The sequence below is a fragment of the Dehalococcoidia bacterium genome, assembly GCA_040902535.1.
Taxonomy (GTDB): Bacteria; Chloroflexota; Dehalococcoidia; order DSTF01; family JACRBR01; genus JBBDXD01.
The window spans coordinates 56,067-113,737 of the sequence record JBBDXD010000009.1; the positions used below are offsets into that span (position 1 = coordinate 56,067).

The following is a 57,671-nucleotide window of genomic DNA, read 5'->3' on the forward strand; positions in this document are numbered from 1 at the left end:
CACGGGCGCCGTCGAGGTGGCTGTTGATTGCGGCGATGTCGAGACATCGGTGTCGGTGATCTCCGGCGCCGTTGCCCAGGAACTCGCGCCGCCCGAGACCGGTCTCGGGCCGATCAACGATGACGACGAGTCGCTCCTTCGCTGGTCGCTGATGCTTGCCGCGGGCGCCGCGACGCTCTTCATCGTCGCCGGGGCGCGAGCGATTCGCCGCACGCACGGCCGATAATCCACCTGAGGCCATTGCCGAGCGGCACGACACGCGTCGTGCCGCTTGGTCGATCCAGCGACGGAACGTGATGCGAGAACCCGCTCTCTCGGACGTGCCCTCCCGCCGCCTGCGCGGCTATGCACTGGGCGCCGCCCTGCTGCTCGCGCTCCTCGTCGCGACGTACGAGGGCTTCCGCGCGTGGCAGAGCTTCACGGAGGTCAATGACGGTCGCGACCACCTCGAAGCCGGTCAGGATCTGCTCGAAGGCAAACGGCTGGATGCGACGCCTGCCGACCTCGAGCAGGCGCGAAGCAGCTTCGAACTGGCGCGGGAGCGATTTGCGTCGGCCGGCGAGCGGCTGCGGAGCGACCCTGCGGTCGCGATAGCGCGGCGGCTGCCATTGATCGGCGGCCAGGCCAATGCTGCGGTCGACATGGCGGAGATCGGCGAAAGCGCTGCCGCGATAGGCATCGAAGGCGTGGAGGTCGCGGCAGAGGTCGAGCGCATCAAGAGCGATGACGGCACGCTCCTCGAAAAGACGATGGTGGTCTTCGACGCGGCCGATCCGCACATGGCAAACATCGAAGCTTCGCTTTCAGACGTGGACCGCAAGCGCGACGACATCGGCGACCGGGCGCTGCTGCCGCCGATGCGCGACGCGCTCGACGAACTGGACGAGCGCAGGCGGAAACTTGCGGAGTTCCTGGACGAATACCGCCGCGCGCGGGCGTTCGCGCCGGACTTCCTGGGCTTCGATGGCCCGCGCACGTACCTGATCATGGCGCACAACGAAGCGGAGTTGCTGCCCGGCGGCGGCCTCGTATCAGTAGCGGGCGTGTTGCGACTGAACGAAGGGCGCATCGAAGAGTTGGAGTTCCGCGACGCAGTCCAGTTCGGCGAAGAGTGGATGGACCGCACCAACGTCTACATCGAACCACCGCGGCCGCTGAAGCAATATCTGCTGAAAGACACGAGTTGGAATCTTCTCGTCTCCAACTGGTCGCCCGACTTCTCGACGTCTGCCGCGACCGCCCAGCAATTCTTCGAATGGGGCGGCGGTCCGCCGGTCGATGGCGTCATCGGCATCAACGTACACACGCTCGAAGAATTGCTCGCCGTCACGGGCCCGGTGTACCTGGAAGACTTCGACCTCACGGTCGACACCCACAATGCGTTCGACCTGACCGAAGCGAACACCCGGATCGCCTTCGAGCCCCAGGGCGACCGCAAACAGGAGTTCATCGCCGTCCTTGCCGATGAAGTGCTCGACCGCGTGCTCCGTCCCGCCGCAGGCACATGGTCGCCGTTGCTCGATACGGTCCGCGATCTGGGCGATGAGCGCGACCTGCAGCTGTACTCGTACAACCCGCGGCTCCAGTCGCTGATCCGTGAATTCGGCTGGGACGGCGAATTGGAGCACGTCGATGGAAGCGACTCCCTGATGCTCGTCGACGCCAGCGTACACAGCACAAAGCTCAACGCCGTCCTCGACCAGGATGTCGACGTCGAAGTGCGCCTCGCGCCGGACGGAAGCGCGACGACGACCGTCACCGTCGACTACTTCAATGACCTGGCGTCCTGGGAACGCGGACGTGATCCAGCGCTCGTCGAGAAGCTCATGCTTGGCGGCCTCTACGGCGGATACCTGCGGCTCTACGTCGCCCCGAGCAGCACGATCACATCGGTGAAGTATCACGAAGAAGAGGTGGGGCTCGAGGAGGTGTCGCGCGAAAACGGGTTACGCGTGTTCGGGCGATTCTTCGCGCTTCCGCGCGACCAGAAGGAACGCCTGGTGTTCACCTACGAGACACCCGGCATCGCGAGGATCGACGAAGCGGGCATGCGCTACACGCTGCGGATCGCCAAACAGTCCGGCACGGGCATCGATGATTTTCACGTACGAGTCGTGCCGCCCGAGGGCATGACGGCCGCCGATGCGTCGATTGATGGCAAACCGGCGCGCGCCGAGACAACCTCCGGCTTTGCGATCGATCTCACCCGGGACCGTGTCCTCACGCTCACCTTCACGCACTGAACAGTCCTGCGCGCTAATCGGTGCACAACCCTGTTACGCATCGCCCGTGATACGCTGACCGCGTGGTAAGAGGAGCGAGCATGTTGTCGCGCCCGCTACTGGTTCCGGCGATCGTAGGTCTGACCATTCTCGCCGCGGCATGCGGGAATGACGGGGGTAGCGACGCCACCCCGTCGTCGGTCCCGGAGGCGACGCAGCCGGCATCCACGCCGACGAGCGCACCGACCCAAGCGCCACCCGCCGCTCCGGCGATCCAGGAATACGACGTACCGGCGGGATCGCGCCCGCACGATGTCGCACCCCCGCCCGATGGCACGGTCTGGTACACCGCCCAGGGCAGCGGCGCTCTCGGAATTCTCGATCCGGCCGCCGGAACGACGCGCCACATCCCGTTGGGCGCCGGGTCTGCGCCACACGGCGTGATCGTCGGACCGGACGGAGCGGCATGGATCACGGACAGTGGTCTTAACGCCATCGTGCGCGTGGACACCGCCACGGACGATGTCCGGGTGTTCGCACTGCCTCCGGATCGCCCCGGCGCCAATCTCAACACGGCTGCGTTCGATGGCGGCGGCGTGCTCTGGTTTACGGGCCAGAGTGGCGTGTATGGTCGCCTCGATCCGGAGACGGGCGACATGGAGGTCTTCGACGCGCCGCGCGGCCGCGGGCCGTACGGCATCGACGCGACGCCAGACGGCAATGTGTTCTATACATCGCTCGCAGGCAGTTACCTCGGCGCGATCGATCGCGAGACGGGGGCAGTCACGGTGCTGGAACCGCCCACCGCCGGGCAGGGCGCTCGACGGGCGTGGTCCGACTCGCAGGGACGCATCTGGATCAGCGAATGGGATGCAGGACAGGTCGGGGTGTATGACCCGGCGACCGGCGCCTGGCGGGAGTGGCGCCTTCCCGGCGCCAACCCGATGACGTACGCCGTGTACGTCGACGAGAACGACCATGTTTGGCTCAGTGACTTCGGCGGCAACGCGATGGTGCGCTTCGATCCGGAGACGGAAACGTTCGAGTCGTTCCCGCTGCCGAGTAACCCCGCGAACGTGCGCCAGATCCTCGGGCGTGAAGGCGAGGTCTGGGGCGCGGAGTCCGCGGCCGACAAGCTGATCGTGTTCAGGACCGACTAAGGCCCGGCAACCGCACGGGTTCGCGGGGCCGACTGTGCTCCATGACGACGATGCAAACGATGACCGCAAATGGAGACACCGGCGCTATTGCCGCCGGTGTCTGCATAACCAAACTGAGGGCGGGCATTAGACCGCCTCGATTACCGTTGAGATACCCATGCCTACGCCGATGCACTGCGTCGCAAGCCCGTACTTCTTGCCGGACCGCCGCAATTCGTGCGCGACGGTCGACACGAGGCGCGCGCCCGTAGCGCCGAGCGGGTGGCCGATGGCGATCGAGCCGCCGTTCACATTCACCTTCTCCAGCGGAATGCCAAGTTCCTTGCACGACGGCAGCACCTGGGCGGCGAATGCTTCGTTGAATTCGACACGGTCGATCTGATCGGCCGTGATACCGGCGTGGCGCATCGCCTTCTTCGTCGCGGGCACCGGTCCGAGGCCCATCACCTGAGGCTTTACCCCCGCAACGCCCATGCCGATGATGCGCGCCAGCGGCTGCAGGCCAAGCTCCTTCGCCTTTTTCTCCGACATGAGCAGGGCGGCTGAGACACCGTCGTTCGTCGGACAGGAGTTGCCGGCCGTGATCCGGAGCTCCGAGTTGCCGTAGCTGACGATGCCCTTCACCGGCTGGAGCGCGCCCAGGCCCTCCATGTTCGTGCCGCGCCGCAGACCTTCATCCTGCTCAAAGACGATCTTCTTGCCGCGCTCTTCTGACAGCCAGTTACCCTGGTCGTCGAAGACCGGCGTTTCAACCTCAAGCGGCACCACCTCGTCCTTGTAGATGCCCTTGTCGTACGCCTCGGCCGTCTTGCGGTGGCTGTCGACCGCGAACTGGTCCATCTCCTCGCGCGAGAGGCTGTATACCTCCGCGACGTTCTGCGCCGTTTGCGTCATCGATGCGATCGGGCTGGAATCGAGGATGAAGTCCGGGAACGGCACCGAGAAGTTGTCGTAGTGGTCAGGCGCCAGGTTGCGCTGCATCTCGTTCATGTCGACGAGGCGCTTGTTGAACTCGGTGACGTGCGTCTTGGGCGCACCGTTGCGCCCTCCGCCCAGCGACCGCCCCATGCGCTCGATGCCAACCGCCATCCCGCATTCGATCGCGCCAACGGCGATCGCCTGCGCGACACGGTGCAGCGTCTCCATGCTGGATCCGCATTGGCGGTTCGTATCGAACGAACAAACCTCAGCCGGCAACCCGGCAAGATGCGCGACGTTGTTGGCGCCGATCAAAATGAGTTCGCCGGCGCCGGTGACGTTGCCGAGGCCCATGTCCTCGATCATCCACGGACTGACTTTCGGGTTGCGCTCCATGAGCGTGCGGACGACCTTCGCCGCCGCTTCGTCGAGGCGGGTCGCAACCAGCGCTCCCCTGCCGCCGCGTCCGAATGCGGACCGAGCGCCATCGACCAGGACTACGTTGTTGAGTTCCATGCAAATTCCTCCTGTGGTGGTCTCGGCGCATCGACGACGTCCGAGTGGTAGGCACGGGAAGGATAGATCAGAGATGGATTATGTACGACCCCCTTGCCTGAACGTGCGCGCCGCCGTGGTTAGCAGGAAATGGCTCTTCCCTCGCGGCGGGACGGCTGCAGGATCGCGGCGGCGCAGGGTTGCGGCGTAACTGTTCCCTCACTGCACAGGCGCCGTTCGCTGAAGGCAGAGCGGGTCGAGTAGGGTGGTGATGATGCCGGGGAGTACGTCGCGTCGCTCTGCTCTGTACACCGCACCGCGCTGCCGTGTTTGCGGACGCGGCGCCAGCGACGCGGTGGACCTCGACGGCGCGGTGTGCAGTACGTGCCTCGGTCGCATGAACGCCGATCCGCAGGCAAAGCGTCAATTGATCCTGGGGTTCGGATCCCTCGCCTGGTAATCGCGCATTACCGCCAGATCACCTCGAGGGGCCGCTCGTACAGGGGGTCGGGGTTGGCGGCCAGTCCGCGAAGCAGGACGTCGATCGCTTCCCTGGCGCGAGGTGTGTCAGGATCAAGCACGATCACGATGCGTGGCGGATCTTCATCGAGATGGCGGTTGACGCCCATGGACACGCCCGGCGCGAAGACCGCATCGATCGCCTCGGAAGCACAGTAGGAATTGTCGCAACGCAATGACTTGGAACGCACTTCGAGCGTGCGCCGGTTCACCTCGCGCACTTCGAGCACGTGCTCGCGTGCAACGGTCGTGACGACGCGCAGGCGCGGGCCGGACTCCGGTGCACTTGCGCCCGACCGGGCCGCCGTTACGAACTCTTCGAGCGTATCGCCGGGGATATGGCCGGCATACGTCGCGCGGACGACGCCATCGGCGTCGAGGAAGATGCTCGTAGGCATGCCGAACACGCCGTAGGCATCGGCGACCACAAGCGTCGGGTCGAGCGCTATGCGAAACGTATCGACGCCGAGCTTCTCCACGAACTCTTGCGCCGTATCGGCGCTCTCGCCGGTGTTGATCGCCACCACTTGCAGATTGTCAACGCCGATGCGCTGCTGTAGATCGTGGAACTCCGGCATCTCGGCGAGACAGCTCGTACACCACGACGCCCAAAAGTTGATGATGACGGGCGTTCCACGCAGATCGCTGAGCCTGACCTCCGTCCCGTCGGGCGAGACAGCGACGAAGTCCCGCGCGAGTTGCCCCTGGCGCACGCCGACGCTGTCCTCGATGCCAGGAGGCGTGTCCGCAAGAAGCGCGCGGCGCGTACCGGCGGAGGCGTCGCCGCGTAAGACAAGCGCGTATAGCGCTACGCCTGCGATCACGAGCAGCGGCGCCGCGAGCGCGAGGCGGCGCCAATCAACGAAGCGGTTCATAGATCATCGTCCGAGCTTAGCAGGGACGTTGGATGCGACGCGCGCGTCGCTTGCGGCACATGCGTGTGTGCGGTTGCTTCGGGCCGCCGACGGGAGTAGGGTACTCACACAACTGCATAACAGGGACGGGAGCCCGGGGAAGCGCCGGGATGAGAGGGCCGCAACAGGCCGACCGTTTGAACCTGCCCGTGTCGCGCCGGGGAGGGACACCGCATCTCGATTGCCGCTGTGTCCCAGCGGCGTCTGTGATCGAGGTGTACGCATGACCGCTCCATCCAAAATCGCCGAAGAGACCTTCGAGGAGATTGCGCCCGTGCCAGCGTCCAGGCGGACGTTGGGACCGCTCGACGTCGGCATCCTGTGGGGCGATCTGGGCGTCGGGCTGCTCGTCCTCGTCGCGGGAAGCCTGCTGGTGCCGGCGCTCGGCCTGCCGGCGGCGATCGCCGCGACGGTGGTGGGTAGCATCATCGGCGCGGCGCTGCTCGCGATCACCGGCAAGATCGGCGCCGACACCGGCGTCCCGACGATGGTGGCGCTGCGGCCCGCGCTGGGCATCCGCGGCTCGTACCTGGCGTCTGTCCTGAACATCGGACAACTCGTTGGCTGGGCCGGCCTCGAGTTGATCATCATGGCGCAGGCTTCGCGGGCGCTGAGCGACGAGTTCTTCGGTTTCGAGGGCTATTACTTCTGGATGGCCTTGTTTGCGATCGTTGGCACGGCGTTCGCGGTGGGCGGTCCGATCGTGATGATCCGCCAGTTCCTGCAGAAGTTCGGCATATGGATCGTGCTCGCCGCGACGATCTGGCTGACGTACCGGTTGTTTGCCACGTATGACCTGAACGACTACTTCGGGCGCGATGGTGCGGGCGGCTTCCCCAATTTCTGGCAGGGCGTCGATATCGCCGTGTCGCTGCCCGTCTCGTGGCTGCCGCTCATTGCTGACTACACGCGGTACGCGCGCAGCGGAAACGCGGCGGCGGTGGCGACGTTCTTCAGCTACGCGGTGGCGAACGTCTGGTTCTTCTTCCTGGGCTTCGGGTACGTGCTGGTGCTGAGTGCAAACCCCGGCAGTCTCATCGGCGCGCTCGTCGATTCGCTCGTGCCGTTGGCGCTCGGCTGGCTCTTCTTGTTCGTGATCCTGGTCGATGAGACAGACAACACATTTGCTGACATCTACTCGGCTGCCGTTTCGCTGCAGAATCTCGTCGCCGTGCCGCAACGCATGCTCGCCGTCCTCGTCGGCGTAGCTGCGTTCGTGCTGGCGGTGAGCGTCGACCTCCTCGGCTACGAGAACTTCCTGCTGCTCATCGGCGGCGTGTTCGTCTCGCTGTTCGGCGTACTCATCGCCGATTACTTCGTCACCAACCGCGGACAGTACGTGGGCCGCGAACTCTACGCCGAGGGAGGCCGCTACTGGTACTGGAATGGCGTCAATCTCGCGGGGGTGCTCGCGTGGCTGGCGGGTTTCGTGGTGTACGCGGCGTGCGCGCAGCCACCGGCCCTCGTCGATCACTTCGCATGGATCAGCGATGTGCCGAGCGACCTGACGAGGATCGGCGGCACGCTCCCGTCGTTCGCCGTGAGCGTCGTCCTCTACCTGCTCCTGACCCGACTGCCGGTTCGGCGACCTGCCGCGGCCGATGCCGGAGCCGTATGACAGTTTGACATCGCCATGTCCGGCCATACGGCAAACCTGCTAATATCCTTTAGCCGAATCGCGTGCAGGAAGCGCCGGGGGATGCCGCATGGATGTCGCCGTACTGCTTCTCGGAATCATGCTGGGTGCCGGAGCGGGAGCGCTGGGAGCGTGGGCACTGGTCCGTGCGAGGATGGAGCAGCAACTGGCCGAGGCGGCATCGCGATCATCGGCCGACGTGGCTGTGGCGCTCACGCGGCTCGAAGAGCGCGATCGGCACGTCGTCATCCTGCAAGAACAACTCGGCGTCGTCCGCGGTGAGGTCGACGCGAAGCGTTCCGACCTGACCGCTCTGCGCGAGGAGCAGGCCGGCCTTGTCGCGCGCGCGGAGGGCGATCGCCGCGCTGCGGCTGAGAAGCTCGAAATGGCGCAGAGCCTCGTCAGCCAGTCCGAGGCAAAGCTGCGCGAGGCATTCGAGTCGATGTCATCGGACGCCCTGCGACGCAACAATCAGTCCTTCCTCGAACTGGCGAAGGAGACGCTCGGCAGCTTTCAGCAGAGTGCCACGGGCGACCTGGAGAAACGGCAGCAGGCGATCGATGCATTGGTGCGGCCGATCCGCGAGTCGCTCGAGAAGTTCGATACGAAGATCCACGACGTCGAGAAAGCGCGCATTGACGCGTACGCCGGTCTCAAGACGCATCTGACGACGCTTGAAGAGTCGCAGCAGATGTTACGCGGCGAGACTGCGAGCCTCGTCAAGGCACTGCGGACGCCGCACGTGCGCGGCCAGTGGGGAGAGATGCAGCTGCGGCGCGTCGTCGAGATCGCGGGCATGCTCGAATACTGTGACTTCCGGAGCCAGCAGACGCTCCAGACTGAAGACGGCGCCTTGCGACCCGACATGATCGTCAACCTTCCCGGCGACAAAACGGTCGTCATCGATGCGAAAACGCCACTGGACGCATACGTTTCGGCGAACCAGACCGACGATGACACCGCGCGCGCCGAACTCATGCGTACGCATGTGCGGCAGGTACGCGACCATATCTCGAAACTGAGCGATAAGCGCTACTGGTCGCATGTCGACGGCACGCCGGAGTACGTCGTCATGTTCTTGCCGGGCGAGATGCTGTATACGGCGGCGCTGCAGCACGATCCCGAACTCCTTGAGTTTGCCGCGCGCAAGAACGTGCTCATCGCCAGTCCGGCGACGCTCATCGCGTACCTGCGAGCGATCGCCCACGGCTGGAGCCAGGAGCGCATCGCGCGAAACGCCGAGCGCATCAGCGAACTGGGCCGGGAACTCTACGACCGGCTGCAGACGATGGCCGGCCACTTCGACGACCTGCGTCGCAAGCTCGATGGCGCCGTCGAGTCGTACAACCGGGCGATCGGCTCGCTCGAAGGCCGCGTGATGGTGTCAGCGCGCCGCTTCGGAGAGCTTGGTGTCTCCACGCCGGCGCCGCTCGAGGAACTCGGCGCCATCGATCGGTCGGCGCGCGCGCTGCAGCCCGGAACAATCCCCGTCGAAGAGGAAGCCGAGCAGGATGCGCTGCCGGAGTTCCTCGCGGCAGAGCGCTAACGCCATTCGTGCATCGACTGCATCGAGCGCGGGCTTTCAGCCCGCGTGCCCGCGCGACTAACGGCGTAATCCCGCGGCGGCCGACGCAGGTTCCCGCGAACGAGGCTGCAAAATCTCGTCGACGAGGCCGTACTCCTTCGCTGACTCGGGTGACATGAAGAAGTCGCGGTCGTAATCCTTGCGGACCTGCTCGTCAGACTGGCCGGTGTGCTTCACGAGGATGCCGCGGACGATGTCATTCTCGCGCAATATCTCGTGTGCCTGGATCTCGATGTCGCGCGCCTGGCCGGTGATGCCACCGCCACCGAGCAACGCCTGGTGCATGTGCAGCGTCGCGTTCGGCATCGCGTAGCGTTTGCCCGGTGCGCCGGAGCACAGCACCACGGTTCCCATGCTCGCGGCGATACCCATCGCGTACGTGGCGACGTCAGGGCGGACAAGTTGCATCGTGTCGTAGATCGCCAGCCCGGCGGTGACGGAGCCGCCGTGGCAGTTGATGTACATGTTGATGTCTTTGTCCGGATCCTCGCGCTCAAGGTAGAGGAGCTGCGCGATGACCAGGTTCGCCACCTGGTCATCGATGCCGGTGCCGAGGACGATGATGCGCTCGCGGAGGAGCAACGAATAGATATCGAAGGCACGTTCGCCTCGCGCGCTCGTCTCGATGACAGACGGGATCAGCATGCGATCGCCTCCTGCTCCAATCCGATCGTACGGAGGCTCCTGCGATGGCCTCGCCCGCGTCCGCGGCGGACGCCCCGCGTGCGCCAACTTCGCAGCAGCGCTGTCGGACGTTCGCGTTCGCGGCTCCACTCCGCAGCCTCGCCACGGCGGCGCTTGCCGGTGCGGGACAGGATCTCAGATACGTGGAACTTCACGCCGTCCGGGCTGATGCCCAGGTGCTGCGCGATCTGGTCGTTGGTCAAGCCCTGCCGCACGTACTCGAGCACTTCCTGCTGGCGCGGCGTCAGGACATCGGGAAACGGCGGCCGCCCTCGTCTGCTCATAGATCGAGGTTAGCAGCCGGAGGGGCGATTTACACTACCCGCCCGATGCATCGCGTGCATGCGCGACTCGTGATACGGCGGCCGACGCTGCACGCCATCAGGCCGTGCCGCGGAGTCCCAGCGCCTCGGCGTGTGGTTTCAACGCTTCGATGACCTCGGCGATGTGCTCGTTGAGGTCGGCGCCGAGTTGTGCGGCGCCATTCGTTATGTCGTCTCGGTTCACTTGCCGCGCGAACGCCTTGTCCTTCATTTTCTTCCGCACCGACGCCGCCTCGACCTCGAAGATGCTCTTGTTGGGCCGCACGAGCGCGACCGCCGTCACGAACCCCGTCAGCTCGTCTACCGAGAACAACGTCTTCGCCATCGGCGTTTCACGTGGCACGCCCGTGTAGTCAGCGTGGCCCATGATCGCTGTCGTCACGTCATGCGGATAGCCGCGTTCGACGAGAATCTTGTTGCCTTCGTACGGATGGCCTTCGGCCGTCGGCCAGCGCTCGTAGTCGAAGTCGTGCAGCAGACCGGTGATCCCCCAGACATTTTCGTCTTCGCCGTTCTTGCGGGCGAAATGTCTCATCACCCCCTCGACGGCGAGCCCGTGCTTTCTCAGACCATCGGTCTGTGTGTACTCGCAGAGCAATTCCCACGCCGCGTTTCGATCCATGCCGGCACCTCGTCCGTACGTCCCGCCTCGTATCGATATCATAGGCCCGATGGGCTATTACCACGATTCCTCCGGGCCCCCGCCCGAGGACAAGCCGCCCGGATGCCTTGAGACGCTCGTCATCATGCGGGCGGTCTTCGCGGTCATCGTGCCCGTCCTGATCGCGATGATCGTGCTGGTGGTCGACATCGCGGTGATCTTCGTGCTGTTCACGCGGCACCCTGCGCTGGCGCTGATCCCTGTTGCGTTCACGGTGATCGGGATCTGGCTATTCGCTCGCTGGGACCAGCAGCGCTTTCGCCCGCCCGGAGTTTAGTCAAGCAGGCCCAGCGTACGCATCGCCGGCACTAGCTCCGACAGCACACTGATCCGCGCGTGCGGCTCGATGCCGTCTTCACTACGGTCGCCGATCTGAATGCTCCAGATGCCGGCATTGCGTGGGCCGAGGACGTCGAGGACCGGCTGATCGCCGATGAACGCCGCCTCGCGCGGTTCGACATCGAACGCATCGAGCGCGTGCTCGAAGATCGCCGGTGAGGGCTTCGCGACTTCGACTTCATCCGAAAACACCGTGTGGTCGAAGTGCTCGAGCAGACCGTGGTCATCCATGATGCGGCGCAGCACGAAGCCCGGCGTGGCGCCGGCGTTCGAGATCAGGCCGAGGGGCAGGCCGAGTGCCCTGACCTGCAGCAGCGTCTCGACCGCCCCCGGCATGACAGCGGGAGGCGCCAAGAGCGCCGGCGTCAGGATAGCTTCGTGCATGCGGCGCCAACCCTCATCGTCGAGGGCGCCTGCGAGTCGTGGATCGAGATGGCGCAAGTAGAGGACGGTGCGTCCCTCTGCGCTGAGATCAAGGCCTTCGGCGTGGATGTGTGCGTGCTCCTCGGCGGCCGCGCGAAAGGCGAGATCGATACGTGACGCGTCGTACTCGAACCCGAGCGCGGCGAGCGCTTCGGCCGCCATGCGGACGCGGGCAGCGTTCCTTCGTTCCATCGTGGAGACGGCGGCCGAGTCGTCGATGAAGAGCGTGCCCCAGAGGTCGAACAGCATGACGCGAATCTGCATGGTTTCCCCATAACGAAAGCCGCCGGTCGCTGACCGGCGGCTGATCTTCCTGCGCGCGACGATCGACGGTTAGCTGACGCCTGCCGTCATCGCATGGCCGCACTGGGAGCAGTACTTGGCGCCGCGAGCGTTGGCGGTGCCGCACTCGGTACAGAACGCCTTGTCACTGCCACTGGCGATCGGGCCAGGTGCGTCGTCAACAGCGGTTGTGCTGCTCACCGTGTCCGATGGCGGCGTGTCGTCACCAGCGGACTCATCGCGCGTGCTCTTGCGAAACTCGCGGATGCCCTTGCCGACGGCGCCGCCCACTTCGGGCAGACGGCCGACGCCGAAGATGAGCACGACGATCAAAAGGATGAGGGCGAGTTCCCACGGCCCGAACGGACCCAGACCTGCGAGTATTGGCATAGTTACCCCTCCCAATGGGACGTAATGCAGCGTATCACCGGCCTCGATTCCGCTGCAAGCCAGCGTGAATCCACGGCTATGCCCGGGTGGTCGCCGCGGGGACCGACTCGCGCAGGAAGTGCCCGATAGCGCGATTGCACTCGTCGGGGCGCTCCTCGAGCAGCAGGTGCGCTGCCCGCTCGATGACAGTGAGACGGGCCCGGGGAATGCGCGCGCGGATCTGCTGGGCCATGGAGAGCGGCGCCACGGGATCGTGAGCGCCGTACAGCAGGAGTATGGGCATGGTGACGCGCGACAGGTCGACGGCCAGGTCGGACCGTGCGTCCTGCATCATCTTCGTCAGGCCGTACATCGAACCCTTGATGCGCGCCGGCCGCAGGTACTCTTCGCGCACCTCCTGCGTAAGGTTCGCTGCGTCGTGGAAACCGTACTTCAGTAGACGGGATGCGGCGACACGCGCCAGCAGCGGCAGCACGGGCAGCAACGCGAAGGCGGGCAGCGGCGCTCTGCGCGGGCGACGGTCCGCGGGCATCGCCGCGACGAGGACCAACGCGTCGACCATGGCGGGGTGGCCGGCGGCGAAGCGCTGCGCAACGGCGCCGCCCATCGAGTGTCCGACGATCACGGCATGGTCGATGCCGAGGCGCTCCAGCAGGCTGTGCAGCATCGCGACCTGGTCCGTGTGTGAGAGCCCGGCGTTGGCATCGCGCTCGCTGTAGCCGAAGCCCTTGAGGTCGACGGCGATCACGCGATGATTGCGCGCGAAGTACGGAAGCTGGTGCCGGTACTGGAACGTCTGGCCGCCGAAACCGTGAATGAACACAATCGCCCGCCCGACGCCCTGTTCGACGATATGCACGCCATACCCGTCGATGTCGATGATGTGGCCCGGCTTCTCCAACTCCTGCCACTCGAGGTCTTCGCGCAGGCCGCCCCGCCGGAGCAGCGCGGCGCCAGCGGCTATGCCGGCGAGAGCGAAGACAGTAGTGCGTTTTTTCATCTCCGCCTCCACTGGCGTACCAGAGCAGGTCATTCTGGCTTCGGCCGCCGCGCCGGGCAAGCTCATCCTGCAACGGTGCTCGGCGCCAGGCCTCACGGCGGACAGCGTTCCCGAATTTGCATGATGCTACAATCGATGCATAGACCTCGGACGAGAGGAGAAGACCGTGGCTGTATGGATCATCATCGGCGTGGTCGTCGCCGTCATCGTCGTGCTCGCGATCATTCTGGTCGGGATGTACAACGGCCTGGTGCAGGCGCGTCTGCGCGTGAAGGAAGCGTGGTCGGGCATCGATGTGCAGCTCAAACGGCGCGCATCGCTGATCCCCAACCTTGTCGAGACGGTGAAGGGCTACGCGGCGCATGAACGCGAGACGCTGCAAAACGTGACGGAGGCGCGCGCGCAGTTGCAGCAGGCGGGGTCACCCGGGGCCGCGGCCGAGGCGAACAACATGCTCACGCAGACGCTGCGCTCGTTGTTCGCCGTCGCCGAAGCATACCCCGACTTGAAGGCTAACGAGAACTTCATGCACCTCCAGGAAGAGCTGTCCGATACCGAGGACAAGATCGCCTACTCGCGCCAGTTCTACAACACCAACGTGCTCTCGTATAACACCAAGACGCAGACCTTTCCTTCGGTGGTCTTTGCCAACATGTTCAACTTCGAACAGGAAGAGTTCTTCGAGGCGGAAGAAGAGGCGCGCGAGGATGTGCGCGTCAGCTTCACGACGCCCGCCGCGAGCGCATAGCAGCCCATGGCGAATGTCCAGTCCGTGCCCGGCGATGTCGAACAGCCGGTACTGATCTACGACCGCATCTCCGCGAACAAACGCGAGACGTGGTTGATGATGTTCCTCTTCGTCGTGGTATTGGGCGCCTTCGTGACCGCGCTGGGCTACGCGATGGGCATCGACCTGATCTTTGCGCCGTTCGCGTTCGTCGGGCTTGCCGCATATGCCCTGTTCAGCTACTACGCCAGTTCGAGCGTCGCGTTGGGCGTGAGCGGCGCGCGCGAAGTGACCAGGGAGCAGGAGCCGGACCTGGTCCGGATCGTCGAGAACCTGAGCATAGGCTCGGGTCTGCCGATGCCGAAGGTCTACGTCATCGAAGACAGCGCCCCCAACGCCTTCGCGACGGGACGCGACCCGAAGCACGCGGCCGTCACGGCGACGCGCGGCCTTCTGGACAAGCTAGACAAGGCCGAAGTCGAAGGCGTCATGGCGCACGAGATGTCGCACATCGGCAACTACGATATCCGCGTGATGACGATCACCGTAGTCCTGGTCGGGCTGATCGCGCTCCTGGCCGACGTGTTCCTGCGCTGGACGTGGTTCGGGGCGGGACGGCGCAGCAGCAACCGCGACAAGGGCGGCCGCGGCGCGGCGATCGTCGCGATCGTCGCGATCTTGTTCGCGGTCCTGGCGCCGATCATCGCCAAGTTCATCCAGCTCGCGATTTCGCGGAGGCGCGAGTATCTGGCGGACGCATCGGGGGCGCTCCTGTGCCGGAACCCCGACGCTCTGGCCCGCGCGCTCGAGAAGATCTCGTCGGACAAGGAACCCCTGGAGGCAGCCAACAAGGCGACGGCGCACATGTACTTCGAGAATCCGCTGAAGGAGCACGCATCTGCGCTGAACAACCTGTTCAGCACCCATCCCCCCGTCGAGGAGCGAATCCGCCTGCTGCGCGCGATGTAAGCACGGATTTGGGCAGGCGCGCCTGTTTGTGCTTTAATATCCGCCGACTCCCCGTCTATGAGGTGCCGCATTGGAATTTGCAGACTTTATCAATATCGCCCAGATACTCGTCGCGACGATCCTGATGCTCGTCATCCTGCTCCAGGCGAAGGGTTCGGGCATCGGCACGGCGTTGGGCGGTGGCACCAACAGCAGCTTCCGGACACGACGGGGCGTCGAGAAGACGCTATTCCAGCTGACGATCGTGCTCGCCTTCGTCTTCCTGATCGTCTCGATCTGGGCGGTGCGCGCGTCGATCGAGTAAGCCCGGGCGCCGGGCCCGGGGCTCCCTGACGTGTTCCTCTCACATACCCGCTGGCCGATCTTTGGCGCGCTCGTCGTGGGCGTGGCGATGGTCGCGCTGCTCTGGTATTTCGTGCTCGCTAATCCGAAGGGCGAGGCGGTGCCTGCCAGCGGCGGCCATTACGTGGAAGGCGTGACGCGCGCGCCGGAGCGCATCAACCCCCTGTTCTCGCACGCAAATCCGACGGACGCGGACCTGACGGCGTTGATCTTCAGCGGCCTGGTACGGCTCGGTCCGGATGGGACGCCCCTGCCGGATCTCGCCGAGCGCTGGGAGATCACCGGCAACGGTCAGAGCTACGTCTTTTACCTGCGCCGCGGCGTCGCGTGGCAGGACAGCGACAACACGCCCCTGACCGCGGAAGACGTCGTGTTCACGTTCCAGGCGATCTCTGACCCGGCGTTCAAAGGCGATCCGGCGCTCGCCCAGCTTATGCAGGGCGTCGTCGTGACCGCGCGCGATCCGTACACCGTGGAGTTTCGGCTGGAGCAGGCGTATGCGCCCTTCCTGGCGTACATGACCGTCGGGATCGTGCCGAAGTACGTGCTGGACGGACTCGATGCCAACCAGCTTTACAACGATGAGTTCAACGCAGACCCCGTCGGAAGCGGGCCGTATCGCTTCGCGTCGCGGACGCGCAACAGCGTCGTGCTCGAGTCAAACCCGACGTACTACCTGGGCCCGCCACGGGTCTCCACGCTCGAGTTTCGCATTTTCCCGGAAGACGATGCGTTGACGGCAGCGCTGCGGCAGCGTGAGATCGACGGCGCCATGTTACGCCCCGGCACACGCCGCGCGGATCTGGACTTCATCCAGGACACGGGCGCGTACGCGTTGCACGGACTCACATCGACCTCAGTCAACATGGTGTTCCTCGATACGCGATCGCCGCTCTTCAGCGATCCGGCCGTGAGAACGGCGCTGCTTCAGGGCATGAGCCGCGAGACGCTGGTTGAGGAGGTAGCGCTCGGTCAGGGCGAAGTATCGGCGGCGGGCATTCCAACAATGTCGTGGGCGCACACCGAGGTGGAGGTGCCCGAGTTCAACGCCGGGACGTCTGCCAGCGCGCTCGAGCGCGCCGGCTGGGCGCGCGGCCGCGATGGCGTGCGCCATAAGGACGGCGTGCGGCTTGCGTTCGAGTTGGTGACCAACAATGACCCGCACAAGATCGCCATCGCCGAGAACGTCGCACGCCAATGGCAATCAATCGACGTCGAAGCGAGGGTCGTCCCTCTCGATGCAACCTCGTACATCGATGAGACGCTGCTCCCGCGGGCGTTCACTGCGGCACTGGTGGAGATCGATCCGGGGCCTGATCCGGATCCCTATCCGTTCTGGCATTCGAGCCAGATCACACCGCTGGGGCGCAACCTCTCGAACTACGCGAATGCGCGGATGGACGACGTACTGGAGCGCGCGCGCCAGACGACCGACGTGCAGCGCCGGCGCGAACTGTACGAAGTGTTCTCCACCATGTTGATCACGGATCTGCCGGCAGTACCGTTGCACGCACCGGCATACATGTACGTTCAGAGCCAACGTACGCAGGGCTTCGCGGCATCGCTGCTGTTTACCAGCGCCTCGCGGTTCGCCAACGTAAACCAGTGGTACGTGAACACGCGGATCGAGTGAATTGGCGGCGTCTGTGGCATTTCGGGCGCGCTCCGCATGTAACGTTCGCAGCGACTCGGTGCTAATTTGATGTGCGACGCTTGGCGCGGCGAACATTAGCGTTCGTTTTGCGTTCGCTGCAAGCCCAGCTCCGCGAGTTGTGCGGGGTCGACGGGAAGCGGCGCGCCGGTCATCGGATCGCTGGCGCTTTTCGTCTTCGGAAAGGCGATGACCTCGCGCAGGTCCGGGTCCTGCGTGAACATCGACACCGCGCGGTCGAGGCCCATGGCGATGCCCCCGTGAGGCGGCGCCCCGTACTCGAACGCTTCGAGCATGTGCGAGAACCGCTCCTTCGTCTCTTGCTCCGTCAGGTTGAGCGCGCGGAAGACCGCCTGCTGCATATCGCGACTGTGGATGCGGATGCTGCCGCCGCCAAGCTCCTGGCCGTTGCACACCAGGTCATGCGACTTGGAGTGCGCGGCGCCAGGGTCATCGGCAAATCCTCTGTCCGCATCCATCGGCGCCGTGAACGGGTGCGTGACGCTGTAGTAGCGCTCGTCCTCGTCGCTCCATTCGAACATCGGAAACTCGACGATCCACAGGAACTGCAGCGTGCCCGGATCTGCGAGTTGCAGTTTGTCCGCGAGCGTACGGCGCAGAGCATCGAGCGACGGCTTGACGCGTCCGATGGAACCCGCCTCCTTCGCGGGACGGCCCCCGACGCCGGCGACGATCAGCAGCAGGTCGCCTTTCGCGGAGCCGGCTATCTTCCCGAGCGAGCGCACCATGTCGACGCCGATGTGCTTGAGTACGGGTGAACGGATCTCCTCCTCGGAGGCGCCAGCGGGATCGGCAAGGAACCCGATCGAAACGAGCCCCTTCGCGCCATATGTCTTCACCGTCTCTGTCAGAGCATCGATCTCCTTGCGGCTGAACGAAGCGCCGCCGGGGACGTTGATGCCTTCGATCGCGCCGTGGCTCTCGACGGCCGACTTGAACACGATGAATTCGGTGCCGCGCACGGCGTTCGTGAGGTCCACGAGTTCCAGCCCGTAGCGGATGTCCGGCTTGTCGCTGCCGAAGCGCCGCATGGCCTCTTCGTACGTCATGCGCGGGAACGGCGCGGGGATGCTCAGGTCGGGCCGGACCGCGCGGCCGATCTCGATGTACATCTCTTCGATCAACCCCAGGATGTCGTCCTGCTCGACGAAGCTCATTTCCAGGTCGAGCTGCGTGAACTCCGGCTGACGGTCGGCGCGCAGGTCTTCGTCGCGGAAACAGCGTGCCATCTGGAAGTAGCGCTCGAAGCCCGCGACCATCAGCAGTTGCTTGAACTGCTGCGGGGACTGTGGCAGCGCGTAGAAGTTGCCCGGATGGATGCGGCTGGGCACGAGGTAATCGCGCGAGCCTTCCGGCGTTGGGTTCGCCAGGATCGGCGTCTCGATCTCGATAAAGCCGCGCTCCGTGAGGAAACTGCGCATCTTCTGCGTGATCTCTGCGCGCAGCACGATCTTGCTGTGCATGCTCTCGCGGCGCAGGTCGAGATATCGATACTGCAGCCGCTGGGCGTCGCCGATCTCGGCGTCCTCGTTGATGTAGAACGGCGGCGTCTTGGCCGCGTTCAGGATCTCCGCCGAGGTAGCGATGACTTCGATCTCGCCGGTAGGCAGTTTCGGGTTCTCGCTGCCGGCGCGCCGCCGCTCGACCCGCCCCTCGATGCGTAGCACGTACTCGCTGCGCGCTTCGCTGGCGACGGCGTGGGCCTGCGCGGCGTCGGGGTTGACGACAACTTGCACGAGGCCGCGGCTATCGCGCAGATCGAGGAAGATGAGGCCGCCGTGGTCGCGCCGCCGGTGTACCCAGCCCGCGAGCGTCACGGTCTGGCCGACATCGCTCGCGCGAAGGTCGCCGCAGTAGTGGGTCTTGAGCACGTCGCCTCCAGCAGTGGGGATGGATGATGGCGCAGTGTACCGTGCGTGTCGTCGGACAGTCGTCCTGAGCCCGGAGAAAACCATGAATCAGCCACTGGCGGACATGCTGCGGTACAACAAATGGGCCAACCAGACGCTCTTCGAAGCGTGTCGCGCACTGAGCGACGAGCAACTCGACGCCGCGATCGACTGGACTTCGGGCACGATACGGGCTTTGCTCCTGCACCTCGCGGGCGGCCAGCAGACCTTCGTGCTGCGGACGCAGGGCCGCCAGCACGCAGGCGAGTTGAATCGCTGGAGCGTATGGCCCGGGTTTGACGCCGTACTCGACGTCCTGAGTCGATCCAGCGACGAGTTGATCGCGATCGCAGAAAAAGCGGATGGCGAAGCGACGGCCGACCTTGCGTGGCAGGGGAAGGTGTTCCGCTTCCCGAAAAACTTCTTCCTTGTGCACGCCATGGAACACGGCGTCGAACATCGCACCGAGATCAAGCTCGCGCTTGCCAGCATGGGCGTCGAGACGCCCGACCTCGATGGGTGGCACTGGGCCGCTGCTGCGGGGCTGAGCAGCGAAGTCTGAATCCGCCGGCGCCGGTTATGGCTCCGTTTGGGCTGTGCCCGTCGCGGCGGCACCTCCCGTCGTGCCCATCAGCATCAGGACTCCCGCGACGAGCGCCCATACGGGCAGCGCAAGCATCGGAACGAAGATCACCGCGAACAGCAAAACGATCGCGGCGAGCACGCCGAGCCATCCGAACCAAACTGGAAGAATGCGCTCGCGCAGCACCGCTGCCGATACGACGGCGATGAGCAATGCCGCCGACAACCCACCCCAGATGAGCAAACTGCCGTAGCCGATGCCATCGAGGAAGCGAGCGACGCCCGGATCGACGGGATCGTCGTCGAACAGTGCGCTCGCGCCGACTGCGGCGATGCCGATGCCCCCTGCGAACAGCGCAACAGCCGTCATGACGGCCGCGCCGAGCGTCAACGACGTGTAGGTCGCTGCGTCTCTGCGAGCGGCGCGCAGCAAGGGCAGCAGTCCGAGACCGGTGAACAGCATGAGGGTCAACGCCGCGCCGCTGAACAGGTAGGCCGAGATGAGTTGTTGCCACTGATTGCCGCTGTCCTCGTACCACGCGACGATCTCGGCGTCCGAGTCGGTACCGCCCGGCGGCTCACCTGTCGTAATCGCGGCAGCGACGAGAAGCACAGCGAAGACGATGCCCGCGATCCCGCCTAGTTTGATCATGCTCATCTGGCCCCCTCGCTTTCTCAGGGGCGATGATAGGCCCCGCCGTAACGTTTGTGAAGATCATTGGGGGGGCGCAGCACATCCGGCCGCGGATTGGCGGGGGGAACGTCGGACCCGGGAACGCGGCGGTAAGTGGACGGATGGGCCGCTTCTGGCGAGGTTCGCGGGGCTGCCGGGCACGTTGGTGGCGACGATGCGACGAGCCTCTTGCAACCGATCGCGATCAATGGCACACTCATGTCTCCATAGACGATACTGATACACGCCGTCTCATCGGGTTGTATCGCGGCCCGTCGGCCGAGAATAGGGCGAGTTTACGTGGACCTCGGGCAGGTCGAAGCGTTCGTACAGGTCGCGCAGCATCGCAGTTTCAGCAAGGCTGCCGATGCGCTCTTCCTCACACAGCCGTCGGTCACAGCGCGCATTCAGTCCCTGGAACGCGATCTCGGCGAAGCGCTGTTCGAGCGCAACGGCCGCGGCGTGCGGCTCACGGAGATGGGAACGGCGTTTCTTCCGTATGCGCGCCGCGCGCTGAAGGCCCTGCAAGAGGGCCGCGACGCGATCAACGGCATGCGCAACCTCGACATCGGCACGTTGAAGCTTGGTTCGGCGCTGACGGTGAGTACGTACGTGCTCCCGAAGATCCTGAAGAGCTACTGCACGATGTACCCCGGCGTCGAGGTGAGCGTGCACACCGGGCGTTCGGAGCAGGTGCTGCAGATGGTGCTCTCCGATGACGTCCACTGCGCGCTGGAGCGCACCGTGCAGCATCCAGACATCACGACCGTGCCGCTGTACGAAGACGACCTGGTGCTCGTCGCGGCGCCTGAGCACCGCTTCGCGCACGTCGGCGCCGCGACAATCGAGGAGATCGGCCGCGAGCCGCTAATCCTGTTCGACCGCGGTTCGAGCTACAACGCGCTGATCCAGGGGGTCTTCCGGCAACACGCGATCGTGCCGGAGACGTTCATGGAACTGGACACGATCGAAGCGACGAAGAAGATGGTCGAAGAAGACCTGGGCATCGCGCTATTGCCGAAGGTGTCGATCGAACGCGAACTGGACCTGGGGCGTTTGCGGATCGTCGACGTCTCGAACGCGGCGCTGCCCAGGCGCCAGATTTCGCTGATCTACCGCAAGAATCGCAAGTACACGCGCGCCGTGCAGGCGTTTTTCTCACTGCTGGCCGAGTCGTATAGCGCCACGATCCCCGACGGGGCGCTGGTGGGCGTGGCGTAGGCACCTCGTGCTAACCCGCGCCAGAGCAGAGTACGGACGGACCCCTCGATGACCAGGCGCTGGTCGTCGACGTGCGCGACAAGCGGCTCTCGGTGCTGACGGGATGCGGCCCAGGCTAAGCTTTCACACCGGCCGCGGCGCGGATCTCCTTGAGGCGGTCGATGTTCGGCTTGTCCGGCCCCTTGCCTGCCCCGTCGATCTTGTAGCCCGGCACTTCGAGCAGCAGCGGTACCTCGGCCACCGCCGGATGCGAGAGCAGCGCCGCGAAGCCCTCGCGGCCGATTTTGCCGTCGCCGATGTTTTCGTGCAGGTCACGGCCGGCGCCGAGCGCAGCCTTCGAGTCGTTGCAGTGGATCGCAGCGAGGTTCTGGAGGCCGATCTCGCGGTCGAATTCTTCAAGCGCAGCGGCGACACCCGCGGCATTGCTCAGATCGTAGCCTGAGGCGAACGCATGGCAGGTGTCCAGGCACACCTTGGCGCGCGGGTGGTCGATGCGCTTGATGATGGCGCCAAGCTCCCCGAACTTCGAGCCGATGACGCCGCCCTGACCCGCTGAGTTCTCGAAGATCATCCAGGTGTCTTCCGGCGTTTCGCCGAGCACGCGCCTCGCCGCTTCGCAGATCTGTTCGAAGACGCTCTCGATGCCGACGCCCTTGTGGCTCCCGGTGTGAAAGACCACGCCGCGCGCGCCAATGCGTCCGGCGATGTTCAGGCTGCTTCGCAGCGTGCTGGCCGACGTCTTGAAGATCTTCGCGTCGGCGCTCGCCAGGTTCATCAGGTACTTGCCGTGGATGAACAGCGGCGCCAGCCCGGACGCAATCATGCGCGCGCGGAACTCGTCGACCTGCGCATCCTCGAGGCGTGCGGTGCCCCATTGTTGTGGCGCCGATTCGAAGATCTGCAGGCACTCGGCGCCGATCGCCTCGGCGCGGTCGAAACCGGTCACAAGGCCGCCGGCTGTCGAGACGTGGGCGCCGATCTTCATGACGGCGTCTTCGCGTGCCGTGGCCGGCGCGCACGGGCGATGCGCTCGATGATGCGTCGGATGCCGCGTCCGGCGACCATCGACGTGACGGCGTGCTCGTAGGCTTCCGCACTGGCCGGCGCGCCGACCACCGTAGCGACACCCGAGTCGAGATCGACGCTGACGTGCCGCACGCCTTCGATGCGCTCCAGGCCTTGCCGGGTACGGACGGCGCACACCTTGTCGCAGACCAGGCCCTCGACCTGGATCAGCGTGACATCTCCGTCACGCGAGAGGACGCGTGTCGTGGGATTCGTGAGCAATCGACGCCAGAGGATCCGCATGCTTCGATCGTACCTCAGGCCGTGCCCGGCGGCGACGCAGGAAGCGGCCTTTCGAGCGAATCGACGGCCCGATCCCAAAGTCGCGGCGATCGGATAACCTGCGGCATTATGTCCAAGGTTCTACGCGTAGACGCCCGCCACCAGCGGGTCACCGAGGAGCAGGCGCCCGAGGCGTGGCGGCTGCTCGGGGGCCGCGCGCTCACCTCGCACATCATCGCCGAAGAGGTCGACGCATCCATCGACCCGCTCTCGGACGAAGCGAAGCTCGTCTTCGCGCCCGGACTGCTCGGCGGCACGGCGATCACGACCTCGGGCCGCACCTCGTTCGGCGCGAAGAGCCCGCTGATGGACGGGCTCAAGGAATCGAACGTGGGCGGCGTGCTCGGGCACAAACTGGCGAAGCTCGGTATCAAAGCCGTCATCGTCGAAGGCGCGCCCGTCGACGGCCAGATGCACGTCCTGTACATCGGCGCCGATGCCTCATGGCGGTTCGAGCGTGCGGACGAATTCCGCGGACTCGGGACCTACGAGACATCGCAGCGCCTGCTCGATGGCGCTTCCAGTAAGACGCGCGCCGTCGTCAGCATCGGCCCGGCGGGTGAAATGCGGATGCGGGCTGCATCGATAGCCGTCAACGATCCGGAGGGGCGCCCGACACGCCACGCCGCGCGCGGTGGCCTCGGCGCGCTGATGGGGGCGAAGGGACTCAAGGCGATCGTCATCGATGATGACGGCGCAAAGAACGTGGACGCGGCGGAGCCGGCGGCGTTCCGCGAAGCGATGCTCGCGTTCTCAAAGATCGTGCTCGACGATCCGCGCACGCACAATCTCTCGCGTACCGGCACCGCCGGCGTGATCAAGTTCGTCAACCGCGACAACGTGCACTCGCTGCCGACGCGCAACCATCGACTCGGCACGATGGCCACCGGCGATGCCATCGGCGGGCAACGTATCGCTGAACTCGGCGAAGAGCGCGGCGGCAAGATGCTGCCGTGTATGGCGGGCTGCATCATCAAGTGCGCGATCCTCTTCAACGACGCGCGCGGCGAGCACGTAACGTCGGCGCTGGAGTTCGAGACGATCGCACTGCTCGGCAGCAACCTGGAGATCGACGACGTCGACGCCGTAGCGCAGATGGACCGCCTCTGCGACGACCTCGGGCTCGACACGATCGAGATGGGTAACGCGTTTGGCGTCGCGATGGAAGCCGGCGTGCTGCAATGGGGCGACTGGCGCGGCGTCATCCGTACGTTCGAGGAGGACGTGCGCCATGGCACGCCGCTAGGCCGCACGCTCGGCGACGGCACGCAGCGCACCGCGCACGCGTACGGCATCGACCGGGTGCCAACAATCAAGGGGCAGGGGCTGCCGGCGTGGGAGCCACGGACGCTGAAGGCGATGGGCATCACCTACGCCACGAGCCCGCAGGGCGCCGACCACACCGCCGGACTCGTCACCGCGCGCGGCGTCACGCACGAGACCCTGCTGAAGCAGTCGCGGCACGAGCAACTCGTGATGGCAGCGGTGGATTCGGTCGGCTTGTGCCAGTTCTCGAACCCGGTCGAAGCGGACATGGCGAAGTTCGTGAGCGCGATGTACGGCGTGCAATGGACGCAAGCGGACGCGCTGGCACTCGCGACGCGGGTGCTGATCACGGAGCGTGATTTCAACCGGCGTGCGGGCTTCGGGCGGGACGCGGAGTACGTCGCGGCGTTCCTGCGCAGCGAGCCGCTGCACACGTCCGAAGGCGACATGGTGTTCGACGTAGACGACGCGATCATCGACGACTTCTGGGACTTCGAGTAGGGTTCCCCGCCATTATTAACGCTTACAGAGCATGCCGTTCGTGACCTTGCGGAAGAGCGTACGGCGTCGGCGTGAACCTGCGAGTCGCCGCATGAGCGTTGCCGGGCTCACCCTCCACTGGTTATGATCTCCCGAATCGAACGCCTGCCCCGTACTCGCGAAGGACACTGCCATAGCTAAAGACCTGCGCATCAACGAGAAAATCCGCGTCCGCGAAGTCCTCGTCATCGACGATGACGGCAACAAGCTCGGTGTGATCCCGATCCAGCAGGCGCTGGACATGGCCCGCGAACGGGGCGTCGACCTCGTCGAAGTGGCCCCCAACTCCAACCCGCCCGTCTGCCGCATCCTCGACTACGGCAAGTTCAAGTACGAGCAGGCCAAGAAGGAGCGCGACGCCCACAAGCACCAGCGCCAGGTGACCGTGCGCGAGGTGCGCTTCAAGACGAAGATCGGCCAGCACGACCTCGACTTCAAGGCGAAGGTGATCGGCAAGCTGCTCAAAGCTGGCGACAAGGTCAAGGTCTCGGTATTGTTCCGCGGCCGTGAGATCACCCACCCCGAGATCGGCCGCGATCTGCTCCAGCGCGTCGCGAAGAAGATCGTCGAGGAGGAGGGGGCGGCGACCATGGAGAAGCACATCTCCATGGAGGGGCGCTTCATGACGATGATCCTGGCGCCCGTCGTCGCGAAGGCGCCGGCGAAGCCCAAGGAGCCGCGCGCGCCGCGGCCGCAGGCCGAGCAGCCGGAGGCCCAGGCCCAGCCGCAGGAAGAAACCCAGATGGCGGCCGCGCTCAAGGCGGCGGGCGCCGCAGCAGAGTAGAGACCGATGCCAAAGCTGAAGACGCACAAGGGCGCCGCGCGGCGCATCAAGATCACCGGCTCGGGCAAGTACACGAGCCGCAAGGGCAGCATCAGCCACCGCAAGACGCGCAAGTCGAAGCAGGCGAACGCCGCCGGCGACGAGATGTTCGTCGTGTCGCGCCCCAACCAGCGGATGCTGCGGAAGCTGCTGCCCTACCACTAGTCCGCCTTCGGCGGACACAACAGACAACAGAGAACAGACAACAGAAGCAGACAACAGAAGGCGGGAATGAACGTAACGATCCAAAGCCCGGACATCACGCAGCGCATCGCGACCTCTGTTGTCTGTTGTGTGTTGTCTGCGCTAGCTCCGGAGGAGCTTCCATGCCGAGGGTGAAGCGCGGCGTCACGACCCGCGCGCGACACAAGAAGATCCTGCAGCTGACGAAGGGCCACAAGGGCCAGCGTCACCGCGTCTTCCGGCGCGCCAACGAGTCGATGCTGCACGCGCTCGACTACGCCTACGTGCATCGGCGCGAGCGCAAGGGCGACTTCCGCAAGCTCTGGATCGCGCGCATCAACGCCGCGGCGCGGCTCAACGGCACGACGTACAGCCGCCTCATCGACGGCCTCGCCAAGGCCGGCGTCGCGGTCGACCGCAAGATCCTTGCGGACCTGGCGGTACACCAGCCGCAGGCCTTCGCCGCGCTCGCGCAGAAGGCCACGCCGGCGCAGTAGCGCCTGGATCATGCAAGAACACACGATCGTGCTGTACTCACAGGGCTTCTGCGAGTTTTCGGAGATGGTGCGCCTGCACCTCGAGTCGCGCGGCCAGAAGTACACCGAGCGCGACGTCGACATCGATCCGTCCGCCCGCGAGGACATGATGAAGCTCGGCGCTACCGGTACGCCGGTCACCGTGATCGACGACGAGGCCGTCATCGGCTTCGACGACGCCGTGATCGACCAGCTGCTCGGCTTCACGCCCTACAACCCTCCGGAGCACCTGGACGGGCCGACGCTCGAAGATCGATAGCCAGCGTCGCGCCACCACCGACGGGGCGTTGCACACACCGCCAAGCGGCGCGACAATTGCGCCCCTGAGCTTTGCGGAGGACGCCCATGCTGCCAACGCCCGACCTGTCACACGATGCACCGTGGAAGCGCCGGTTCCGCGCCTGGACGGTGGCGGGTGCCGCCGTCGCCTCGCGAGAACCGACGCGTGGCATTGCGATCACCAACAAGACCGGCGTCTACCAGGTGTACGCGTGGGACGTGCGTACGGGTGATCTCCGCCAGCTCACGTTCAAGCCTTCGGGGAAACCGACCGCATCGCTGAGCCCCGATGGCCGCTTCGTCTACTACCTGGACGATGAACAGGGCAACGAACTTGGCCATCTCGTGCGCGCGCCGTTCGAGGGCGGGGAGCCCATCGACTTGACGCCAGACCTGCCGCAGTACGCACTATCCGCAACGGCCATCAGCCGCGATGCGCGCACGCTCGCCTTTACGACCGCGACGCGAGACGGCTTTCATACGTACGTCTGCCCGCTCTCGGCCGACTGTGACGTCGGCGAGCGCCGACCGTTGTTCCACACGCGACGACTCATGCGGGGACTGAACCTGTCGAACGACGGGGCGGTCGCCGTGCTGGGGCTCACCGAGCGCAGCGGCAGCACGGACACGGACCTCGTTGCTATCGACACGGCGACCGGAGAGCGCATCGGCGAGTTGTACGACGAGGGCGCGACGCTCGCCGCGGTGCGCTTTTCGCGCGTCCCTGGTGACGAGCGGCTGCTCTGCTCGACGACGCGCAGCAACAACATCAGGCCGTTGATCTGGAACCCGCGGCCCGGCGAGCGCATCGACTATGAGTTCCCAGAACTGAGTGGCGCCGTATCACCCGCCGACTGGTCCGGCGATGCCGAACGCGTCTTACTGATGCAGATCGATCAAGCGGTACAGCATCTGGCTGTGTACGACCTGGGTGCGGGCGCGCTCATCATGCTCGATCACCCGCCGGGCACGATCGCCAGCGCCCACTTCGCTGAGCATGACGAGATCTTCGCGCACATCCAGGATTCGACCACGCCCGGCAGGCTCGTCGCGCTGGACGCAGGCACCGGAACACAGAACCGCGTCGTGCTGACGGGCGAAGACGCACCGCCGGGCACGCCGTGGCGATCGATCACATACTCCTCGACCGCAGGCGCGCAGATCCAGGCATGGCTCGCGACGCCCGATGGCCCCGGTCCCTTTCCGACGATCCTCCACATGCACGGCGGCCCCGACGCGGTGCAAACGAACCTCTTCGTGCCGTCGGTACAGGCGTGGCTCGACCATGGCTTCGCGATCCTCGATATCAACTATCGCGGCTCGGTGACGTTCGGGCGCGAGTTCCAGCAATGCATCCGCGGTGATCTCGGCCACTGGGAGGTCGATGATATTGCCGCGGCGCACGCGTCGCTCATCGCGAGCGGCATCGCGAAGGAAGGGCAGATCTTCCTGAATGGCGGCTCGTACGGCGGCTATCTGACGCTGATGGGTCTCGGCAAGCTGCCCGGACTGTTTGCCGGCGGCATGGCCATCGTCGCGATCGCCGACTGGACGCTGATGTTCGAGGATCAGGCGGAGACGCTGCGCCGCTACCAGGCCGCGCTGTTCGGTGGCACGCCCGATGAGTTGCCGGAGCAGCATGCGGCAAGTTCGCCGATCACCTACGCGTCGAACATCAGCGCTCCGCTGCTCGTGATCCAGGGAGCGAACGACACGCGATGCCCGCCGCGGCAGATGAAGGTGTATGAAGAGAAGCTCCTCGAATTGGGTAAGGACGTGCAGCTGCGCTGGTTCGAGGCGGGGCACGGGTCCTACGCAACGGAGCAGAACATCGAGCATCAGGAACTCATGCTCCAGTTCGCATACCGGGTGTTGCAGTCTCAGTCCGAGGCCGTTTCTGTCTAGCCGCGCAGTTCCGCGCCGAATTCTCGTTTGAGCCGCTCAAGCAGTTTGCGCTGGGCCTTCGCAACTTCGTCGTCTGTCAGCGTGTGATCCTCCGACTGGTACACGAGGTCGAACGCCACTGACTTTTTTCCGGCCGGCACCTGATCCCCGCGATACACGTCGAAGATGCGCGCCGAGCGCACGAGTTGCGCGCTCTCCATCACGCGCTGCATCGCGCCCGCCGGCACGTCTTCATCGACGATCAGCGCGATATCCTGCTCCACCGCCGGGAATCGAGAGATCCGCTGCATGCGTTTTCGACGTCCCGCGAACGGCAGCACGTCGTCGAGGACGATGTCGAACAGGTAGACATCCTGCTGAATGTCAAACCCCGCAGCGACATCCGGGTGCACCTGCGCCAGCACGCCGACGCGGTGACCGCCGACGCGCACCTCGGCACTGCGACCGGGCGCCATCGCGTACTCCGTCACGGGGACGTACTCCGCATCCACGTTTACGCCATCGAACAACGCTTCGACGTACGCCTTCGCGTCGAAGAAGTCGACGCTATGGTCGGACGGGCGGCCCCAACGGTCGGGGCGCCGGCCGCTGACCACGCCCGTGATGTGCTCGCGCTCGTCGGGTAACGCGTCGGCGCCCGGGTATGCGTCTACCTGCTCGGCACGTGATTCTGGGCGCTGATAGGTACGCGCCGCCTCGAAGATCGCGATCTCGCCCTTGTCGAACCGCAGGTTGGCTGCGAGCGTCTGCAACAGTGACGGCCGAAGCGTCGGACGCAGGTATTCGTGTTCAGCGCTGATCGGGTTCACCATTCGGTACGGCGGGTGGATCGCGAGGTCTTCCTTCGGTGTCAGTTTCGCGATGGCACCGAGCGTCGTGAGCGCATACGTGATGACTTCCTGCATCCCGGCCGCGGCGAGCACGTCCCGCGCGCGTTCGCGTAGGTCGCGAAGCGGCGTTTCAATCGGCGCCGGCAAGCTGCCAGCCAGCGGCTCGGCGGGGATCTCGTCATAGCCGATGATCCGTGCCACTTCCTCGACGACATCGTCAGCGATGTGCACGTCTGAGCGCCAGTACGGCACGCGCACCACGTATCGGTCGGGCGGCACCCAGCGCGCGGAAAACCCGAGCGATGTCAGGACGCTGCGCACTTTCGACGTCGGCGGGTCGATGCCAAGCACGGTCGCCAGCCGCGCGCGCGTCAGTTCGACGCGGATCTCCCGCGTCTTGCCGGGATAGGCATCGATATTCCCGACGCGGGCGCGCCCGCCGCAAACCTCGACGAGCAGCTTCGTCGCTCGCTTGGCTGCGACGAGCGCCAGTTCAGGCGCGAGGCCCTTCTCGAACCGCGCCGACGCTTCCGTGCGCACCTTCAAGGCGGCGCTGGTGCGTCGTATGTTCGGACCGGCGAAGTTTGCGACTTCCAGCAAGATGTTGGTAGTGCCCTCGGTGACTTCGCTGTCGATACCGCCGATGACGCCGGCAAGCGCCACGGGGCCGCGCTCGTCGGCAATCACCAGCATGTCCGCCGTCAGCGTGCGAGTTTCGCCGTCGAGCGTCGTGAATCGCTCGCCGGCATCTGCGCGCCGGACGATGATGTGGTGATTGGCGACGCGGTCGTAGTCGAACGCGTGCATCGGCTGCCCCAGCTCCAGCATCACGTAGTTGGTAACATCGACAACGCTGTTGATCGGCCGTTGGCCCACCGCTATCAGTCGCTCCTGCAGCCAGGCGGGCGACGGGCCGATCTTCACACCCTCGACGACCGTGGCGATGTAGCGACGGCACAGATCCGCGTCCGCGATGTCGACGGCGGCAGATCCCTTGATCGCACCGCCCTCGGCTTCGTACTCGAGCGAAGGCTCGCGCACGCTCTCGCCGGTGAGCGCGGCGACTTCTCGCGCGATGCCGACGACGGAAAGCCAGTCGGGGCGGTTCGAGGTCAACGACAGCTCGAATATCGTGTCGCCGATCACGTCGGCGAGTCGCTTGCCGAGCGGCGTATCCGGCGGCAATTCCAGGATGCCCTCGTGCGCGTCGGAGATGTTCAGCTCGTATTCGCTGAGCACCATGCCTGCGGACTCGACGCCGCGGATCTTCGCGGGTTTGAGCACGCCGGTTTTTCCGCTGTGCCCGTCGCGCACCTTCGCGCCAACCACGCCAAACGCGATTTTCTGGCCGACGGCGAGATTCGGCGCGCCGCACACCACGCGATGCGTCTCTTCGGCTCCGAGCGTGACCGTCGCGAGACGCAGGCGGTCGGCGTTCGGGTGCGGGTCCACCGCGAGCACGCTGCCAACGCGGATCTCGTCGCCCCAGTCGCCGCCGCTGCGCTCGATACGGTCGACCTCGATGCCGCCGATGGTCAGGCGTTCGGCCAGTTCCCCCGGCGACAACCGCAGGTCGACGTACTCGGCGAGCCAGTTGAGAGAAAGACGCATCGAACTCTTCTAGGCGAGCTGACGCAGCAAGCGCAGGTCGTTCTGGTACCAGTAGCGGATGTCATCGACCCCGTAGAGTTGCATCGCCAGGCGCTCAACGCCCATCCCGGCCGCAAAGCCCGTGTACTTCTGCGAGTCGATGCCCATATTCTCCAGGATCTCCGGATGCACCATGCCCGCGCCGAGCATCTCGATCCAGCCGGTCTGGTGGCAGGTCTGGCAACCGGCGCCCGCGCACGCGAAGCAGTCCATCAGCACCTGCGCGCCGGGTTCGACGAACGGGAAGTACGTCGCGACCAGCCGGATCCGGCGTTCGCCCCCGAACAAGCGGCGAAACAGCTCGAGCAGCGTCCCCTTCAGATGCGTCATCGAAAGCCCTTCGTCGACGGCGAGGACCTCGACCTGCGTCATCTGCCACTCATGCGTCGTGTCCGTCTGCTCGTAGCGATACGCGCGGCCCGGGACCGCGATGCGGATCGGCGGCTTGTACTGCTCCATGAAGCGGATTTGCGCCGGCGACGTATGCGTGCGGAGCAGCATCGGCCGGTGGCCGTTGACCTGCTCGTCTACCCACATGGTGTCCCACATATCGCGCGCCGGATGATCTGCCGGGATGCGCAGCGCGTCGAAATTGTAGAACTCGAGCTCAACCTCAGGCCCTTCGACGATCGAGAAGCCCATCGAGCGGAAGGCATCGCTGATGCGCCGCACGAGCTGCGTGACCGGATGCAGGCCGCCCTTCGGGCGCGGCCGCGCCGGCAACGTCACGTCGATCGTGCCGGTTTCGAGCGATGCGGCGAGCTGCACAGTCCGAATCTCCTCGGACCGCGCCGCGAAGCGCCCTTCCAGTTCGTCCTTGAGCGCATTGGCGGCGGCGCCGATCTGCTTTCGCTCGTCGATCGAAAGTTCCGCGAGTCTACGCAGCACGCCGGTGAGCCGCCCCTTCCGCCCGAGGTACTCGATCCGCCACGCGTCGAGCGCGGCGAGATCAAAAGCGATGGCGAGCGACGAAAGCGCATCGTCGCGGAGCTGCTGGACGGTCTCGGCCGGCATGGGCCTCCCCTGCAGGTTGGTGATGCGCGGCATTATAGGCGCCGTCCGTTGAAAGCGCGAAGCGGGCCCGTGGGTGCGCGGAGGGGAGCCTGGCGGCCTGCGGGCGCATGTCCGAGATGCCTTGGAGCGCGGGCAGACGGCCAACGCTGCAACCTTGAGACCAACTGGCGCACGCGTACGACGGAGGAGGAGCGCCCAACCGGCCTTAACGCTCTCCCCAAAAGTCACGGCCGCAGAGTTATTGCAGGTTGACGATCGTGTCGAGGTGCGCGCCGCCCGGCATCGTGCGCTTGATCGTCAGGTATGCACCACTGGGAGGCCGCACTTCGATCAGGAACTTGCGCCCGCTGGCCAGCGGCGGGTAAATCGAAGAAACGTCGATCAGGACCGCCGCCAGCTCGCCCGTCTCGAGCAGATGGTCGCCGTCCCCGACGGTCCAGGTGACGGTGTACGGCAACTCGCGTATCGCGTTCGCCTCGTCGATAAAGCTGACTACCGTGCGGTCCAGCGGCGCCAGGGGATCGAGATTCACCCCGTCATCGCCGCCGATCGCGAGCGCGACGTCGATCGAGATGGCGTTCGCTTCCTGCCCGTCGGTGATGGCGACCACAGGGCCGCGGATCTCCAGGCCGTTTACGGAGCGCGAGAGCGCATCGTTGAGCGTCCGCTCGACCTGCCCGCTGCTGGTGAGGCCCGTCGTCAGGACCACACCGCCGAAGGCCGACCCGACGACCAGAAATCCCGACGTGATGAGGATCATCTCGAGCGCCGAGACACCAGACTGGCTTTTGAGGAGGCGGAGACCACGTCGTATACGGCTCATACAGAAGCCAACGGAGGGATCGCCGCGCCCGTTGCCGGCTGCTTGACGCGGGCGCGTCAAGTAACGAGGTGGCATGAAGGCTCACCGGCGGCCCGGCGGCGACCTGCCCGAAACCCTGCGGGCCTGCTCCTGCTGCGCGCGAAACGGTCCTCCGCGACCGATCGGCGAACGACCGGCAGCCTCAGATCATAAGAATCCTCCGACGTACGGACGCGTCTCGATACAATGACTCCGCGACATGTCCGAATCCCAGACCTCCGCTCTTCGAAAAACTGCCCTCTTCGACCTGCACGAGCGGCAGGGAGCGCGCATCGTCCCGTTTTCCGGCTGGGCGATGCCTGTCCAGTACAGGGGCATCGTCGAGGAGCATCACGCAGTGCGACGGCGCGCGGGCGTATTCGACGTGTCGCACATGGGCCGGCTCTTCGCCGTCGGCTCGGACGCGGCGCGGCTGCTTCGGCGCGCCGTGACGTACGACGTGACGAAGCTGCCGGAGGGGCGCGGCCATTACACGCTTCTCTGCACGCCCGAAGGCGGCATCATCGACGATCCCTACGTCTATCGCCTCGATGCGCAGCGGTTCCTCGTCGTCGGCAACGCCGCCAACGCTGAGCACGACGCGACGCACGTCGCCTCGCTCGTCGCGAACGGCATGGATGTCGAATTGCTCGACCGGCAGGAGCAGACGGTGATGCTGGCGGTGCAGGGGCCAGCGGCGAGCGGTTATCTCTCGCGGGTCATCGGACCGGAAGTGGCGGCGATGGAGAAGCGCGCGTGTACGGAGCTGCCGTTCATGCAGTACAAGCTCTTCGTGTCGCGCACCGGCTACACGGGTGAAGACGGTTTCGAACTGGTCACGTCTCCCGAAGCGGGGCGGGCACTCTGGCGACAACTGCTCGCGGAGGGCGTGGAGCCATGCGGGCTCGGCGCGCGTGACACGCTGCGGCTCGAAGCCGCGCTGCCGCTCTGGGGCAACGACATCGACACGACGACGAATCCCTACGAGGCGGGACTCGGATGGCTCGTGAGCCTGCGTGACGGCGCGGACTTCATCGGGCGGGGCGCGCTCGAACAGATCAAGCGGGATGGCGTCACGCAGAGGCTATCGCACCTCCGCGCGAACGGCCGCGGCGTGATCCGGGACACGTATCCGGTGATGAAGGACCGCAAGCAAGTGGCGATCGTCGCGAGCGGCGGCTTTTCGCCGACGCTGGGCGTGAGCATCGCGATGGCGTACCTCCCGCTCGACCTGACTCCCGAAGGCACCACGCTCGACATCGACGTGCGCGGTCGCATGGTGCCGGTCGAAGTCGTGCCGCGGCCGTTCATCGGCGGTTCGGCGAAGGCCAGGAAGACGAAGGGCGCCGCATAACACCTAAGGTGGCAACCTTCACAAACACCGTAGGGCGGGCTTTCAGCCCGCCAAAGTGGAGCAAGCATGACGAGTCCGGAGATATTCGAGCGCGGGCTTTCAGCCCGCCAAAGTGGAGCGAGCATGACGAGTCCGGAGATGTTCGAGCGCGGGCTTTCAGCCCGCGCGGACCACCGAGAATCACGCGATCTCGATATTTATTCGTTCGCAAGAACCTGGTCGGAGTGAGCATGGCGAGTCCAGCGGACCGGCGGTACTCGAAGGAACATGAGTGGGTGAGGCTCGACGGCGATTCGGCGCGCGTCGGCATCACGGACTACGCCCAGAATCAACTCGGCGACATCGTGTACGTGGATCTGCCCGAGGCGGGTGCGAACATTGCCCAATTCGAGAAAATGGGGGAGATCGAGTCGGTGAAAGCCGTCTCGGATTTGTACTCGCCGATCTCGGGCGAAGTAATCAGTGTCAACCAGGGCGTCGTCGAGAAACCGGAGACGGTGAACAGCGACCCGCACGGCGAAGGCTGGCTGATCGAAGTGCGCATGGCTGATGCGTCGGAGCCGGACAAACTCATGAGCGCCGAAGAGTACGATGCCTTCATCGAAGCAGAACAGCGCGACGAATCGATCGGCCCGTAACGACGCGAGCCCGAGCGTTCACCATCATTCGAGCGCGGGCTTTCAGCCCGCGCGGCATAACAGGAGGAGCGCCGAATTACAGCACGCAGGTAATATCGCGATCGTAGAGACGTAGCTTTAGCTGCGTCCGGCGCGCGCGGCATAACAGAAGGAGCACCGAATTCCAGCACACACGTGATAACGCGACCGTAGGGACGTAGCTTTAGCTGCGTCCGGCGCGCGGGCATAACAGAAGGAGCACCGAACTACAGAACACACGTCATATCGCGATCGTGGGGACGTAGCTTTAGCTGCGTCCGGAAGAGGCAGCGCAGCAGGAACCAACCACCACCACAGCGAAGGAGCGCATCGACGGGCAGGGAGGGCGCGATATCGTGACACTGGACGTTAGACCAAGACCAGACGATGCGAGGGCGGGGCGCTCTCGAACAACGACAGAGGTCATACCGCCAGAAGTGCAACACCCTTACATCCCGCTTACCGACGACGACCGCAACGAGATGCTCGCGAAGATCGGCGCGGCGTCGACCGATGAGCTGTTCGAAGACATCCCTGCGGCGTACCGCAAGCCGGCGCTCGACCTTCCCGACCCGCTCTCCGAGCTGGAACTGATCGACGAAATGCAGGCGCTTGCGTCGCAGAACCGCTCGGCGGGCGAGTACGCGTGCTTCCTGGGCGCGGGCGCCTACCGCCACTTCCGGCCGTCGCTCGTCGATGAACTGGTCATGCGCGGCGAATTCCTGACGAGCTATACGCCGTACCAGCCGGAGGTCAGCCAGGGCACGCTGCAGACCATCTTCGAGTTCCAGTCGGTGGTTTGTGAGCTGACCGGCATGGACGTCGCGAACGCCGGCATGTACGACGGCGCATCGGCGCTCGCGGAGGCCTGCCTGATGGCGTGCGCCGTCACGGGCCGCCGTCGCGTAGCGATATCAGAGCGCGTTCACCCGAACTGGCTCGCCGTCGTGCAGGGCTACGCCCACGGGCGCGGCATCGAAGTCGATGTGCAGCCTCACGGCGCCTTCGCTGTGAACGAAGAGCATGCGTGCCTCGCCGTCGCGCAGCCGGACTTCTACGGCCGCATGTCGCCCGATGCCGCGGCGTGGGGCGAAGCAGCGCACGCCGCGGGCGCGCTGTACGTCGTCGCCGCCGATCCGATCAGCCTGGCGATGTTCCGTCCGCCCTCGGACTACGGCGCAGACATCGTCGTCGCCGAGGGCCAATCGCTGGGCGTGCCGTTGTCATACGGTGGTCCGTACGTCGGCTTGTTCGCCTGCCGCGAGAAGTTCGTGCGCCAGATGCCTGGCCGTATCGCCGGCCAGACGAAGGACCTCGATGGCCGCACCGGCTACGTGCTGACGCTGCAGACGCGCGAGCAGCACATCCGCCGCGAGCGCGCCACGAGCAACATCTGCACGAGCACGCAGCTCGTCGCGCTGGCGACGACCGTGTACGCGCAGACGCTCGGGCCGCGCGGCCTCCGTCGCGTCGCTGAGCTCTGCTACGAGAAGGCGCACTACGCCGCCGGCCGCATCGCGCACCTCGAAGGCTACACCGTCGAACGCGACGAGCCGTTCTTCCACGAGTTCGTCGTCCGCGCGACGAAGCCCGTCGCCGAAATCAGCCGCGCGCTGCTCGGTCGCGGCATTATCGGCGGACTCGACCTGCGCGATCCCATGCTCAACCGCATGCTGATCTGCGTGACCGAGATGAACAGTCGCGCCGAGATCGACGCCATGGTGGAGGCGTTGGCCGATGCCTGAGACGCACAAGACGCAACCCGAAAACGAACCGCTGGCGATCGCGCTCTCGAGGCCGGGGCGCATTGGCGTAGCGCTGCCCGCATCCGACGTACCCGCGTCGCCCGATGCGCCGCCGCGCGAACTGCTGCGCGACGAGTTACGCCTGCCCGAACTGTCGCAGCTCGACGTCGTGCGCCACTTTACGCGCCTGTCGCAGCTCAACTGGTCGATCGATACGCATATGTACCCGCTCGGCTCGTGCACGATGAAGCTCAACCCCAAGGTCAACGACGCCGTCGCATCGATGTCCGGGTTCGCGCAATCGCATCCCATGCAGCCCGACGAAGACGCGCAGGGCGCGCTCGCCGTCATGCACGGGCTGCAAGATCAACTCGCCGAGATCACCGGGATGGCCGGCACCTCGCTGGCGCCGATGGCTGGCGCGCAGGGCGAACTGGCGGGCATCCTCGTCATCAAGGCGTACCTGGATTCGCTCGGCAACCATCGCCCGCGCATCCTCGTGCCGGACTCCGCGCACGGCACCAACCCGGCGACCGCATCGATGGCCGGCTTCGAGGTCGTCGCGGTGAAGTCACGCGACGACGGCGACATGGACCTCGACGACCTGCGCCGCGCACTCGAAGAGCATGGCCACGCCGTCGGCGCGCTGATGATCACGCTGCCAAGCACGCTCGGCCTGTTCGACCGCAACATCGTCCAGATCGCGGAAATGGTGCATGCGCACGGCGGCCTCATGTACGGCGACGGGGCGAACCTCAACGCGATGCTCGGACAGGTGAAGCCCGGCGACCTCGGCTTCGACGTGATGCACATCAACCTGCACAAGACCTTCAGCACGCCGCACGGCGGCGGCGGCCCGGGCGCGGGGCCGATCGCCGTAAAGGAGCACCTGCTGCCGTTCCTGCCAACGCCGCACGTACGTCTAGCGCCTCACCCCCTGCCCCCCTCTCCATCGAGTGGAGAGGGGGAAGCGGAACGCTACGTGCTCGCCGAGCCGGAGCAGAGCATCGGCCGGCTGGGCGCGTTCCACGGCAACTTCGGTGTGCTCGTGCGCGCCTACGCCTACATCCGCAGCCTCGGCGCCGACGGCCTGCGCACGATCAGCGAGGCCGCGGTGCTCAACGCGAACTACGTGCAGTCACGCCTGCGCGACGCGTACGACCTGGCGCACGACCGCCGCTGCATGCACGAAGTGGTGTTCTCCGGCCGCAAGCAGAAGTCGCAGGGTGCGAAGACGCTCGATATCGCCAAGCGGATGATCGACTACGGCTACCATCCGCCGACGATCTACTTCCCGCTCGTCGTCGACGAAGCGATGATGGTCGAGCCGACCGAGAGCGAGTCGAAAGAGACGCTGGACGCCTTCTGCGATGCCATGCTCAAGATCGCCGAAGAAGCCGCCACCCAGCCCGAACTCCTGCACGAAGCCCCCCACCACGCCCCGCTCCGCCGGCTTGATGAGGCGACCGCCGCCCGCAAACCGGTGCTGCGGTGGTGAGGGCGCTGCGAACGACGTAGTCGCGCTTCGCTACTGCCGCGTCTCCGCCCGCTCGATGATCAGCGCGTACGCCGGCGCATCCGCGACCGGCCGATGCTCCGTGCCCGCGCGGCTCAAGAATGCCTGTGCCGCGTGTATCGGCGCGTCACGACGGCCCCGTCAGCGTAAGACCTTCGACTCCATCGAATGATGTTACGTAGTGCCTCAGGACGTCTCGACCAAGCAAGGACTCGTTGATCTGATTACCGGCATGCGGTTCCGCGATGTACAGCTTGAAGTCGTGATAGCTGACGCTCTTATCGACGTGCATCAGGAAGATCGATGCATCCACGGAGTAATGCGGCATCCCGTGCCCGGCGCCGCCCACGCTCAGCGTCGGACGCCCTCGGATCCACTGCCATTGGTCCGCGGTCGTGATGAGGCGCTCGCTGTCCTGGGGATGCAGCACTGTCATGTCGGCGCCCGTATCGACGAGGAACGAAACGACAATCGGCGACGACCCAGGCAGATCGGGCACCCAGATCACTACGTCGAGTAAGGGCACAGGCGGGTGGTTAGGGGTGTAGGGGCGTGAGACGCCGGGATGGGTAAGGGCGAAGTAGCCTCTGATCACTCAGAACAGGACGTTCGCACGCTCGCGGCGGATTTGATCGATCGCGATCACTCCGAGTGGCCACGCTCGCTTCGTCGCTTCCGCGAGCACCTCCTCGATCGTCGCTCCTAGGACGAGCTCGCCCTCGTATGAGGCTACCCAGTCGCCTTCATGAGACTCGACAAGTTGTTCCCAGGACTCTTCGATCCTGTGATAGTTCGAGTGCGTCTGCTGGATCATCTCCGCCACGCGCTCCGGACTTATGCCTTCCGGGAGCTTCTCGTCCTTCATAAGCGCCTCCCACCCGGCTTCTACTCATCCCGGGATTACTCAATTATAAGGCTAGAGACGCTTCACTGCCGCACTGACAGACTGAGAGACTGACCGACTGACGAACTTCGCTAGTCCCCGTACTGCCGCGTCTCCGCGCACTCGATGATCAGCGCGTAGGCCGGCGCATCGGCGACCGGCCGGTGCTCGATGCCCGCGCGCACCACATAGAGATCGCCCGCCGCGAGCGAGACGTCGCCCGCACTGCGCTGCTCGATGCGGAACGCGCCCTGCCAGCACAGGAACGCCTCGTCCTGCGCGTGCGTGTGCCACGAGAAAGCGCCGTCGAGCCTTGCTAGCCGCACGACCGTCTCGTCGACGCGGGCAAGATCCTGCGGCTGCCACGCTTCGGTGAGCGCGGCGACGCACGACGGGATCGAGATCGGCGCATCGCTCACAACTCCGCCTGCACGACGACGCCGTCGCTGAGCAGCGCGTCGATCCGCGCGTGGCCGATGCCCAGCGCGCGCAGGCATTCGACGGAGTGCTCGCCGAGCACGGGCGCGCGACGCTGCAGGTGCATCGACATCGCGTCCCAGTGGATCACTTCGCCCGTCTGCTGCACGCGGCCCCATCGCGGGTGCTCGGCTTCCCACCAGAGGTTGTTGGCGCGCGTGTGCGGGTCGTCGAACAACTGCTCGACGGTCACGCACGGCACGACGGGCACGCCGAGCGCAAGCAGCACCTCCAACCAGTGCGCGACCGTGCACTCACGCAACTTCCCCGCGACAGCCTCGGCAAGCGGACCATCGAGCGGCTGAGCAAGCAATCCGCCATCGCTCGACTTTGCTTTTTGCCGTTTGCTGTTTGCCGTCGCGATTCCTAACGCCTCAACTAGCGCCGCCGCATGCTCCTCCGTCGAGCACGCAAGCATCACGTACCCGTCCGCAGCCGGATGCACGCGATACAGCGCGTGCCGCCCCGCAAGGTCGCGGCCGCCGGGCGGTTCCGGCTGCTTGCCCTCGTAGAACAGGAACTCGCCGGCCTGCATCGTGAACGCGCTGTCCGCCAGCGACGTCTGCACGCGGTCCCCGACGCCCGTGCGCTCGCGCGCGATGAGCGCCAATATCATGCCGTACGCCGCCGAAAGCGCCGTGCCGTAGTCGCACGTCGGCAGTTGCAGGTACACCGGCTCGCCGCCGGGCTCGCCCTGCGCGCGCATGAAACCGCCGCGCGCCTGGATCATCGGGTCAAAGCCCGGCAGATGCGCGTACGGGCCGCTACTGCCATAGCCGGTGACCGAACAGTGCACGATGCGTGGGTTGCGCGCGTGCAGCGCCTCCCAGCCGATGCCCAGGCGGTCCATGACGCCCGCGCGCAGGTTGTCGAGCACGACGTCTGCGCGCTCCGCAAGGTCGAGGAAGAGATCGCGTCCCTCAGGTCGCTTCAAATCGATGCACAGGCCGCGCTTGCTGCGGTTCGAGCCGAGAAACGCCAGCCCGGACGAACGCCAGCCGTCGCCCTCGGGCGCTTCGATCTTGATCACGTCCGCGCCCAGGTCGGCGAGCATCATTGACGCATTGGCGCCGGCAATGAAGCCTCCCATGTCGAGCACCGTGATGTGTTCGAGCGGATACCGGCGCGGAGAAGCATCCTTTGCGACGAGAGGTGCCTGCGAACGCGACGCGATCTCGTCGAACTCTCGATCGTGCTCGCCCGGTAACGGTGCAGGACCGCGGACGGCGCCCGGCGAGAATTTCAGTGACACCGGGACTCCCATCTGCCCCGTCGCGCCGAGCACCGGGTCGTGCACGTCGACAATCGAGCCGTTGTGATGCACCTGCGGGTCTTGCGCCCATTCCTCGCGCGAAAGCACGGGCGCGCGCGGCACGTCAGCCTCTTCGAGCAGGCGCATCGCCTCGTCGCGCGTCAGGTGCGCGAACGCGCCGGACACGTGCCGCGCAAGTTCGCGCCGATCGTCCATGTTGGCGATGCCCATCGGCGCGCCGGCGAAGCGCGGATCGACGAGACAATCGTCGAGGCCGGCGGCGATCGCCAGTTTCGCCCAGAACGGCGGCGTCAGCGCCCCGGCGAAGAACCAGTCGTCCGAAGCTTCGACAAGGCGATACGTCGGGATCGGCCCGCGTGGGTCTTGCTGGCCGGCGAGCCGTGTCACGCCCTCAGCGCGCAGCCAGGCGATCGTCTCCATCGCGAAGCAGGCCGCCACTGCCGACAGCTCGAAGCGATCGCCCTCCCCGCTTTGCGAACGCGCGTACAACGACGCCGCAATAGCGACCGCCGCCACGACGGCGTGCGCGTAGCCGGCTATCGGGATCGTCACGTAGACCGGAGGCGGTTCGTAGCGAAACTGCGCATCGCTGATGCCAGAGACCGCCTGTATGAGTGCTTCGTCAGGCGGCAGATGCGCCCACGGCCCTTTCGAGCCGTACGCGGGGAGGTACCCGGCGACCAGCCCCGGATTGAGCGTGCGCAGCGCAGACGCATCGAAACCTAGATTCGCGTCACGGCCCGGCGCCCAATCGTGCAGGAAGACATCTGCCGAGCTAATTAGCCGTCGCAGTTTCTCCCGGTCGGCGTCCGTATCAAGATCGAGCGTGACGCTGCGCTTGCTGCGGTTGAGGACGTGGAATCGTGGCTGGGCGCGCATCGGGTCGCCGCCAAGACGTTCGATCTTGATGACGTCGGCGCCGTGGTCGGCGAGCAGCATCGACGCGAGCGCGCCGCCCGTGCTCTCAGTGGCGTCGATGATGCGGATGCCGTCGAGCGATGAAGTCATGGTGTTGTGTACGGCGTGCGACAAGTGCGGTCAAGCACACGCGACGTTGGCCGGCTGCCGGATCCCTGGGTCTATCACCCAAAGGAAGGGCCGGTTAAGCGAGGACCGGAACCGTCAACTGGCCGTACGGGAGCACGCAGACGGAGGGCTCGCGGCCCAGCGATACGCGTCTGTCTTCGATGAGGTGCGCCAGTGTCGCGTCGACGTCCGGCGCGTAGCGCAGGTGCACCGATTCGACCGTATCGCGGTCGAGCGCCGAGTGGAGCCACACGTCACATCGGGCCTGCACCATCGCCTGCACCTGTACCTGCCACTGGTCGTACGTCGTGTGAGGAGACTGCTCGATGCGCTTGAGCAACGCATGCGGCGACGCTTCGCTGAAGATGAGATCGCCATACTCGGCGGCGCCCAGGCCCTCGCGGCATTCCGCAACGAGCAGGATCGCGCCCCCGGGAGCGCACGCCTGTGCGGCAACCGACATGCCCTTGACCGACTGGTACAACACGAGGTCCGCGGGATACCCCATGTTCGTCGCGACGACGATGTCGAAGAGGTGCGGGATCGGCCGTACCGCCTGGCGCGCCGCCTGCGCGATCGCCGCCTCATGCGCAGCGACGAGACCGCCCGCGAAGACGCCGGTGAGGTGCTTGCGCTCGTCAAGCGTAACGTTGAGCGTGAACGACGGACTGGTCCTCAGCGCCGCATCGCGCATCTCTTCGAAGATCGGGTTGCCTTCGGTGGTGCACCACGTGGCCTTCGGGTGACCGATCATGCGCGCGTCGTGGTTCGGCATGATCGACTCGGCGCCGCAGATGCCCGGAAGCATCGCCTTTCCACCGCCCGAATATCCGGCGAACAGGTGCGGCTCCACGAAACCGGTAAGGATGCGCAGGTGCGCTTGCATGTACTCCCGATTCACCCAGACGTCGACGCCGCGCGGGCTCTTGAACAGGAAGTCATGCGCCGAGCGGTCACGCGCATCGTGGTCAACGACGCGGTACCGCGCGAGGATATCCCCGCCGAGCATCCGCTCCAACTCGTCGGCGCGCGATGGACGGTGCAGGCCGGTGCCGATGACGATCGTGATGTCGCCGCACGCGACGCCTGACGCTTCGAGCGTCTCCAGCATCGGCGGCAGGATGATCGCATTCGGCACCGGCCGAGTGATGTCTGAAACGACGATTGCGGCCTTCTGGCCGGGCCTCGCGACCTCAGCCAGTGGTGGCGATCCGATCGGCCGCGCGATCGCCCGGCGCACGCCCTCTCTCGGATCGGCGAGCGGCGGCGTACGCTCCGGTACCAGCACGAGCGCGCCATCGGGTACGTGCGCGTCGATGCCAGCCTCACCGTACGGGAGATGGACGTCCATGCGCGGATCGTAGCAGACGTCAGATCTCGACGAACGCCGCGCCTTGCGTCAGCAAAATAAACATCGCGCCCGCCGCGATGAATGGCGCGTACGGGATCGGGTCGCGTCGATCGCGGATGCGGGTGACCAGCAGGATCACGGCGATGACGCCGCCGCCGATCGCGGTCAGGAGCAGCGCGCTGATACCAAACGAGAGACCCAGCCCGAAACCCGTGAAAAACGCAAGCTTCACATCGCCCATGCCCATGCCGCCGCGCGTCAGAATCGACATCAGCAGGAACGTACCACCGACGAGCGCACCGCCGACAAGCACGTTGGCACGATTGGCGTCCGGCATCACCAGACCTATGGTGACCGCGGCGATGATCGCCGGATACGTCACGACATTGGGCACCCGGTAGGCGAGCAAGTCCGTCCCGGTGCAGACGATCAGCACGGCAGCGTACGCCGCGACGATCGCCACGTGCAGGGGCTCCGACTCGTACTGGTGGCCGGCGAGCGCGAATAGGAGCGCGGTGACGCCGACGACGATCGTCCGGCGATACATCGATGCTGACGTAAGTGCGCGCGGCATCGCCAGGGCGCCCGCCTCGCTGCCGAGTGCGAGACGATGCGGTGATTCTTCGTCCAGCGGCGATTCGTCGTCTTCGTCGGCGTCGGCACGCTCGTATGGCTCGCGCGACAGGCGCGCGATCGCCTCATCGAGCCCAAAGCCCGCAAGCACGCCCACGATCGCCATGATCATTACGGTCACGCGTTGAACCTCGATCCAATCATCGGCCGCGGCGGCTGCCTTCGGTGTAGGGGCTTCCCGTAGGCGGACGTCTGGCGAAACGATGATAGCGGGTTGCCGCCTGCGGCCTTGACAGCAAACCCGGGCGGGCCGTGATGTGGAGAGGCTCGCCGCCGTCCGCCACTCGCAAGAACGTTAGGCCTGGCGGCGTCGCCACGCCGGATGCGACGTGTCGAGCCACGTGTTGGCGAGCTTATAGTCGCTGCCATACGAGATGGGGTGGTTGGCGTTGCGGACGTAACCCCACGAGAGTCTTCGCGAGACGGGGGCACAGTATTCGAGCCGCGCGTTCACCTTGCCAAGCAAGTAGTCCTGGATATCGACGCCCTGTTCCCGCCGCGCCTCGTAGTCGAACTCGCCGCGCGTCTTGTCGAGCATCGCGTCGAGCGTGGAATCCTGCAGGCGGTACGTGTTCATCGGCTGACCGCTGCGGAACTGACCGTACAACCAGTCGTCCAGGTCAACACCGCCGTCCTCCATGGCGAACGTGAAGTGCACGACGCCCTCCGTCGCACCGTCAATGTTGCGCCCAAGCGCGGAAGCGATCACAGCATAGCCACTGTCATCGACGATCGTGCTGACGCGCGCACCGAGCACATCTGTAAGCTGACGCTGCACGAGCGCGACCGCGCGCTCCGCGATGATCTTCGGCACACCCGAGAAGAAGATCTTCAACTCGGTGTCTGAGTCCTCGCCGAGCGCGGCCTGCCAGAGTTGGCGCGCTTGCTGGACGTCTTCGTCGCGCAGCGTCGGGTCCGTCCGGTATCCCGGTTGCCGCAAGAGTTCCTCCTCGGGGACAGCCCACCGGTCCATGACGGGCGCCACCGCCGCAGTCAGCCGGGCCGAAGGGCGCCCGTCCATCGGTGCGAACATGATGTCGGCGAGCGCGCGCCGGTCGATAGCGAGGTGCACCGCGCGGCGCGCCCGGTCGTCCTTGAATGGCGCGCGATCGAGCAGGAGACGGCTCGCCAGGAACCCGCCGGCATCCGTCTCTTCGAGTTGAATGTCCGCAAGATTCGTCTTGTGCTCGTGGTCCAGGACTGCCGGGTCGAGGAATGACGTCGCGTCGATGGCGAGGCGCTCGAACCAGACGCGCTGGAACGTGTCCTCCTGCGGCGAATAGAACGCCTGGTACGCATCGAGGAACGGGCGGTCCTTCCCGACGCCGTGCGGGTCGTCGTCGCGCGCGAACCATTGGGGATTCCGAACGAGACGGACGGCCTGCTGCGGCTCAAACGATTCGAGCATGAAGGGGCCGGTGCCGATCATCGCGAGCGGGCTGGCCGCTTCGTCGGTGGCCTGATCGATGGTCTCGTGCGCAAGGATGTAGGCGTGTTGTCCGGCCAGGAAGTCCAGGAACGGCGCCACCGGCTCTTTGAGCTGAATGACGACAGTGTTCTGGTCGCGCGCTGCGACCGAGTCGATCGCACTCCATTTGTGCTTGCGAAAGAATCGATTCGCCTTTGGGCTGTTCAGCTTCATCTGGCGCTCGAAGCTATAAGCTACGTCCTTCGCTTCGAGATTCCTGCCCGTGACATGCGGATGCAAATATCTGAAGTGCGCCGCGTCATGAAACCGCACACCGTCGCGCAGCTTGATGATGTAGGTCAGTTCATCAGGTTGTTCCGGCATGCCGTCCGCAAGGTCGGGCGACAACGTGCCGGCGCGTTCGTCCTCGTACTTGTAGAGCTTGCTGAAGACGGCGGAGTGGACGTTCGCAACGGGCCCCATCAGCGTGAGGTGCGGGTCGAGCGTGTCCTGCACCGTCGCATCGAAATTGTAGACGCGCAGCACGCCGCCGCGTGATGCGACGGGCGCCACGGACGGCGCCGCTGTCGCCGGCGATGCCGGCGCAGGTCGCGCCTTACCGTCACCGCAGCCGACGCCAACATACGCGGCGGCACCCGCGGCGAGTGCGCCCGTCGTTCCGAGAAAGCGCCGGCGCGTGACGCGTCGGCTGTTCATGCCGCGAAGATCTCGCGCTTCCATGCGCACGATGATACGGCGTTGTGTGGATAGCATGCCGCCCGATGGTAAGCCGCCCCGATCGGCGCCTGGACTGCGATCACGCCGAGACTTTCGCCAGCTCGGGCTCCCCCAGCGAGTCGATGTCGCCCTTCCATGTGCAGTTCGTGCACTTGGCCGTCCCCTTCGCTGCGACGACGATGAGGCCCTCGCAACTCGGGCAGGGCTGCTTCAGAGGCCGTGACCAGCTTGTGAAATCGCAGTTCGGATAGTTTGCGCAGGAGTAGAAGGTGCGCCCGCGCTTGCTCTTCTTCTCGACCAACTCACCGCCGTCCTTCGGGCACACGACGCCGATCTTCTTCAGCAGCGGGCGCGATCCTTTGCACTCCGGGTAGCGTGAGCACGCCAGGAACTGCCCGAAGCGCCCGCGCTTGATGACCATCGGCGAGGCGCACTCGTCGCATTTCTCATCCGGGACTTCCTGCGCCTGGGCTTCGCCATCGAGCGGGCGCGTGTTCTTGCACTCGGGGAAGCCGGAGCAGGCGAGAAATTGTCCGAAGCGGCCCCACCGCTTGATCATCGGCTTTCCGCACTTTTCGCAGATCTCTTCCGTCTCTTCTTCGACGCGCGGCGCTTCGGCTGCGGCCTCGAGATCCCGAGCGAGCGGATCGTAAAACTCCTTCACGACCGGCGGCCATTTACGCTCGCCGCTCGCAACCTCGTCGAGCTCATCTTCCATGCGCGCGGTAAAGCTCAGATCGACGATGTCCGGGAACCGCTCCACCATGATGTCGGCGACGACGAAACCAAGCTCTGTCGGCCTCAGCGCGCGGCCTTCCTTCTTCGCGTAGCCGCGATCCTGGATCGTCGACATGATCGGCGCGTACGTCGAAGGCCGGCCAATGCCGTTCTCCTCGAGCGCCTTCACGAGCGTCGCCTCGGTGTAGCGAGGTGGCGGTTCGGTGAAGTGCTGGGCGGGCGTCACCGCAAGCATGCGCAGCGCTTCGTTGTCGTCAAGCGCGGGCAGCGACTTCTCCTGGTCCTCATCCGTCTCCGTATCCCGCCCTTCGATGTACACCTGGCGAAAGCCGGGGAAGCGCAGGTGGCTCGCCGAGGCCCGAAGCCCGTACGGTTGCGCGGGCGCGTCCACGCGCGCATCAATCTCCACGCTCATCTGGTCGAAGACTGCATCGGCCATCTGGCTCGCCAGGAAGCGCTGCCAGACAAGCGTGTACAACTTGAACTGATCGGATGACAACGACTTCTTCAACGCCGCCGGCTCGCGTGTCACCGACGTCGGGCGGATCGCTTCGTGCGCTTCCTGGGCGCCCTTTGACTTCGTCTTGTAGAACCGCGGCTTATCAGGGTAGAAGTCCCCGCCGTACTTTTGCGTGATGAAGCCACGCGCCTCGTCTCTTGCCACCTGCGCGACGTTCAAGGAGTCCGTACGCATATAGGTGATGAGGCCGACCTGCCCCTGGCCCGGAATATCGAGCCCTTCGTACAGCTGCTGGGCAACCGCCATCGTGCGCTTGGCGGAGAAGCCATAGCGCCGCGACGCTTCCTGCTGCAGTGTGCTTGTCGTAAAGGGCGGTGAAGGGCGGCGGACCTGCTGTCGCCGCTTGACTTCTCGCACCTGGTAGGAAGCACGCCGCAAGTCCGCCGCTACTGCCTCGGCGCGTTGTCCGTTATCGATCTCCGCCTTCTTTTCGCCGGGCAGGGCGACCAGGCGCGCCTGGAATCCCTGCTCATCGGCATCATCTTGCCTTGCGAGGTCGGTGTCGATCGTCCAGTACTCTTGCGGCTTAAATGCTTCGATCTCGCGCTCGCGGTCAACGACCATGCGCAGAGCGACGGATTGGACGCGACCGGCGCTCAGCCCGCGGTGGATCTTGCGCCAGAGGTAAGGGCTTATCTTGTATCCGACCAGCCGATCCAGCACGCGGCGCGCCTGCTGCGCATCGACCAGCCGCATGTCAATGGTGCGGGGGTTCTTAAAGGCCTCTTCGACCGCGTGCTTGGTGATCTCGTGAAATTCGACGCGCTGGTAACGGCCGCGGTCCACGGCGTCGTTCGCGGAAGTCGTCGCGGATGCGTCATCATCAGACTTCCGTTTGCTCTTGCCGGGATCCTCGAGCGCCTCGAGCAGATGCCATGAGATAGCCTCGCCCTCGCGGTCGGGGTCAGTCGCCAGGTAGACGGTCGTCGCCTTCTTCGCCGCCTCCCTGAGCGCCTTGACGACGTCCTTCTTGTCCTTGGGCACGATATAGCTGGGAGTGAACTCGTTCTCGACGTCGACGCCAAGGCGGGACTTCGGAAGGTCGCGGACGTGCCCGACGGAAGCGCGGACCTCGTACTGCTTGCCGAGGATGTTGCCCAGGGTCCTGGCCTTGGCCGGTGATTCTACGATCACCAGGTTCTTTTCTTTTGCCTTTGCCATAATCTCCTGCGCCCGCCAACGGGACGGCCCCGGAACGTTATACCGGAGCACTCTACCGGCACAACAGGTTCTTCGGTTCGGGACGGGTGGGTCTGAATACGGGCGACCTGGGAGACGAATCGCGCCTCAAGCCGGTTTGTTGGCTTCCACGCAGGGACCCGCCCGGCACTCCCACCCTAACAGAATTGTCAAGCGAGACAGCGTAACGGGCTGTCACGCCGGGGTCTTTAAATCTGTGAACCAATCGCGCCCACACGAGGCGCGGCGATGTTTGAGCGTTGCGCGGAATGGAGTAAGATCGGTTCGAGGGTAGTGTTCGCGACGAGCGGCGGTGCCCCGACGGCCTTGGTGGCTGTGGGGAGTTCGGGGGTGCCGCATCTGCGGTGGGAGGGTAGCTATCCTGGCACAAGGTACGAAGGTCCGTCTCAAGGAAGAACTCTTCAGCTATAGCCGCCCGCATCTTCTCTTTCACGCACGCCAGGGTGATGTCGGCGTGGTCTCACCGCCGTCCAAGCAGTCACCCGCCATGGCGAAGCTCTACACCATCGTGCACTTCGAGCAGTGCGGTCACGACCACCGCTTGCTCGATGATGAGCTTGAAGTCGTGAAGTAGCGACTTACGCGCGCGGAGCCGCGACATCGCGCGTCTTGACGTAGTTCATGCGCCCCACCTGCCGCACCGCCCCCTTCAGCTCGAGCATGGCGAGCGCGCTCGTGACCGCGGCTATCGGCAACCCGCATTGCCGTCTCACTTCATCGATGTGTACCGGTTCGGTGCCCAACACGCGGAGCAGCACCGCCTCGGTATCGTCGGCCGGAATGATCTCGGCCATCTCCATTTGGTGTGCGGCCATGGTCAGGTTCAGTTCCGCCAATATGTCCTGGACGTCGAGCGTGAGCTTGGCTTCGCCGTCCTGGATGAGCTTGTTGGTGCCACGTGAATTCGGCGAATACATGCTGCCGGGCACGGCGAACACTTCTCGGTTTTGCTCCAGCGCCTGCCGCGCCGTGATCAAGGCGCCGCTCTTCGTGTCGCCCTCCACGACAAGCACGCCCAGCGAGATGCCGCTGAGGATGCGGTTTCGGCGCGGGAAGAACTCGCTGCGGGGCTGCGTGCCGATCGCATAATCGCTGAGCATGGCCCCCTGCTCGACGATCTGCTCGGCGAGTTTCTTGTGCTCTGGCGGATACACCATGTCGAGTCCGCAGGCCAGCACGGCGACCGTGCGGCCGCCCGCTTCGAGCGCGCCGCGGTGCGCGATCGCGTCAACGCCGCGCGCCAGGCCGCTGACGACGGTCACCTGGTTCGCCGCGAGCCCGCGCGACATTTCTTCGGCGACCTGGCGGCCATAGACGCTGACGCGTCGCGTGCCCACTACCGCGACCGACCACTCGTCCGCCGGTGCCAGCGCCCCGCGGACGAAGAGCACAGGAGGGCGGTCGTACACCTCCTGTAGTTGGCGCGGATATCCCGCGTCGTGCCAGGTGATAGCGCCAACACCGTGCTTGTGCAGCAGTTCGAGTTCGTCGTCGGGATTTATGCTGTCACGCGCCGTCACCAGGGCAGAGACGGTGCCGGCGTCCAGGCCGGCGGCCTTCAGCTCGCCTGCGGAAGCCGTCCAGGCCTGCTCCAGGCGGCCGAAGTGCGCTTCGAGCTGCCCGACGCGCACCCGTCCGATACGGGACACGCGACTGAGCGCAATCCAGTACTTACGTTCTAGTTCGTCCATGAGGCGCGAGTATCGCAGAGTCCGCTGTGAAATGGAAGAGGGCGGTCGAAAGGAGTAGAATTGCGGGCTGCAGGGCGACCGAGGAGACACCATGCGCGTCAACCTGCTTCTGTTCCTGCTGTGTTCAAGCTGTCTTCTGACATTCGCGGCTTGTCGCAGTGGCGACCCATCAACCGAGCCAACCCCGACTCGCGGCGGCCCGAACATCGGAGATTCCCTTCAGCCGCGAGGTAGTCCGCTGGCCTTTCGCTCGTGCGCGGAGGGGTGGGGCTGGCAGCGACCAAGCGTCGACGACCAGCGCCGGTATCTTGCGTCCCTGGGTGGCGAGTTCCATGAGTTCGCGTCCGACCCCGGAGCGCTCTTCGCCGGAGCGTACATCGCCACCGATCCTACGCGCAGCGAGAATGAGTGGCACTACGGACTTTTCTGGGCGCGAGTCCAGGACGTGGACAACGAACGCTACGCGTTGGCGCGTTCCGGACTGTGGGCCGCGACACCGAACACCGCCGGCTGCAATCGCCATATCGCCGCCATCTCGCTCGTGATCGATTACGACGTGCTGGAGATGCACTTCGACGGCGAGATCGTGTGGTTTACGGCGCGCGCATCGCCGGGGCACTTCGAGTTCGTCGAGTACCTGCTGCCGGAAAGAAACACGGTCGGCTTCACGCTGTTGGCGGAGGACGGTACATGGCTGGATGCCTGCTGCAACTAAGCCAAGTTCACCCAGAGATCAGTTGTGGACCATGCCTGCGGCAGGTTGCGGCGTGAGCCGTCCGCTTGCCGTTGAGAGGCGATAGAGCCGCCAATCGCCCTGCGCTCGCAGCAGTTCGTAGCGGCGTGAGATGAACTCATCGAGCGCGTCGAAGGGCGCGTACGCACCATCCGACGTCACCATGTACACCGGCGGTGACGCCTGAACGTCCCTGAGGATCTCGTCGCGGGCGCCGGGCATCACGTGCCCGAAGAACGAGGCGTAGTACCGCGTCGGGTTCGTCGCCCCCGATGCCGCGTAGACCCACGAAAGCTCTGACCACGTGAACAGCGTATTCCCCGCCCCGTCTTGCTCGATGTAGCGGGCGATGTCGGCGACGGTGATCGCCCTGCCGTCGAACTCGTAGATATACGCATCTTCGTCCATGTCGCCCCACCGATACGACGCAAACGTTTGGTAATACCAGTCGACATCGAGGTGCCGCCGGTTGCGAAGATCATCCCAGAACTGCGCGTACAGGATCGCCGCGACGAGCAGCCCCGTCACCACCAGCGCGATCCTTCCGAGGTCGTCGCGCTCCACGGGCAGCGGACTCGAAACGGCCAGCAGCACCGCGGCCGGCGCCACCTGCTGCAGATAATGCGGGAACGTAAACGGACTCGCCGTCGCGCCCGCAATGGCGAACGCAAACCAGAGCATCGGGAGGTGCGCTACGCCAACGTCGCCGCCGAGCCTCTGACGCCGCACGAGATACGCGCCGACGATCAGCGCGGGAAGATAGCCCGCGACGCGCATGAGCGGCCCTTTATCGTCGCTGAGATCCCAGTAGACGTTTTGCGCGCCCGCCATCGCATATACGTACTCGTCGAGCGCGCCGACCGCCGTGAACAACGCCAGGAGTAGCGCCTGAGGCGTCGCGACGCCGGCGCCGAACGCCACCAACGCCCGCAATGGCCGCTCCTGTGTCAGCCAGAGCATCGCCCCGACCGCCGCCGCATCGAACACGGCAACCTGCTTGTACGAGATAGCGAAGCTCATCATGACGCCGGCGGCGGCGTACCACGAGACACGCCGCCCTTCACTTCGCCCGTCTGCGAGCACGAAGAGCAGCACGCCCAGCGTCGCCGGCAGGATCATGTACGTTTCGGTCAGCGCCAGGTTGCCTTCGAGGACCGGCGTGCACAGGACAAGCGCGAACGCCGCGCTGGCAATCAGCGATCGCCACGGCCCGTACAACCGCAGTGCGATCGCCATCACCGCCGCCTGCGTCATGATCACGACCATGGCCGTCGCGATGTGCAGAGGCATCACACCTGTCGTGCCGGATACGAGCTGGATCAACGCGTACGTCGCGAAGATCAATGGCGGCTTGTTGTCCCATGCCTCTGCGTACAGCGTGCGGCCGTCGAGCATGTTCTGCGCGATGCCGGCGAAGATCCCCTCGTCGCCATACCAGCGCGGCTCGAAGAACGACGGATAGCGCAACGCGAACGCGAGGATCAGCGTCGCCGCGGCCAGCACGAAATATACGGCTGCGCCGCGCGGTGTCAGGCCAGCCAGCGGACCCTCTTGTTCCATGCGTCCGATCTTACGGAAGAACGCGGGTTCGGGCTTGTCGTCCCGGGCGCGGGACCTACGGAGCCGTAACAGGGTTGCTGGACTCGACGCGCTTCGTGGCTCGGACCTTCTTGATCCTGCGGCCGAGCACGCTCAGCACGCGGAGCGTGAGCCCGTCGACCCGGACCTCGTCGCCCGCGGAGGGCACCTTCCCGAGATGGTGATACACGAAGCCGCCGACGGTATCGTAGTCCTCGTCATCATCGGGCTCGAAGCCGAATAACTCTCGTAACGCGTCTATGCTCACGCGCGCGTCCAGAATGGCTTCTGTGTCGGTGACCCGTTCTATGGGCGCTTCCTCGCGGTCGTACTCGTCCTGGATCTCGCCGACGATCTCTTCGAGCAAGTCTTCGATCGTGACGAGCCCCGCCGTGCCGCCGTACTCGTCGACGACAACGGCGATGTGGACCTTGCTCTGCCGCAACTCGCCGAGCAGTTCGCCGACACGCTTGGACTCCGGAATGAAGTACGGGGGACGGGCGATCTCCTTCAGCGAGGGCTTGCGCCCCTCCGTCAGGCAGCGCAACAAGTCCTTGGCGTAGATGATGCCGACAACGTTGTCGATCGTCTCGTCGTACAGTGGAATGCGGCTGAAGCCCTTCGCGACGATCACACGCAACGCGTCGTCGATCGTCTGGTCGAGATCGAGACCGACGACGTCGATACGGGGCGCCATGATCTCCCGCACCGTCGTCTCTTCCATATCGATGATCCCCTGGATCATCTGGCGTTCTTCCTCTTCAATCTCGTCGTCGCCGGTATCGATCTCGGCGAGCCGCAGGATCTCTTCGGTCTCGTGCTCCTCGTCGTCCTCGTCGTTCCCACCGACAACAGTGCGCAAGCTGCGATCGATCGCCCAGGCGATCGGGCCGAACACGGTCCGAAAGACGTTGATCACAGGCACGAAGCGAATGCCCCACGGCTCCGGGTCCTGCGCGACGATCAATCGCGGCAACCCATCAAGCAACGCGAGGATTAAGACGCCGACGGTTGCGACGAGCGCGAAGACGCCCCACGAGTGTTCGGTCTCTCGGGAAACAAGGAAGATCGCCAATCCCGTCGCGACGACGACTGCGAGGTTCCGTACGAATGCGAGCACTGCCAGCACGGACGCGCGCTCATCGACGAAGTTGTGCAAGCGTTCGGCGCGACGCACGCCCCTCCCGGCCATGGACTTCAGGCGCGCGCGGCTCACGGCGGCGACGCAGGCTTCCGCGGCCGCCACGATGACGAGCAACGCCAGTGCAAGTGTCAGGAAGATCACGCCCAGGGTACTATCGCTGTCCAGAGTCGGACTCCTCCTGTTCCTGGCCGATCGCGCGAATCCTCGCGGGCGCGCCGATGGCCATCATGCCGTCCGGCACGTCGCGAGTCACCACGGATCCCGCGCTCGTGCGCGCGCCCTTCCCAATGCGCACCGGCGCCACAAGCATCGTATCGCTGCCGATGAATGCGCCGTCGCCGATGATCGTGCGGTGCTTGCGCTCACCGTCGTAGTTGGCGGTGATTGTGCCTGCACCGATGTTCACGTCGTCGCCGACCTCCGCATCGCCGATGTAACTGTGATGCCCCATCTTTGTGCGCTTGCCGAGGCGTGTATGCTTGACTTCGGCGTAGTTGCCGACGTGCGCATCCTCACAGATGTGCGATCCCGGCCGGAGATGACTGTACGGTCCCACGTCGACGTGTCTCTCGAGCGTTGACTCTTCGATCATAGACTCGCGGACCGTGCAGTCATCGCCGATCACGGAATCTCGCACATGAGCGCCGGGGCCAAGGACGCAGTCTGTTCCCACCGCCGTCTGTCCGACGATATGCGTGTTCGCTCCGAGGACCGTGTCGGCGCCGATCGTCACCCCCGCATCGATAAACGTCGAAGGCGGGTCGAGGAGCGTGACACCCGCAAGCATGTGCGTGCGGCGGATGCGGCCGCGGAGCGTCGCCTCCGCTTCGGCGAGTTGCACGCGGTCGTTGATGCCGCGCACCTCCGCCGGGTCGTCAGCGATGACGGCGATGCCAGCATTGCCTTCGGCGTGCGCCATCGAGGCAAGCGCGGTCAGATAGCGCTCACCGTTCGGCGCGGCGGTGATGCGACTCAAGTGCGACCACAGCCAATCCGCGCGGACGGCGTACTGACCGGAGTTGATGAACCGCGGTTCATCGCGGTCCACACCTTCGACGGCCTTCGTCTCGATGACGCTGACGATGCGGTCGCCGGCCATCTCGAGGACGCCGTACTGCTCGACCGGCACCTGGGCAGTGAGTAGCGCGAGATCCGCGTCGGCGAGCGCGCCGAGAAGGCGACGCAGCGTCTCCGGCAGCACCAGCGGTACGTCGCCGTTCATGATCAGCACGCTCTCGGCCGCGCCGGCGGCGTCACGTGCTGATTCAACCGCGTGACCGGTGCCGAGAGCTTCGCCCTGCACGGCGAACCGCACGTCATCGCCCGCCGCGGCACGCACGACATCGGCTTCGGCGCCGGCCCCCACAACGACGACCACATCCTGGACGCCCGCCGCACGCGCCGCATCTACGACGTGGCGCACCACGGGGCGTCCCGCCAGCGGATGCGCGACCTTCGGGAGACGCGAGCGCATGCGCGTGCCGTGTCCGGCGGCAAGCACGATCGCCAGCTGCGGCGATGCCGTCATCGCCGCGCCTGCGCAGACGCGCGCGTCAGACGGGCCACGACGCTATTCCGCTTCAATGGGTGAGTTGAGGACTGGGGAGGTTCGTCTGAGTTTGTAATCAATCCGGGGTCTGCCGCCCGCTGCCCCACCGGCGCAGCTTCATGGGCGAATCTCGACCGTACGCGGATCGTAGCGACGAGCGCTCGAAGGTGTCAAGGCACTGGGAAGCGGATACCGGGGCCGTGAATCAAGATTCAGTTGACAACCGAAGACAGGGTGATCACAAATCGGCGGAGGATGGCGACTTCGACGGCTCTAACCGGTGCAGAGTGCGCGCCCCGCAATGTGGCCCCGAGTTAGCCGCTGTCACGAAGCGTCGGTGCGGACCCCTTCCGCTACAATTCCGCCGATGGACGCAGATCAGGTTCGCGAGACATTCATCGACTTCATGGTGCAGCGCGGCCACAAGCCGATTCCCAGCGCGTCGCTGGTTCCGCACGGGGATCCCACGCTCCTGTTCACCAGCGCCGGCATGGTGCCCTTCAAGCCGTACTTCATGGGTCTCGCCGAGCCGCCGGCGCCGCGCATGGCGACGGTGCAGAAGTGCTTCCGCACGACGGATATCGAGGACGTCGGCGACTACAGCCACCTCACATTCTTCGAAATGCTGGGCAATTTCAGCATCGGCGACTACTTCAAGAAAGAAGCGATCGCTTGGGCCTGGGAACTCCTGACGAAGGGCTTCAAATTCCCCGCCGACAAGCTGCACGTGACGATTTTCACCACGGACGATGAAGCGCACGATCACTGGCGCGACATCGGCCTGCCGGAAGAGCGCATTTATCGATTCGATGAAGAGTTCAACTACTGGTTTAGCGGCGACGTCGGGCCGTGCGGGCCGAACAGCGAGATATTCATCGACCGCGGACCGCGCGAAACGTGCGAGCGCTGCCGCGCTGGAGCGTGTACACCGAACCTGGAGCCCGATTGCGGCCGCTTCCTGGAGATCTGGAACCTCGTCTTCATGACGCTCTACCAGCCCGAGGACGGTACGCGCACAGAGTTGCCGCACACGAACATCGACACCGGCTCCGGACTTGAGCGCGTCACGTGCGCCATACAGGGCAAGGACACGGTCTACCAGACGGACTTGTTCGTGCCCATCCTTGCGCGTATCGAAGCGCTCACAACCACGTCGTATGGCGAAAGCGAAGCGGCGGATCTGGCGATGCGTATCGTCGCGGATCATGCTCGCGCGGCGACATTCTTGATCACCGACGGCGTCATGCCTTCAAACGACGGGCGCGGCTACGTCCTGCGTCGCATTTTGCGCCGCGCGGTCTACGTGCTCACGCAGCTCTCGGGGCCGCGGGAAGACACCTTGCTCGACAAGGTCGCAGAGTCCGTGATCGCGAAGATGGAGCGCGCCTATCCCGATCTCCGGGTTCGGGCGGAATTCGTCAGGCGCCTGCTTGCGACCGAGGAAACGAAGTTCCGGCAGACCATCGAGCGCGGCCGGGCACATCTTGACGGCGTCATGAAAAACGCAGCTTCCACGAAGATGATCGATGGCAAGCAGGCGTTCGCGCTCTACGACACGTACGGCTACCCGCTGGAGCTGACGCAGGAGATCGCCGCGCGTGAAGGCTACGCAATCGATGTGGCGGGATTTCAAACCGAGATGAAAGCGCAGCGTGCGCGCGCCCGCGCTGCTGCCAAATTCGACGTCGAGGCGGACCGGCTCGCGGCGTACACCGAACTGGCGCATATTCGCACGAAGTTCGTCGGATACGACCGCACCGAGCACGAGACGACCGTAGCCGGCATCATTGGCGAGCGCGGCGTGCAAGACGCAGTCGAAGCCGGCGACGCCGTCGAGATCGTGCTCATGGAGACGCCCTTCTACGCGGAGGGCGGCGGCCAGGCCGGTGATACCGGCGTCATCGTCGCGCCGGGCGGGCGTGTCGTTGTGGAGGACACGCAGGCGGCGGCGGAAGGACTCGTCGTGCACCGCGGTCGCGTCGAGGAGGGGCGTGTCGCCGTAAACGATGCGGTGCGCGCGCTGGTCGACGTCGAAAAGCGGCGCGCGAGCCAGCGCAACCACACCGCGACGCATCTGCTGCACGCTGCACTGCGCGAAGTGCTGGGCACGCACGTTGTGCAGTCCGGCTCGCTCGTCGCACCGGACCGCCTGCGGTTCGACTTTACGCACATCGAGGCGACGAAACCGGAAGAGCTGATGGCCGTGCAACGCCTGGTGAACGAGAAGGTACGCAGCGACATCGACGTGCACTGGGAGATCCAGAGCTACGATGAGGCGCTCAGCGGTGGCGCCATGGCGCTCTTCGGCGAGAAGTATGCCGACGCAGTGCGCGTCGTCGGCATTTGCGAACCCGCCGTACATGAGCACGACGCTCCTTCGCCGCCCCAGGACCATCGTGGGCAAGAAACCCGCTGCTTCTCGAAGGAGTTATGCGGCGGCACCCATGTCCACCGCACCGGCGAGATCGGGACGTTCGTGATCCTCAGCGAAGGCAGCGTCAGTTCAGGCGTGCGGCGCATCGAAGCGGTAACGGGCGCACTCGCCGACGAATACGTCATGGCACTGCAGACCGGCATGAATGCGCTGGCGCGCCGGCTCAACACAACGCCCAACCAGC

Annotated in this window: 51 protein-coding genes (2 of these 51 cut by a window edge); 24 read left to right on the forward strand and 27 right to left on the reverse strand. The window is 65.4% G+C overall.

Going from position 1 to position 57,671, the window contains the following annotated elements; all coding sequences use genetic code 11:
* The 3 genes from WEB52_04360 to WEB52_04370 all read left to right on the forward strand — a co-directional run.
* Positions 1-226 carry the end of an Ig-like domain-containing protein gene (locus tag WEB52_04360; GenBank protein ID MEX2225666.1) on the forward strand. Its footprint begins 314 nt before the window's first position, so the window shows 226 of its 540 coding nt (coding positions 315-540); its start codon lies off the left edge, out of view; its stop codon occupies positions 224-226.
* Between the two features lie 70 nt (positions 227-296).
* Positions 297-2,243: a DUF4012 domain-containing protein gene (locus WEB52_04365; protein ID MEX2225667.1), complete on the forward strand. Its 1,947-nt coding sequence runs from the start codon at positions 297-299 to the stop codon at positions 2,241-2,243.
* 62 nt (positions 2,244-2,305) lie between these two features.
* Positions 2,306-3,382 (forward strand): SMP-30/gluconolactonase/LRE family protein, encoded by a 1,077-nt coding sequence (locus tag WEB52_04370; protein ID MEX2225668.1) that lies wholly within the window; start codon positions 2,306-2,308, stop codon positions 3,380-3,382.
* 126 nt (positions 3,383-3,508) lie between these two features.
* On the opposite strand, the gene WEB52_04375 is transcribed toward WEB52_04370, so the two are convergent.
* Both WEB52_04375 and WEB52_04380 read right to left on the reverse strand, forming a co-directional pair.
* A complete protein-coding gene (locus WEB52_04375) occupies positions 3,509-4,816 on the reverse strand; it encodes a thiolase family protein (protein MEX2225669.1) in 1,308 nt (435 codons plus the stop codon).
* Between the two features lie 446 nt (positions 4,817-5,262).
* Positions 5,263-6,189, reverse strand: a complete 927-nt coding sequence (locus WEB52_04380; GenBank protein ID MEX2225670.1) for a TlpA disulfide reductase family protein — start codon at positions 6,187-6,189, stop codon at positions 5,263-5,265.
* Positions 6,190-6,451: 262 nt separating this feature from the next.
* On the opposite strand from WEB52_04380, the gene WEB52_04385 reads away from it, so the two are divergent.
* Complete coding sequence (locus tag WEB52_04385) at positions 6,452-7,846, forward strand: cytosine permease (GenBank protein ID MEX2225671.1); 1,395 nt, start codon at positions 6,452-6,454, stop codon at positions 7,844-7,846.
* 88 nt (positions 7,847-7,934) lie between these two features.
* The gene (rmuC, locus tag WEB52_04390; protein ID MEX2225672.1) at positions 7,935-9,410 is read left to right on the forward strand and encodes a DNA recombination protein RmuC; all 1,476 of its coding nucleotides are present in this window, start codon (positions 7,935-7,937) and stop codon (positions 9,408-9,410) included.
* Between the two features lie 57 nt (positions 9,411-9,467).
* On the opposite strand, the gene WEB52_04395 is transcribed toward rmuC, so the two are convergent.
* From WEB52_04395 to WEB52_04405, 3 genes are all read right to left on the reverse strand, one after another.
* On the reverse strand, positions 9,468-10,094 hold the full coding sequence (locus WEB52_04395) for an ATP-dependent Clp protease proteolytic subunit (protein MEX2225673.1): 627 nt from the start codon (positions 10,092-10,094) through the stop codon (positions 9,468-9,470).
* On the reverse strand, positions 10,088-10,417 hold the full coding sequence (locus tag WEB52_04400; protein ID MEX2225674.1) for a helix-turn-helix transcriptional regulator: 330 nt from the start codon (positions 10,415-10,417) through the stop codon (positions 10,088-10,090). Before WEB52_04400 ends, WEB52_04395 begins: the two co-directional genes overlap by 7 nt.
* Before the next feature lie 97 nt (positions 10,418-10,514).
* The gene (locus WEB52_04405; protein ID MEX2225675.1) at positions 10,515-11,078 is read right to left on the reverse strand and encodes an HD domain-containing protein; all 564 of its coding nucleotides are present in this window, start codon (positions 11,076-11,078) and stop codon (positions 10,515-10,517) included.
* Positions 11,079-11,127: 49 nt separating this feature from the next.
* On the opposite strand from WEB52_04405, the gene WEB52_04410 reads away from it, so the two are divergent.
* On the forward strand, positions 11,128-11,394 hold the full coding sequence (locus tag WEB52_04410) for a hypothetical protein (GenBank protein ID MEX2225676.1): 267 nt from the start codon (positions 11,128-11,130) through the stop codon (positions 11,392-11,394).
* Here the strand turns inward: WEB52_04410 and WEB52_04415 are convergent.
* From WEB52_04415 to WEB52_04425, 3 genes are all read right to left on the reverse strand, one after another.
* Complete coding sequence (locus tag WEB52_04415; GenBank protein ID MEX2225677.1) at positions 11,391-12,143, reverse strand: HAD family hydrolase; 753 nt, start codon at positions 12,141-12,143, stop codon at positions 11,391-11,393. The genes WEB52_04410 and WEB52_04415 overlap by 4 nt on opposite strands.
* 69 nt (positions 12,144-12,212) lie before the next feature.
* Positions 12,213-12,551 carry a twin-arginine translocase TatA/TatE family subunit gene (tatA, locus tag WEB52_04420; protein ID MEX2225678.1) on the reverse strand — a complete coding sequence of 113 codons (339 nt, stop codon included), beginning with the start codon at positions 12,549-12,551 and terminating at the stop codon, positions 12,213-12,215.
* Between the two features lie 76 nt (positions 12,552-12,627).
* Entirely contained in the window at positions 12,628-13,551 is a 924-nt protein-coding gene (locus WEB52_04425) for an alpha/beta hydrolase (GenBank protein MEX2225679.1), read from the reverse strand.
* Positions 13,552-13,717: 166 nt separating this feature from the next.
* Here WEB52_04425 and WEB52_04430 point away from each other — a divergent pair, with 166 nt between their 5' ends.
* From WEB52_04430 to WEB52_04445, 4 genes are all read left to right on the forward strand, one after another.
* Positions 13,718-14,299 (forward strand): LemA family protein, encoded by a 582-nt coding sequence (locus WEB52_04430; protein ID MEX2225680.1) that lies wholly within the window; start codon positions 13,718-13,720, stop codon positions 14,297-14,299.
* A 6-nt stretch (positions 14,300-14,305) separates the two neighbouring features.
* Complete coding sequence (locus WEB52_04435) at positions 14,306-15,247, forward strand: M48 family metallopeptidase (GenBank protein MEX2225681.1); 942 nt, start codon at positions 14,306-14,308, stop codon at positions 15,245-15,247.
* A gap of 70 nt (positions 15,248-15,317) precedes the next feature.
* Positions 15,318-15,551 (forward strand): preprotein translocase subunit SecG, encoded by a 234-nt coding sequence (gene secG, locus WEB52_04440; GenBank protein MEX2225682.1) that lies wholly within the window; start codon positions 15,318-15,320, stop codon positions 15,549-15,551.
* A 30-nt stretch (positions 15,552-15,581) separates the two neighbouring features.
* Positions 15,582-17,222, forward strand: a complete 1,641-nt coding sequence (locus WEB52_04445) for a peptide ABC transporter substrate-binding protein (protein ID MEX2225683.1) — start codon at positions 15,582-15,584, stop codon at positions 17,220-17,222.
* Between the two features lie 95 nt (positions 17,223-17,317).
* On the opposite strand, the gene aspS is transcribed toward WEB52_04445, so the two are convergent.
* Positions 17,318-19,132: an aspartate--tRNA ligase gene (gene aspS / locus WEB52_04450; protein MEX2225684.1), complete on the reverse strand. Its 1,815-nt coding sequence runs from the start codon at positions 19,130-19,132 to the stop codon at positions 17,318-17,320.
* Between the two features lie 82 nt (positions 19,133-19,214).
* Here aspS and WEB52_04455 point away from each other — a divergent pair, with 82 nt between their 5' ends.
* Positions 19,215-19,712, forward strand: coding sequence for a DinB family protein (locus WEB52_04455; GenBank protein ID MEX2225685.1), 498 nt, complete (start codon positions 19,215-19,217; stop codon positions 19,710-19,712).
* A gap of 15 nt (positions 19,713-19,727) precedes the next feature.
* Here WEB52_04455 and WEB52_04460 read toward each other — a convergent pair whose 3' ends face one another.
* Positions 19,728-20,390: a DUF4386 family protein gene (locus tag WEB52_04460; protein ID MEX2225686.1), complete on the reverse strand. Its 663-nt coding sequence runs from the start codon at positions 20,388-20,390 to the stop codon at positions 19,728-19,730.
* Between the two features lie 315 nt (positions 20,391-20,705).
* Here WEB52_04460 and WEB52_04465 point away from each other — a divergent pair, with 315 nt between their 5' ends.
* Entirely contained in the window at positions 20,706-21,626 is a 921-nt protein-coding gene (locus WEB52_04465; GenBank protein ID MEX2225687.1) for a LysR family transcriptional regulator, read from the forward strand.
* A 115-nt stretch (positions 21,627-21,741) separates the two neighbouring features.
* Here the strand turns inward: WEB52_04465 and WEB52_04470 are convergent, their stop codons facing one another.
* On the reverse strand, positions 21,742-22,611 hold the full coding sequence (locus tag WEB52_04470; protein MEX2225688.1) for a deoxyribonuclease IV: 870 nt from the start codon (positions 22,609-22,611) through the stop codon (positions 21,742-21,744).
* Positions 22,608-22,934: a heavy metal-associated domain-containing protein gene (locus tag WEB52_04475; protein ID MEX2225689.1), complete on the reverse strand. Its 327-nt coding sequence runs from the start codon at positions 22,932-22,934 to the stop codon at positions 22,608-22,610. The genes WEB52_04470 and WEB52_04475 overlap by 4 nt, the downstream gene beginning before the upstream one ends.
* A 108-nt stretch (positions 22,935-23,042) precedes the next feature.
* Between WEB52_04475 and WEB52_04480 the strand changes: the two genes are divergently transcribed.
* From WEB52_04480 to WEB52_04505, 6 genes are all read left to right on the forward strand, one after another.
* Positions 23,043-24,740: an aldehyde ferredoxin oxidoreductase C-terminal domain-containing protein gene (locus WEB52_04480; GenBank protein ID MEX2225690.1), complete on the forward strand. Its 1,698-nt coding sequence runs from the start codon at positions 23,043-23,045 to the stop codon at positions 24,738-24,740.
* Positions 24,741-24,930: 190 nt separating this feature from the next.
* Entirely contained in the window at positions 24,931-25,563 is a 633-nt protein-coding gene (gene infC, locus WEB52_04485) for a translation initiation factor IF-3 (GenBank protein ID MEX2225691.1), read from the forward strand.
* Positions 25,564-25,569: 6 nt separating this feature from the next.
* Positions 25,570-25,767: a 50S ribosomal protein L35 gene (locus WEB52_04490; GenBank protein ID MEX2225692.1), complete on the forward strand. Its 198-nt coding sequence runs from the start codon at positions 25,570-25,572 to the stop codon at positions 25,765-25,767.
* 161 nt (positions 25,768-25,928) lie between these two features.
* Positions 25,929-26,282 (forward strand): 50S ribosomal protein L20, encoded by a 354-nt coding sequence (gene rplT / locus WEB52_04495; GenBank protein MEX2225693.1) that lies wholly within the window; start codon positions 25,929-25,931, stop codon positions 26,280-26,282.
* A 10-nt stretch (positions 26,283-26,292) separates the two neighbouring features.
* Positions 26,293-26,580: a glutaredoxin family protein gene (locus tag WEB52_04500; protein MEX2225694.1), complete on the forward strand. Its 288-nt coding sequence runs from the start codon at positions 26,293-26,295 to the stop codon at positions 26,578-26,580.
* 86 nt (positions 26,581-26,666) lie between these two features.
* Complete coding sequence (locus tag WEB52_04505; GenBank protein ID MEX2225695.1) at positions 26,667-28,505, forward strand: prolyl oligopeptidase family serine peptidase; 1,839 nt, start codon at positions 26,667-26,669, stop codon at positions 28,503-28,505.
* On the opposite strand, the gene pheT is transcribed toward WEB52_04505, so the two are convergent.
* The 3 genes from pheT to WEB52_04520 all read right to left on the reverse strand — a co-directional run bounded on the left by pheT (position 28,502) and on the right by WEB52_04520 (position 32,759).
* Entirely contained in the window at positions 28,502-30,946 is a 2,445-nt protein-coding gene (gene pheT, locus WEB52_04510) for a phenylalanine--tRNA ligase subunit beta (protein MEX2225696.1), read from the reverse strand. The two genes, WEB52_04505 and pheT, sit on opposite strands and share 4 nt — an antisense overlap.
* A gap of 9 nt (positions 30,947-30,955) precedes the next feature.
* Entirely contained in the window at positions 30,956-31,999 is a 1,044-nt protein-coding gene (pheS, locus tag WEB52_04515) for a phenylalanine--tRNA ligase subunit alpha (protein ID MEX2225697.1), read from the reverse strand.
* A 238-nt stretch (positions 32,000-32,237) separates the two neighbouring features.
* Entirely contained in the window at positions 32,238-32,759 is a 522-nt protein-coding gene (locus WEB52_04520) for a hypothetical protein (GenBank protein MEX2225698.1), read from the reverse strand.
* 301 nt (positions 32,760-33,060) lie between these two features.
* Here WEB52_04520 and gcvT point away from each other — a divergent pair, with 301 nt between their 5' ends.
* The 4 genes from gcvT (at position 33,061) to gcvPB (ending at position 38,093) form a co-directional block, all read left to right on the forward strand.
* Positions 33,061-34,194 (forward strand): glycine cleavage system aminomethyltransferase GcvT, encoded by a 1,134-nt coding sequence (gene gcvT, locus WEB52_04525; protein MEX2225699.1) that lies wholly within the window; start codon positions 33,061-33,063, stop codon positions 34,192-34,194.
* A gap of 230 nt (positions 34,195-34,424) precedes the next feature.
* Positions 34,425-34,832, forward strand: a complete 408-nt coding sequence (gene gcvH / locus WEB52_04530) for a glycine cleavage system protein GcvH (GenBank protein MEX2225700.1) — start codon at positions 34,425-34,427, stop codon at positions 34,830-34,832.
* A 455-nt stretch (positions 34,833-35,287) separates the two neighbouring features.
* Entirely contained in the window at positions 35,288-36,595 is a 1,308-nt protein-coding gene (gene gcvPA / locus WEB52_04535) for an aminomethyl-transferring glycine dehydrogenase subunit GcvPA (GenBank protein MEX2225701.1), read from the forward strand.
* On the forward strand, positions 36,588-38,093 hold the full coding sequence (gcvPB, locus tag WEB52_04540; protein ID MEX2225702.1) for an aminomethyl-transferring glycine dehydrogenase subunit GcvPB: 1,506 nt from the start codon (positions 36,588-36,590) through the stop codon (positions 38,091-38,093). Before gcvPA ends, gcvPB begins: the two co-directional genes overlap by 8 nt.
* 145 nt (positions 38,094-38,238) lie before the next feature.
* Here gcvPB and WEB52_04545 read toward each other — a convergent pair whose 3' ends face one another.
* The 9 genes from WEB52_04545 to dprA all read right to left on the reverse strand — a co-directional run bounded on the left by WEB52_04545 (position 38,239) and on the right by dprA (position 50,049).
* Positions 38,239-38,610 (reverse strand): retropepsin-like aspartic protease, encoded by a 372-nt coding sequence (locus WEB52_04545; GenBank protein ID MEX2225703.1) that lies wholly within the window; start codon positions 38,608-38,610, stop codon positions 38,239-38,241.
* Between the two features lie 96 nt (positions 38,611-38,706).
* Positions 38,707-38,976 (reverse strand): hypothetical protein, encoded by a 270-nt coding sequence (locus WEB52_04550; protein MEX2225704.1) that lies wholly within the window; start codon positions 38,974-38,976, stop codon positions 38,707-38,709.
* A 110-nt stretch (positions 38,977-39,086) separates the two neighbouring features.
* Positions 39,087-39,413 carry a cupin domain-containing protein gene (locus WEB52_04555; protein ID MEX2225705.1) on the reverse strand — a complete coding sequence of 109 codons (327 nt, stop codon included), beginning with the start codon at positions 39,411-39,413 and terminating at the stop codon, positions 39,087-39,089.
* Entirely contained in the window at positions 39,410-41,752 is a 2,343-nt protein-coding gene (locus tag WEB52_04560) for a CoA transferase (GenBank protein MEX2225706.1), read from the reverse strand. The genes WEB52_04555 and WEB52_04560 overlap by 4 nt, the downstream gene beginning before the upstream one ends.
* Before the next feature lie 94 nt (positions 41,753-41,846).
* On the reverse strand, positions 41,847-43,121 hold the full coding sequence (gene larA, locus WEB52_04565) for a nickel-dependent lactate racemase (GenBank protein MEX2225707.1): 1,275 nt from the start codon (positions 43,119-43,121) through the stop codon (positions 41,847-41,849).
* Between the two features lie 19 nt (positions 43,122-43,140).
* Positions 43,141-43,866 carry an A24 family peptidase gene (locus tag WEB52_04570; protein MEX2225708.1) on the reverse strand — a complete coding sequence of 242 codons (726 nt, stop codon included), beginning with the start codon at positions 43,864-43,866 and terminating at the stop codon, positions 43,141-43,143.
* Between the two features lie 183 nt (positions 43,867-44,049).
* Positions 44,050-45,936, reverse strand: coding sequence for an ABC transporter substrate-binding protein (locus WEB52_04575; GenBank protein MEX2225709.1), 1,887 nt, complete (start codon positions 45,934-45,936; stop codon positions 44,050-44,052).
* A gap of 43 nt (positions 45,937-45,979) precedes the next feature.
* Complete coding sequence (gene topA / locus WEB52_04580) at positions 45,980-48,319, reverse strand: type I DNA topoisomerase (protein MEX2225710.1); 2,340 nt, start codon at positions 48,317-48,319, stop codon at positions 45,980-45,982.
* Between the two features lie 617 nt (positions 48,320-48,936).
* Positions 48,937-50,049 (reverse strand): DNA-processing protein DprA, encoded by a 1,113-nt coding sequence (gene dprA, locus WEB52_04585; GenBank protein MEX2225711.1) that lies wholly within the window; start codon positions 50,047-50,049, stop codon positions 48,937-48,939.
* A gap of 445 nt (positions 50,050-50,494) precedes the next feature.
* Between dprA and WEB52_04590 the strand changes: the two genes are divergently transcribed.
* Entirely contained in the window at positions 50,495-50,764 is a 270-nt protein-coding gene (locus tag WEB52_04590; protein MEX2225712.1) for a hypothetical protein, read from the forward strand.
* An 18-nt stretch (positions 50,765-50,782) separates the two neighbouring features.
* On the opposite strand, the gene WEB52_04595 is transcribed toward WEB52_04590, so the two are convergent.
* Genes WEB52_04595 through glmU form a run of 3 tightly spaced genes read right to left on the reverse strand, consistent with a single transcriptional unit; the run spans position 50,783 to position 55,032 of the window.
* Positions 50,783-52,342: a hypothetical protein gene (locus WEB52_04595; GenBank protein ID MEX2225713.1), complete on the reverse strand. Its 1,560-nt coding sequence runs from the start codon at positions 52,340-52,342 to the stop codon at positions 50,783-50,785.
* A 55-nt stretch (positions 52,343-52,397) separates the two neighbouring features.
* A complete protein-coding gene (locus WEB52_04600; protein MEX2225714.1) occupies positions 52,398-53,645 on the reverse strand; it encodes a hemolysin family protein in 1,248 nt (415 codons plus the stop codon).
* Positions 53,646-53,655: 10 nt separating this feature from the next.
* A complete protein-coding gene (glmU, locus tag WEB52_04605; protein MEX2225715.1) occupies positions 53,656-55,032 on the reverse strand; it encodes a bifunctional UDP-N-acetylglucosamine diphosphorylase/glucosamine-1-phosphate N-acetyltransferase GlmU in 1,377 nt (458 codons plus the stop codon).
* Between the two features lie 388 nt (positions 55,033-55,420).
* Between glmU and alaS the strand changes: the two genes are divergently transcribed.
* On the forward strand, positions 55,421-57,671 hold the 5' portion of the coding sequence (alaS, locus tag WEB52_04610) for an alanine--tRNA ligase (protein MEX2225716.1). 455 nt of this gene lie beyond the right edge of the window; the window shows 2,251 of its 2,706 coding nt (coding positions 1-2,251); it begins with the start codon at positions 55,421-55,423; its stop codon lies beyond the right edge, outside the window.

Excerpts from the sequence above, each read along its gene's own strand:
- WEB52_04500 (MEX2225694.1), top strand. The coding sequence starts at position 26,293 with ATGCAAGAACACACGATCGTGCTGTACTCACAGGGCTTCTGCGAGTTT.
- gcvH (MEX2225700.1), top strand. The coding sequence starts at position 34,425 with ATGGCGAGTCCAGCGGACCGGCGGTACTCGAAGGAACATGAGTGGGTG.
- WEB52_04410 (MEX2225676.1), top strand. The coding sequence starts at position 11,128 with ATGGGCTATTACCACGATTCCTCCGGGCCCCCGCCCGAGGACAAGCCG.
- WEB52_04595 (MEX2225713.1), bottom strand. The coding sequence starts at position 52,342 with ATGGAACAAGAGGGTCCGCTGGCTGGCCTGACACCGCGCGGCGCAGCC.
- gcvPB (MEX2225702.1), top strand. The coding sequence starts at position 36,588 with ATGCCTGAGACGCACAAGACGCAACCCGAAAACGAACCGCTGGCGATC.
- WEB52_04405 (MEX2225675.1), bottom strand. The coding sequence starts at position 11,078 with ATGGATCGAAACGCGGCGTGGGAATTGCTCTGCGAGTACACACAGACC.
- WEB52_04480 (MEX2225690.1), top strand. The coding sequence starts at position 23,043 with ATGTCCAAGGTTCTACGCGTAGACGCCCGCCACCAGCGGGTCACCGAG.
- WEB52_04435 (MEX2225681.1), top strand. The coding sequence starts at position 14,306 with ATGGCGAATGTCCAGTCCGTGCCCGGCGATGTCGAACAGCCGGTACTG.
- WEB52_04560 (MEX2225706.1), bottom strand. The coding sequence starts at position 41,752 with ATGACTTCATCGCTCGACGGCATCCGCATCATCGACGCCACTGAGAGC.
- WEB52_04455 (MEX2225685.1), top strand. The coding sequence starts at position 19,215 with ATGAATCAGCCACTGGCGGACATGCTGCGGTACAACAAATGGGCCAAC.
- rmuC (MEX2225672.1), top strand. The coding sequence starts at position 7,935 with ATGGATGTCGCCGTACTGCTTCTCGGAATCATGCTGGGTGCCGGAGCG.
- WEB52_04470 (MEX2225688.1), bottom strand. The coding sequence starts at position 22,611 with ATGAAGATCGGCGCCCACGTCTCGACAGCCGGCGGCCTTGTGACCGGT.
- gcvT (MEX2225699.1), top strand. The coding sequence starts at position 33,061 with ATGTCCGAATCCCAGACCTCCGCTCTTCGAAAAACTGCCCTCTTCGAC.
- WEB52_04490 (MEX2225692.1), top strand. The coding sequence starts at position 25,570 with ATGCCAAAGCTGAAGACGCACAAGGGCGCCGCGCGGCGCATCAAGATC.
- rplT (MEX2225693.1), top strand. The coding sequence starts at position 25,929 with ATGCCGAGGGTGAAGCGCGGCGTCACGACCCGCGCGCGACACAAGAAG.
- topA (MEX2225710.1), bottom strand. The coding sequence starts at position 48,319 with ATGGCAAAGGCAAAAGAAAAGAACCTGGTGATCGTAGAATCACCGGCC.
- WEB52_04425 (MEX2225679.1), bottom strand. The coding sequence starts at position 13,551 with ATGAAAAAACGCACTACTGTCTTCGCTCTCGCCGGCATAGCCGCTGGC.
- larA (MEX2225707.1), bottom strand. The coding sequence starts at position 43,121 with ATGGACGTCCATCTCCCGTACGGTGAGGCTGGCATCGACGCGCACGTA.
- dprA (MEX2225711.1), bottom strand. The coding sequence starts at position 50,049 with ATGGACGAACTAGAACGTAAGTACTGGATTGCGCTCAGTCGCGTGTCC.
- WEB52_04550 (MEX2225704.1), bottom strand. The coding sequence starts at position 38,976 with ATGAAGGACGAGAAGCTCCCGGAAGGCATAAGTCCGGAGCGCGTGGCG.
- WEB52_04475 (MEX2225689.1), bottom strand. The coding sequence starts at position 22,934 with ATGCGGATCCTCTGGCGTCGATTGCTCACGAATCCCACGACACGCGTC.
- tatA (MEX2225678.1), bottom strand. The coding sequence starts at position 12,551 with ATGCCAATACTCGCAGGTCTGGGTCCGTTCGGGCCGTGGGAACTCGCC.
- WEB52_04520 (MEX2225698.1), bottom strand. The coding sequence starts at position 32,759 with ATGATCCTCATCACGTCGGGATTTCTGGTCGTCGGGTCGGCCTTCGGC.
- WEB52_04575 (MEX2225709.1), bottom strand. The coding sequence starts at position 45,936 with ATGCTATCCACACAACGCCGTATCATCGTGCGCATGGAAGCGCGAGAT.
- WEB52_04460 (MEX2225686.1), bottom strand. The coding sequence starts at position 20,390 with ATGAGCATGATCAAACTAGGCGGGATCGCGGGCATCGTCTTCGCTGTG.
- WEB52_04415 (MEX2225677.1), bottom strand. The coding sequence starts at position 12,143 with ATGCAGATTCGCGTCATGCTGTTCGACCTCTGGGGCACGCTCTTCATC.
- glmU (MEX2225715.1), bottom strand. The coding sequence starts at position 55,032 with ATGACGGCATCGCCGCAGCTGGCGATCGTGCTTGCCGCCGGACACGGC.
- WEB52_04365 (MEX2225667.1), top strand. The coding sequence starts at position 297 with ATGCGAGAACCCGCTCTCTCGGACGTGCCCTCCCGCCGCCTGCGCGGC.
- pheT (MEX2225696.1), bottom strand. The coding sequence starts at position 30,946 with ATGCGTCTTTCTCTCAACTGGCTCGCCGAGTACGTCGACCTGCGGTTG.
- WEB52_04395 (MEX2225673.1), bottom strand. The coding sequence starts at position 10,094 with ATGCTGATCCCGTCTGTCATCGAGACGAGCGCGCGAGGCGAACGTGCC.
- WEB52_04385 (MEX2225671.1), top strand. The coding sequence starts at position 6,452 with ATGACCGCTCCATCCAAAATCGCCGAAGAGACCTTCGAGGAGATTGCG.
- WEB52_04375 (MEX2225669.1), bottom strand. The coding sequence starts at position 4,816 with ATGGAACTCAACAACGTAGTCCTGGTCGATGGCGCTCGGTCCGCATTC.
- WEB52_04380 (MEX2225670.1), bottom strand. The coding sequence starts at position 6,189 with ATGAACCGCTTCGTTGATTGGCGCCGCCTCGCGCTCGCGGCGCCGCTG.
- WEB52_04570 (MEX2225708.1), bottom strand. The coding sequence starts at position 43,866 with ATGATCATGGCGATCGTGGGCGTGCTTGCGGGCTTTGGGCTCGATGAG.
- WEB52_04505 (MEX2225695.1), top strand. The coding sequence starts at position 26,667 with ATGCTGCCAACGCCCGACCTGTCACACGATGCACCGTGGAAGCGCCGG.
- WEB52_04400 (MEX2225674.1), bottom strand. The coding sequence starts at position 10,417 with ATGAGCAGACGAGGGCGGCCGCCGTTTCCCGATGTCCTGACGCCGCGC.
- pheS (MEX2225697.1), bottom strand. The coding sequence starts at position 31,999 with ATGCCGGCCGAGACCGTCCAGCAGCTCCGCGACGATGCGCTTTCGTCG.